Raw genomic sequence first — 56,567 nt, 5'->3', positions numbered from 1 at the left:
TGGCAAGTAGTACGCGTCGCCGGCGAAGGCGGCGGTCACCGTCGTCGGTCCGCCGGGCTGGTTCACCGACGCGATCGTGCAACTGGCGATACCGCCGGCATTCGTGACTCCGGAGCAGGATTGCGCTCCCGATCCCGTGCCGAGTGTGAGCTGGACCGTCCGGCCGGCGACCGGCGTCGGGTCGTCCTCGGTCAGGCGAGCCGACAGAGTCGCCGGATCACCGTTGCCGGCGAACGCGGGACCCGTGTAGGTGAGTGTGGTCTGCTCCTTGTTCAGGGTGAACGCGACGCCGGGCGAGGTGGTCGCCTCGTACTGCGTCGAACCCGCGAAGCTCGCCGTAGCGGTGTATGGTCCCGGCACCTGTTGCGGGGTGAATCCACAGGTCGCCACGCCACCCGCGTTCGTCACGCCGGTGCAGGTGTCGGTACCGAACCCGATCGTGAGGGTCTGGCCTGGCAGGGCCGCTGAAGTGAGCGCGTCCCGCAAGGTGCCGCTGACCGTCAGCGGATCGTGGTACTCGCCGCTGGCCGGCCCGGTGTACGCCGCTGTGGTCGGGTGCTTCTGCCAGGTCACCGTCACCGGCGTGGTCTCGCCCGCATCCTGGATCGTGTCCTCGTCGAGATCCGCCCAGATGGTCACGGTGTCCGAACCCGCGGTCCCGTTGGAGTAGGAGAAGGTCGACTGACCGGCCGCGTTCGTCGTACCGGTTCCGGTCGTGTCCGACGGCGTACCGCTGCTGGCAACGGCGAAGCGAACCGGGATGAACTGTTCGTTCTCGCCGTGTGCACCGGTGACCGTCGCGGTCACGGTGGTGTTCTGTCCCCACGCGACCGGGTTCGGGCTCGCCGTACCCGCGATGGTCGTGGGCGGCGAGAAGTCGACCCGTGCGCTCCACGCATCGGTGGCACCGCCGACTCCGGCCCTGCCGTCGCCCCAGGAGGGATGTACGACGTTGTCGGGGCCCACGTCCACTGCCAGGTAGTCGCCGAGGAAGCCGGTCGCTTCGGGCGTTGGCTGCGAATTCACCTGCACCGCTGTGAAGGCAGGCGTCGCGGCGACAGCGGCGTACGACAGGAAGACGTTGTAGTTGTTCGTCTCGTCGTCGTTGCTGTAATAGGCGACGTGCACCCGCCCCTGTGCCACGTCGACCCACGGCATGAACTGGCCGTCCGGGTCCGTCTCGACGTCCACGCCCGACGGTGCCGTCCACCCTGCGTTGTCGATCGAGGACGAGATCAGGATGTCGGCGTCACCGCCGTCGGCGTCGGTGTAATCGGCCCAGACGACGAAAGCCCGGCCGGTCGCCGCGTCGATGTCGATGCTGGCGAACGATCGGGTCCGGAAGCCGGTCGCGATCGCCGGGTTCACGTTGTCCAGGGTCGCGACCTGGACCGGCGCGCCGAAGTTCTGCCCGTCGTCTGTCGAGCGTGCCACCCAGACCGACGAGTCGGCACCGTCGCCGATCCCGTTGCAGAACGTCGTCCAGGCAACGTACAGGTCGCCGCTGTTGGCCTCCTGGGCCAACTCGGCGCCGTGGTTGAGGCAGCCGTTCTGCGCCGCGTCGGTCGACAGCACCAGGGGTGCCGAGAAGGCGAAGCCGTCGCCGGCGCCGTTGAGATCGCGGGAGAAGACAACCTCGTTGTTGTTCCCGCCGCCGAACGGTGTCCAGGCCACATAGACGTTGTCGTTGGCAGCGCGGTCGACCAGGATGAATTCCTTGTCGTTGCAGATGGTCGTGCCGCCCGCCGCGATGACACCGTTCGCCGGATCAGTCCAGTTGGCGCCGTCGTCGGTGGACGAGGTGACGAACAGCGTGCACGGATCCTCGCTGTCGCGGTGTGCCAGCGCGGAATAGTAGATCCGACCGCCGGCCCCGAAATCGAGGGCCGGGTCGCTCATCAGCAGACCGTCACCGTCGCCACCGACGTCGGTCACGGTCAGTGTGCCGAAGGGCATGTTGCCGCTGGTCCAGTTACGTCCCCCATCGGTGGAGGCGTACCACTCCTGGCTGTTGCCACCGCCGCGCTCGTTCGCGCCGGCGGCCAGATGATCGGCGTTGTTCGGATCGACGACGATGTGCAACTCGCGCTCGTTCGCGGCGAGATTGGCCATCGACACGTCTCGGATGACCGGTGTGGTCACATGGTTTGCGGCGGCCGGCCCGGCGCTCACGCCCAGCCAGGTCAGCGGAATCAGGCTGCAGGCGACAGTCGCCCGCAATAGTCGGTGTTTCACAGCTCCCCCACTTGTCGGTGTCAACAACTCGTTGATTGCATCGCCAACCGCCCGTCGACCACTTGTGACGGAAGCGTCAAGCCACGCCCGAACCGCCACCCTCCGGTCTGGTCGCGGAACCACACCTGGTCGTCGCCGGTGCGGTCGGTGATGCGTGGTGTCCGATCGACCCGGTGTCCGTCGCGATCGGTCAGCGCGACGGTGTCCGCCGAGCCGAACAGGCGGTGATCCGGGAACAGCCGAGCCGAGCCTCCCGGCGGGGTCGCGGTACCGATCGAAACGTGTGCGGAGATACCCGTCGATTCGGATCGAACTGTCCAGCAGGCGAGGTCGACCGCCTTGCTGGTGCCGTTGAAGAGCAGCACATACTGGCCGCCCGGGGACCGATCCTCAGAGGCGATCTCCACCGCGATGATCCGGACCAGACCATCGGGTCGAGGGCTGACCTGGCTCGCCGGCGGCTGCGACGCCCCAGGCGAGGACGGGGAACCTGAAGGGCTGCTCGACGAACTTGCCGTCGGCAAGCTTGGTGGAGACGTGCCAGGTGCCGGCGTCGGACCAGGTCGGCCCGCGTCGTCGCTACACCCCGCCAGCGCCAACGTGCCCGCGGTGAACAGGAATGCAGCAGCAATTCCCCGTGTAGTCATAGCCCAGCCCCCGGCCCGAGCGCTGCCGCACTGTCAGCACGGCCCCCCGACACGAACCTAGAACCGAAGCTAGACCTGACTTGAGGCCCCGGCAATAGCTCGCCCGTTGCCATCCCCACCCCTGCACGCACAGCCAGAGACACTTACGAGCGGTTGCCCGTAGCTCCGAACGGGCAAATACTCCGAAGTGTCAGCCAGTGGTGTCAGGGCTACAAGCCGCCACCGGGGCCGACAGTTCGAGGGACCCGCCCAAAGGTCCCGTTCACTCCTCGGGAGGAACCGTGAGGATCGAACGCACGTCAGTCCAGCGCCAATTGCGCCGGACCGCCCAGCTTCTGGCAGCGATCAGCGCGATCGCGGCTTTCCTGTACGCCGCACCGGCTGCAGGAGCCGCCGCACCTTCGCCGGCCGCGCGACTGTCCGCCGCAAACGCCGCGGTGGAACGGTCAGGGGTGAAAGGCATCGCGTGGTACACGGACGCCGCCTCCGGCAAGGTGATCGTCACCGCGGACAGCACTGTGTCGGCCGCGGAGGTCGCCGCGCTGAAACACGACGCGGTGCAGGTCAATCGCACGAGCGGCGTCTTCACACCACTGCTCTCGGCGGGTGACGCGATCTACGGCGGCCAGTACCGCTGCTCGCTCGGCTTCAACGTGGTGAAGGGCAGTACCTACTACTTCCTCACCGCCGGCCACTGCGGGAAGGTGGCGAAGACCTGGTACACCAACTCCAACCACTCCACGCTGATCGGCCCGACCACCGGCTACAGCTTCCCGGGCAACGACTACGCACTGGTCCGCTATGACAACACGTCGCTGAGCCACCCAGGTGGATTCACCGCTGCCAACGCGTACGTCGGGGAGACTGTCACTCGCAAGGGCTCGACCACCGGAACCCACAGCGGCAAGGTCACCGCACTCAACGTCACCGTCCGGTACTCCGGCGGTGGCAAGGTCGGCGGACTGATCCAGACGACCGTGTGCGCGGAGCCGGGCGATTCCGGCGGCCCGCTGTACGACGGCACGAAGGCGCTCGGCCTCACCTCCGGTGGCAGCGGCGACTGCTCCAGCGGAGGTACGACGTTCTTCCAGCCCGTGACCGAAGCCGCGAGCGTCTACGGCGTCACCATCTATTGATTCCATCCGATGATCCGGCCGTACCTCTGCGGCGCGGCCGGATCAGTCGCGGCTCAACTGGCGAGCGGCGGGCGGCGGTGCGCCCACGGGCGTGCGGACTCGAGTTGCCCGGCGAGTCGCAGCAGCGTCGCCTCGTCGCCGTACCGGCCCAGGAAGTGGACGCCGATCGGCAGGCCGGTGTCGTTCCACCACAGTGGCACCGACATCGCCGGGTTGCCGGTGAGATTGGCCACGACACCGGCATAGGCGACAGTCGCGCCGCCTGCTCGCAGAGCCCGGAGCGGATCATCGGCCGTCGACGTCATCTCGCCGATCATTGCCGGCGGCATCGACAAGGTCGGCGTCAGCCACAAGTCGATCCCGTTCAACCACCGCGCGACGACGCGGGCGAAGCGCTGGCAGTCCTCGATCGCGAGCAGGTAGGCGGCCGCGGACACCCGCCGTCCCCGTTCCCAGTACGCGCGGGTCAACGGTTCGAGATCACCGTCCGACGGCGCGCGATCGAGGCGACGGGACCAGTACTCGACGATCCAGGCCGACGCCGTGACGAAGACCGTCCCGATCGCCGCGCCAACCTCAGCCGTGAGGCCGGGCAGCTCGGTCTCCACCAGGTCGTGGCCGAGCGACGAGCAGAGCGCGACGGCGTCGTCGAGCGCCGCCAGGCAGTGAGGGCGCCGGAACGCCCTCCGGAGTACGAGCCGTGTAGCCGATCCGCAGTCGACCGGGATCGGCGCCCACCTCCGCGGCGAACGGACGGCGCGGCAACGGCAGCCCGTAGGGATCGCCGACGTCGGGGCCGGCGGTCGCGTCGAGCAGTACTGCGCTGTCGCGGACAGTGCGGGTGAGCGCATGTTCACAGGCCCACCCGTTGAGCGCATCGCCGTACTCCGGTCCGAGCGGATTGCGGGCCCGGGTCGGTTTGAGGCCGAAGAGACCACATGCGGACGCCGGGTAGCGGATCGATCCGCCCAGATCGTTGCCATGCGCCATCGGCACCATCCGCGCTGCGACGGCGGCCGCCGATCCGCCGCTCGAGCCGCTGGTCGACCGGGACGTGTCCCACGGGTTGCGTGTCGGTCCGAACGCCAACGGCTCGCACGCCGGGGCCATGCCGAACTCCGGGGTATTGGTCTTTCCGAGGATGATCAGCCCGGCCCGCCGCCACCGGCGGACGAGCTCGGAGTCGTAGTGGGACGTCGTGCCGCGCACGAACCGCGATCCCTCGCTGAACGGCACCCCGGCGATCTCGGCAACAAGATCCTTGACCAGGAACGGCACGCCGCCCAGCGGCCCGGACGGTGCGGTGCGGGCGACGGCGAGCGCCTCGTCGAACATCGGCGTGATGACGGCGTTGAGAGTCGGGTTGAGTTTCTCGATCCGTTCGATCGCGGCCTCGGTCAGCTCGCCCGCCGTGACGTCGCCGCGGCGGACGAGGTCGGCCTGGGCGACTGCATCGAGCTCGGCGAGTTCGGCCGGTAGTCCGGTGGTCATGGCTACCTCCTGTGGTCCATGGATCCCTGTCCTGTGGGCGCGAGGTCCCGCCTCGCGGTTCGCGAGGCCGGCTCTCGCGCCCCCTCGGTAGGAGCCGGAGACCAGCCCCGGCGGACGACGAGGAGTCGCACGATGAGTACGTTGCAAGCCCAGACCACCGCACCGGTCGACGAAGAACAAGAAGCCGCGGTAGAGGCCGAGATGGGCAGGATCCTGACCGAGCTCGGCGCAGCGTTGGGTGTCCTGCTCACCGCGTTGGGCACCCGGAGCGGGCTGTGGGCCGCGCTCGCCGGCGCCGGTCCACTGACCGATCGCGAGGTGACCGCCAAGGTGGGCGTGCACGGATCGCTGGTCCGTGAGTGGCTGCGAGCCCAGGCGGCCGGCGGATACCTCGACTACGACCCGGTCGCCGGAACCTTCACCCTTCCGGCCCCCGTGGCCGCCGCGATCCACTACGGTCCCGGTGGTGCGCTGGTGGATGCCTGCGCGACGATGCTGTCATCGATGGGCGAGGGATTCGGCGCTTTCAGCGAGGCCTTCAGCACCGGTCAGGGGTTCGGCTGGCACCAGCGCACCGCCGAGCACTGGCACGGCACAGACGCGTTCACCAAGGTCGCCCTGCCCGGCGAGCTGATCGCCGCCGCGATCAGTGCGATCCCGACGGTCGCCGAAGCATTGGCCGGCGGCGGCACGGTGGTCGACGTCGGTTGCGGCTATGGCAGCCCCACGACGGCGATCGCGAGTCTGTACCCAGCCGCGCGAGTGCTCGGCATCGATTACCACGACGCCTCGATCGCTCACGCCCGCGATCAGGCAGGCCCGGACAACGTCCGGTTCGAGGTCGCCTCCGCGGCCGAGCTGCCCGGCTCCGGCTACGACCTGATCACCTTCTTCGACTCCCTGCACGACCTCGGCGACCCGCGCGGGGCGCTGGTCCGGGCCAGGTCGGCACTCGCCGCATCCGGTACGGTCCTGCTCTTCGAGCCCCTGGGTGCCGACGATGTCCAGGACAACCTCAACCCGACCGGACGGATGTTCTACGCGGTCTCCACGCTTGCCTGCACTCCGAACGCCGTGTCACAGCAGACGCCGACCTCGTCGGAGCCCCTCGGCGCCCAGGCCGGTGAGAAACGGCTCCGTGCCCTGGCCGCCGAGGCGGGGTTCACCCGTGTGCGCAGGCTCGACGTGCCGGCGCCGATGAACCTGGTCTTGGAGCTGCGGCCCTGACGACTCATGATGGCGCTATGAGCTCGCGGGTCCGGCTCGTGGGTCGGGAGCCGGCGTTGGCAGCGGCCACCGCCGTTCTCCGCGACGCCGCGTCCGGATCAGGGCAGTTCCTGATGGTCAGCGGCGAGGCCGGCATCGGCAAGACCGCCGTCCTCGCTGCCCTGATCGACCAGGCCGGTGCGGACTGGACGATCCTGCGCGGCATCTGCTGGGCCGGCACCGGCACCCCGCCGTACTGGCCGTGGTCCCAGGTCCTGCGCGCCACCTGCCTCCCGCTCGCCGACCTCGGTGAAGCCGGCCGCATCGTCCAGCTCCCCGCTGGGGCGGATGGTGTTGCCGACGTTGGCACGACCATGAACGCGAGCGTGGCGGCCGATGCGGAATTTCGCCTGTCCGAGGCGGTCGCGCACTGCCTGTCCGCACTGGCAGCGGATCAGCCGACGCTGGTGGTGCTCGATGACCTGCAGTGGGCGGACGCCGCTTCCCTGCGATTGCTCGGGTTCCTGGCTCGCGCCCTGGCCACCAGCCGAGTGCTGCTGGTGGGTGCCTACCGCGACGCCGAGGCGTCGGGCGACCTGCTGGACCTCTCGACGAGCGCACAGCACCTGCCCCTGACCGGTCTCGGCGCCGATCAGGTCGGCGAACTGGTCGCCTCGATCGCCGGACCGGAATCGTCGCAACGGCTGGCTGCTCAGGTGTGGGAACGCAGCGGCGGCAACCCGTTCTTCGCCCGCGAGCTGGCCCGGCTCGTGCTCGCGCAGGGCGGGCCGGAACCGCGATCGCCGATACCGGCCAGCATCACCGAGACGCTGCGCCGCCGGCTGGCCAGGCTGTCGACCGACTGCGTGCGGCTGCTCAGCTGGGCGGCAGTCGCCGGGCGCGCCCTGGACACCGACCTGCTCGTCCGTGTCGGTGCTGCAGGCAACGAAATCGAGGTGCTCGAGCTGCTGGCGGAGGCCCGCCGAGCGGGGGTGGTCGCCGGTGGACGGGACGAGCCGAGAATCGCCCACGACCTCTATCGCGAGACGATCCTCAGCAGCCTGTCCGCAGCTTCCAGGGCGGAGATCGATCTCGCCATCGGCCACGCCTTGCAGGATCGGCCGGGCAACTCGGCCAGAGTCGCGGCACACCTGCTGGCCGCCGGCTCGCAGGCACAGCGAGAGGCTGTCAAGTACTCCGTTCTCGCAGCGCGCGAGGCCACCGCCCGGCTCGGCCACGAGGACGCCTGCGAGCACTACCGGCGTGCCCTGCAGGTGATCGAATCCGACGGCTGGACCGACGGACCCAGCCGGCCACGGCGCCTTGATCTCCTGGTCGAGCTGGCCGAGGCGTGCGCGCGAGCCGGCCGGACCGACCAGGCGCGGAACAACTACCGCACGGCGGCCGCCGGCGCTCGCCGTGCCGGCGACGAGCTGATCGTCGCGAGAGCCGCGGTGGGGATGCACTCCCTCGGCCACAGGTCGGGCCGGCGCGACAGCGAAACCCTCGAACTGCTCGACGAGGCCGCTGCCCAGCTGGCTACGGCCCAGCGTGAGCCCGCCCTGCAGTCAAGGGTGCACGCCGCCAGGGCGCGGATTCTCCGGCACGGCTCGATCGCGGTGCCGGATGAGACGGTGATCGATGCGGCACGGCGCGCGGTCGACCTGGCCGTCGCCGCCCGCGACGACCACGCGCTGGCCGAGGCGAGGCTCGCACTGCACGATTCGCTGTGGACTCCAGGTACGGCGGTACGGCGCCTGCCCGTGATCGCGGCGATGCTCGACGCGGCGGCGTCCGGAGCTGACGCCGATCTGGTCGCCCAGGCACACCAACTGCGCGCTGCCGCGCTGCTGGAGCTGGGCGAACCGTCCGGACGCGACGAACTCCTGACCTATATCGCGCTGGCAGGCCAGCTCGGCCACGCCCGTGGCCGCTGGGGCGCACTCACCAGGCGGGCCACCTACGCGCAACTCGCCGGGCAGGCCGAGGAGTCCGCCCGGCTCGGCGAGGAGGCGCTCGAGCTCGGGCTGGCCATCGGCGAACCGGACGCGCTCGGTTGCTTCTACACGTCCCGCTGGTCGTTGGTCGCACTCGGCATCCGCGAACCGGACGGGGCGATGGACCCCACCGATCCCCTGTGGCCGATGTTCCCACTGCTCAAGGCGTGGCCGCTCGCGGTCCGGGGCGAGCTGGACGCCGCAACCGCGGCGCTGGGCGACTTCAGCGTGCTGGACATCGCCGTCTGGACTGGACTCGAGGGACTCGCCGTAGCCGCGGTCGTCTTCGCCGCGATGGGGACCGCGGAGCAGCGGACCTGGACCTACGATCAGCTCCGCCCGCATGCCGGAACGCACGTGGTGGTCGGCGGCTGCGCGTCGTACCACGCTGCCGTCGATCACCATCTCGGTGCACTGGCCGCCTCGCTGGGCGACTTTGACACGGCCGGGGATCACTTCCGCACCGCCCTGGCAATGCACAGCCGGCTCGGCGCCGCGGGCTGGGCCCGGCTGACCGAACAAGCACTCGCAACGCTGCCGACATCGCCCGTACCGGTCAACGAGTTCCGCCGGGAGAACGGGCTCTGGTGGCTCGCTTATGCGGGTACGCACACCCAGCTGCCTGACTCCAAGGGTCTGCGTGACCTGGCCGTCCTGATAGGCGCTCAGGGCAACGAGGTGCACGTGTCCACACTGATCGGGCCCGAGTTCGTTCGCACCGGCGCCGACCCCGTCCTCGACGAGACGGCCAAAGCGCAGTACAAGACACGGCTGAGCGAGCTGTCCGAACAGATCGAGGAAGCCGAGGAGTCCGGTGACGCCGTCCGGGCGGACGAACTGCGCGCCGAACACGACGTCCTTGTCCACGAGCTGGCCGCCGCGGCCGGTCTGGGCGGACGCGCCAGACGTCTGGGCGACCCGGTCGAAAGGGCCAGGAAGACCGTCAGCGCCCGGGTACGCGACGCGCTCTCGAAGCTCGAACACGCGCACCCCGCCCTTGCCGACCACCTTCGCCACGCTGTCCAGCTCGGAACGGTTTGTTGCTACGCGCCCGAGCAGCACACGACCTGGCGTCTGAAGTAGCAGGGTTACCTCATAACCGCAGACCGCAGTGTCGGTGGGTCTGTCTGTAGTACTTGGCTGGGCCCTTGTGGGGTGGGCACTCCGCCGCGACACGGGTGCCCGCCCCCGGGGAGGGGCGGGGGCGGGCGGGCTAGTTGGAGGACTTGCATTCAGTAGATGTTGGAGGGGCGGACCATGCCTTCGGCCAGGTCGCCGAAGCCGGGGGCGATGATGGCGCCTGGGTTGCCGAGGACTTCTTCTACGATGGCGGTTTCGGTGGTGATCAAGAGGGCGGCGATGGAGGCGGCGCTCTCCAGGGCGGAGCGGGTGATCTTGACCGGGTCCATCACACCGAAGTCGAACATGTCGCCGTACTGGCCGGTGAGGGCGTTGAAGCCTTGGCCTACTGGGAGTTCGGAGACTGTCTTGACTACCTCGTCGCCGTCGTAGCCGGCGTTGATGGCGATCCAGCGAAGGGGTTCGGCCAAAGACTGGCGGACGATTTCGCGGCCGATGAGGGCGTCGCCGGTTAGTTCGAGGCGGTCGAGGGTGTCACGAGCTTGGGTGAGGGCTGAGCCGCCGCCGGCGATCACGCCTTCCTCCAGCGCGGCACGAGTCGCCGACAACGAGTCCTCGACGCGGTGCTGCTTCTCCTTGAGTTCTACGCCGGTGGCAGCGCCGACGTGGATGACGGCGACGCGGCCGGCCAGGCGGGCGATACGGAGTTTCAGGTTGTCCTCGTCGTGGTCGTTCGTGGCACGCTCCAGTTCCTTCTCGAGCTGGTGCAGGCGGGCTTCCACCGACGCGGGATCGCCCGCGCCGCCGACCATCGTCGTACCGTTCTCCGTGATGGTGATGCGGCGGCACGAGCCCAGGTCGTCGGCCGTCAGCGAATGCAGGTTGACGCCCGAGTCCTCGCTGACCACACGACCGCCCAGTACCGCCGCCAGGTCCTCCAGCTCCGCCACCCGCCGATGTCCGAACCCGGGCGCCCGCACGACAACCGACCGGAACGTGTCGTGCACGTTGTTGCTGACCAGCATCTGCAGCGCCGGACCGTCGACGTTCTCGGCCAGGATCACCAGGGGCCGGCCCGACCGCGTCACCAGCTCCAGAGTAGGCATCAGCTCCTGCAGCTGGCTGATCTTCTTGTTGGTGAGCAGGATGTACGGATCGTCGAAGACGGTCTCCATCCGGTCCTTGTCGGTCACCATGTACGGCGAGATGAAGCCGTGGTCGAACTCGATCCCGTCCACAACATTCAACGACAACCCGTACGCCGGTGACTCCTCGACCGTCACGACACCGGTCTTTCCGACCCGCGCCATCGCCTCCGAGATCACCGACCCGATCTCCGGATCGTCGTTGGCCGACAAGGTTGCCACGAACAACAGATCCGTCTGCCCGCCCACCTCCGCGGTCCGCTCATGCAGCGTCCGAACGATCACCGCGACGGCTTCCTCGATCCCCCGGCGCAACTGCATCGGGTTCGCGCCCTCGTCGACAGCGCGCAAGCCCTCCCGCACCAGCGCCTGCGCCAGTACGGTCGCGGTGGTCGTACCGTCGCCGGCCACCCCGTTGGTCTTCATCGCGACTTCCTTGACCAGTTGCGCGCCCATGTTGGCGAACGGGTTGCGCAGCTGGATCTCCCGCGCGATCGTGACGCCGTCGTTGGTGATGGTCGGCGGTCCGGTCAGCTTCTCCAGTACCGCGTTGCGCCCCTTGGGCCCGAGCGTCACTTTGACCGCGTCGGCGAGCGCGTTCACGCCCTGCTCGAGCAGTTGCCGCGCGTCGGTGCTGAAGCGTAGATCCTTGGCCATGGCGAGATCCTTCCGGGATTCAGGAGACCTGGACCGGCGCGGAGCCGATCGGCTTGTCGGTGACCTCATCGCTGACCTCGCCGGTGACCTCGGCGGCGATCCGCAGCTCGGCCGGTACGTCGAGGTCGTACAGCTTGGCCGCGTTGAGGCCGAGGATCTTGCGCTTGATGTCCGGCGTCAGTACCCCATACTCCGACTGCATGTCCTCGGGGATCTGGAAGTCGACGAACTTCTCGACCAGCCATTTCGGCTGCCAGATGGCGTAGTCGCTGGCGAAGGTGATCCGGTCTTCGCCGATCCAGTACAGCAACTCGCCGATGATCTGGGCGAAGTACCGGGGCCGGCTGTGGATGAACGGCATGGCGACCGCCAGACCGCCGTACACGTTAGGTTCCTGGGTCGCGATCCAGCAGAAGTCCTCCAGCCGCGGCAGCCCGACATGCTCGACGATGAAGTTGAGCTCGGGGAAGATCGAGGCGGCGTAGTCGATGTCCTGGACGTCGAAGGCGTCCCGGTTCAACGGGTAGATCGTGGGGCCCTTGTGGACATGGATGTTCTTGATGCCGAGCTCGACGCACTTGCGCAGGTACGGCTCGGCCTCCGGGTCGGACAGCTTCCAGCCCTTCGAGTCGCCCTTCCACTCGGCCGTGTAGAGCTTGACGCCCTGCAGGTTCCAGCGGGCATGCAGCTCTTCCAGCTTGTCCAGGCCGGCCGCGCCGTCGCGGGGGTCCCAGGCACCGTTCGTGATGAACTTGCCCGGGTTGTTCTCCATCACGGCGCCGTCGCGCTCGGTGGTGTTGAAGCCGTCGACGTAGAAGTCGGTCAGGTACGTCGGCTGGAAGATCGCCTTGTCCACGTAGCCGATCTCGAACAAGTCGTGCAGCAGGTCGGCCTCCGAGTACGCGCCGAACTTCTCCGCCGTCCAGACGTACTCGGCCGGCGACAGGTTGCGGTGGTAGTCGTAGAAGCAGTTGGTGAAGCCCTCGCCGTACCGGTTCTTGTTGTTCTCCGGCCGGCCGTTCCAGAAGTGCACGTGACTGTCGACGATGTAGTACTTCTCGCCGTTGCTCTCGTACATCTCAACACCCGCCGTTCTTGTTCTTCATGTTTTTTGCCTCCCTGGCAGGCAGTGCCCGGGGCCGGTCAGGGCCCCGGGCAACGAGTTCAGCTCGGGACCTCGACGAGGTCGAAGTCGATGTACTCCGCGGCCTCCTCCGGACTGGAGAAGAGCATCGTCTTGTCGTCGAAGTGGACCATCCGCCCGTAGTGGGTGGACATGATCTCCTCGAAGTCGGACTGGTCGAAGTCGGCGCCGAGCGCGTCGGAGATCTCGGCGAAGTCGAAGGTCAGGCTGCCGACCCCGTCGACCCGGATCATCGACGGGTACTCGGTGATCTCGACGTTCTCCTTGGCGCCCATGATCTGGGCCACCACGTGGCCGTTCTGGTTGTTCATCAGCGTGACGCCGCACATGTTGGAGAAGCTCCGGTCGGCGGCGCCGAACTCCTTGGTCTCGCTCACTGGTCCAGCTCCTTCGGTACGTCGAGGTCGAGGTCGGCCAGCACGCTGCGCAGACCGTCCTTGGCGGCGGCCAGCGAGTCGGCGAAGGTGACGACCTTCTCGTTCGGCTGCGACCAGATCGGCTGCAGCTCGTGGGCGGCCCGCAGGCTCTGCGGCACCCAGGTGGCCAGCCATTCGCCCAGTACGGCCTTGTTCTCCGTACCGTGCTCAGGGTCCCGGGTGAGCAGCGAGAACAGCGCCCGGGTGTACCCGAGGTCGCGGCTGTAGTCGTTCTCGCCGGCCCCGACGATGGTCGGGGTGATGTAGTCGCCGTTGCGGGCCGACACCTGCATCAGCAGGTCGGACCGGAACAGCACGCCGACCAGCGACTCGAAGACGATGTTCGTCGCGAACAGCGCCTCGGCCCAGTCGCCGATCGCGGTCAGCCGCTCGACGTTCTCGCGGACGCCCTGCCAGACCGGGTCGGACTGCCAGACCTCCCGGTGCACCTGGCCGTCGAAGTCGATGTCGGACTCGGCCAGGTCGAGGTTGAACAGCGCCAGGTCCTGGGCGAACCGCAGCTTGTGCGCCGCGTTCACGCAGATCGCGTTGTTGATCATGTTCGTCGGCGCCGACCGCTGGGCGGCGGTGAAGACGTGCATGCCCAGCCCGTTCTCGGCATGCATCCAGGCGCCGAGGTTGCGCTGGATGAACTTGGTCCAGGCCGGGTTCCAGTGCGAGTACGCCTTGGCCCGCTTGGCGTTCTCCAGGCTCAGCCCGATCTGCCGGACGACCGCCGCGTTGTTGCGGTAGATCGTCTTCTCCCATTCCTCGTTGGGATCGCGGAACTGATGCCAGTTCGACGACACCAGCCGGGTCCAGTCCTTCGGATACCCACCGGGCGAGTTCGCGAAGCCGTAGATCCACCCCTGCGACAGGTGCCGATCCGGGTCCGGCTGTACGTCGAAGGTGACGTCCTCGTACGTCGTCGCGCGGGCCTTGGCCGGCTTGTAGTAGTTGTAGCTGCGACTGGTGGAGCTCGGGAACGTGAGCGCGCCGGCCTCGGAGTCGGTGAACTCCGGGTGCGGGAAACTCCGTTCTTTCGTGTCTGCCATCTCGATCTCCTACTCCGCCACCGAAGTGGTGAACTTGTCGTAGTGGATGTGCTCGCGCGGTACTCCGGACATCTCCAGCAGGTCGATCGCCGCATCGACCATCGGCGGGGGCCCGCACAGGTAGGCGTCGCACCCGGCCAGCCCTGGCTCCAGCCGTTGCACCACCTCCGTCACGAACCCGGTGTGCTCCCAGTCGTCCGGCCAGCTCTCCGACAGGACGCCGACGAACTTGAAGTCGGGCAACTCGGCCCCGAGCTCCTCGATCTGGTCGAGGTAGAACAGGTCGTCGACGGTCCGGGCGCCGTAGTAGAAGCGCACCGGCCGATCGATGCCGTCGGCAACCACGTGCCGGAGCAGCGACAGGATCGGGGCCAGGCCCGCTCCCCCGCCGATGCACAGGATCGGCCGGTCGGACGCCTTCTTCAGCGTGAAGGTGCCGTACGGTCCGTCCAGCTCGAGTTCGTCGCCGACCGCCAGCCCGCCGTCGAGCAGGCCGGAGAAGTGCCCACCGGGGTACTTCTTGATCAGGAACTCCAGCGGGTCGCCGGGCAGCGTCGCCATCGAGAAGGACCGGTGCGCGTCGTGCCCCGGGATCGCGATGTCGGCGTACTGGCCGGGTTTGAAGGCGAACTTGTCCGGCTCGACCAGGTCGAGCCGCAGCGACACGATGTCGCGGGTGACCGGCTCGATCGCGGCGATCCTGGTCCGCAGGTGCTGCAGCGGGACAGCATTGCGGAGTTCCTCCTCGTCGTAGTTCATCAGCTCGACGGTCAGGTCGGAGTAGGCGTGCGACTTGCAGAGCAGGATGTAGCCCTCGTCGCTCTCGTACTCGGCCAGCGCGAACGTCGAGTACCGGTCCATCTGCACGTCGCCGTCCAGCAGGAACGACTTGCAGGCGGCACACTGGCCCTCCTTGCAGCCGTGCATCAGCGCGATGCCCTGCCGGAAGGCCGCGTTCAGGACGGTCTCGTCCTCGTCGACCTCCATCTCGAGATCGACGGGCTCGAACCTGACCACATGTTTGTCACCCATCGACTGCTCCTCAAGGGCTTGTGCGACCGGTGGCGGCGGGTGTTGCCAGGGTCCGCCGCCACCGATCTGCTTGCTGGGGTCAGGCGACGGCCGGCGCGGGCCGGCCACCAGGGCCACCCGCCTTGTACGCCGCGACGTGCGCCTCGCGGTCCGCGTCGGACATCTCGTTGAGCAGGATGTTCGGGCTGGCGAAGTTGATCCCGCGGACGTCGTCGAGCGTCCACAGCTTCTTCTGATCGTCCAGATCCAGGTGTGGCTGGGGGATCAGCGTCTTGCCGTCGTCACGGACGTACCCGAGATCCTTGATGATGTCGGCCAGGTCCCGGTTGTGGTGCAGGGTCTCCCACTCCCGGTGCCCGGTCAGCCGGCCCATGTTCGGCGTCGGCCGGCCCTCGTACTCCGGCCGGAACGCCTTGATGTCGGTCCAGGCGCAGGTCTCGGAGCAGTACGTGCGCCACTGGCCGTCGACCTTCTCGGTGACCATGTCCTCGCGGATCAGGGCCGGCACCATGCAGGTCCAGCAGCGGTGCGGGTACTGGTAGTCGACGTCCTCGAACGCGATCGGCTTGTTCTTGCCCGGGTACCGCAGGCGGTTGTAGTTCTCCCACCACTTGCCGTACTTGTTGTACCAGCCCGGGTACTTGAACTCGAACCACTCGAAGTCCTCGTCCGTCATCGGGTCGATCCGCCAGTAGTTGACCGGCCAGCCGGTGGCGAAGAACTGGGCCACCTCGTGCACGTAGCCCTTGTTGTAGATCCGGTTCCAGGCCTCCTCGACCAGGTCGTGCGGGATCTTCAGCCCGTACTTCTCCAGCGGGATCAGGTAGCTGCGGTAGTAGTCGTCATAGATCCACCGGCGCCACATCTCGGCGTAGGAGTCGCGGTCCTTGCGGCGGTCCTTGGTCCCGTACTCGATGAAGGTGCCGATCGCCGCGTCGACGACGCAGTGGTTGTTCCACCAGGCGTAGCGCAGATCCCGCTCGAGCAGTTGCCGGTTGTCCTCGTCGGCCAGCGCCATCAGCAGGATGCTGTACCCGTTGCTGATGTGCCGCGACTCGTCGGACTGGACCGAGTGGAACACCGTCGGCAGCAGGTAGTCGCCGTTGGCGGCCGCCTCGTCGGGCATCGCGACGAACAGCGTGTTGGTGAAGGCGGTCTCGGCCACCACCGTGAGGTAGATGTTGGCCGCGGTGATCGCGTCGCCGGTGATGAACCCCTCGCCGAACTGCCGGCCGATGGTGCCCGCGTAGTTGTTCGCGAACGCCTTCTCGGTGATGTCGAACCCGGCCGGGTCGATGTAGTGGTTCATGTACAGCTTCTTCAGGTTCATCTGGATCGTCGAGTGCCGGACCTCGTCGATCATCTGCACCGCCAGCCCGTTGTGGATCTCCGGGTTCGGCACCGCGTCGATCGCCATCGGCATCGCCCGGGCCGCCGAGATCTCCGGGAACGGGATGATCGACAAGAACAGCTTCTGCCACTCCATCCAGCGCTGCTGGACCTGGCGGAACATGTTGCCGCGGATCGCGCCGTCCATGGCGCCGAAGACGCGGTTGTCCTTCTCCTCCTCCATCGGGAAGTAGGACCGCATGATCTGCTTCAGCGGGTCCTTCTTCGGGGCCTTGTCGAAGGTGTAGTCGGTTCCGAAGCGTGTCGCGGGAGTCGCGAAGGTGGGCTCCCAGGACAGTTCGGTGATCTTGGCATGCGCCTTGCTCAGACTCTGCCTGCTCACGGTCAGCCTCCTCGGGGGTTCAAGTGGACCGATCTCACCCCGGGTCAGGCCTTGCGCTTGTCTCAATCTGAGACACAGTGAGAAGGCGCACGCGCCTAGAGTGAGGGCCAGGGAGGCTTCTGTGGAACCAGCGCACTGGATCGACGCACCTCGGACTGGCCGGCTGTTGCAGCAGGCCAGGAACACCTTCCTGACCTCCGGGGACCTCGATCCCGGGCTGGTGCGCGAGTCGATCCAGGCGTCGTGGCTGCGGTCGTCCCGGCTGCGGGTGGACACCGACAACGTCGATCCGAGCTACCTGGGGCTGGAAGGCCCGACCCCGCTCGCGCTGTCGGCAGCCCCGGTGCTGAGCGCCTTGGCCGACGAGCTGGCGAACGAGTCGGTGAGCATCATCCTGACCGACCAGCACGGCCTGGTACTGCAGCGGACCTGCCCTGACCCGTCGCTGATCAGGCAGCTCGACCGGGCGTCCCTGTCCCCCGGCTTCAGCTATGCCGAGGAGCAGGTCGGTACGAACGGCATCGGGACCACCCTGGAGGCCGGAGTCCCCACGATGGTGACGGGGAGCGAACACTTCACCGGGCCGCTCGGTGGCTTCGCCTGCGCGGGGGCGCCGATCCACCATCCGGTGACGGGCTCGCTGCTCGGGGTGCTGGACCTGACCTCGTCGGTGTCTCATTCGAACGCTTTACTGATGTTCTGCGCGCGGTCGACGGCGCAGAAGATCGAGCAGCAGTTGCTCGCACGGTCGGGTGCCAAGGAGCTGGCGCTCTTCCGCGACTACCTGGCCGCGTGCCAGCACTCCAGCAGCGGGGTGATCGCGCTCAGCGGAGACCTGGTGATGATGAACAGCCAGGCGCAGCAGCGGTTCGACCCTGCCGACCAGACTGCACTCCTGGCACGGTCGCGCGACGCTTCGGGGTCGTCGGAGCAGGTGACGCTTGTTGCTGACCTGCCGAGTGGGTTGGTGGCTCGGTTGGACTACCGGCCGGCGTTTGCTGGTTCGGAGTTCGCTGGTGGGGTGTTGCGGATCCAGGTGCAGTCCGGGCTCGACTCGACCACGGGGGCGGTGCGCAACGTAGTACCGGTGATGCCTGGGCTTGCTGGGACCAGTGCTACCTGGTTGCGGGTGTGTCAGGCGGTGGACACCAGTCGGCGCAACGGCTCGTGGGTGGTGCTGGAGGGCGAGGTCGGTGTCGGCAAGATCGCCTTGCTGCGGTCGGTGAACCAGCTACGGAACGGCAGTGGGCACTTCCGGGTCATGGACGCGTCCGAGTGCGGTCCTGGTTGGCTGGACACAGTTGCTGATGAGCTGTCCGCTGATGCCGGGTCGCTGGTCATCCGGCGTGCGCATCTGCTCGACGCCGAGTCTGTCAGTGGGCTGTCGGAGCTACTGCTGGAGCACGACGAGCGCAGCGGGGTCTGGGTCGCACTGACGATGCGGAGCGAGCCGCGCAACCCTGAGGTGGATGCGCAGCTGCTACCGCACTTCTCGCACACCGTGGAGGTGCCGCCACTGCGGCATCACCTGGAGGACATGCACAAGCTGGTACCGCACCTTCTGGGCCGCCTCAACCGGGGCAACAACCTCAGCATCTCCCCCAGCGCACTGGCCCAGCTGATGCGCCTCCCCTGGCTCGGCAACGTCGAGCAACTCCGCCGCGTCCTCCTGCGGATCGCCCAGCAACGCCGCTCGGGCACCATCGACCTCGACGACCTCCCGGGCGAATGCCGAGCGACCACTCGGCGCCGACTCTCCCAACTCGAGTCGCTGGAGCGCGACGCCGTGGTCAAGGCACTCGTGATCCACCGCGGCAACAAGGACAAGGCCGCCAGCGACCTGGGGATGTCCCGGGCCACCATCTACCGCAAGATCCGCGACTACGGCATCAACCTGACCATCTGAAAACGCTTTGCCCCGACTCCCGGCCGCACTGGAGACTTGGCCGGGATGACTGACAACAGCGCTTCAGACGGTCGTGCCGGGATCGACGCGGGCCTGGTCCGGCGCTTGATCAAGGCCCAGTTCCCGCAGTGGAGCGACCTGCCGATCACGCCGGTCAAGGTCGACGGGTGGGACAACCGGACCTATCGGCTCGGTGATGCCCTAACCGTGCGGCTTCCTACAGCAGCCGGCTATGCGCCGGCTGTCGACAAGGAGGATCTCTGGCTGCCACGGCTCGCTCCGCAGTTGCCGGTCGCGGTGCCGGAGCCTGTGGGCAAGGGTGTGCCTGGCGAGGGGTATGCCTTCAACTGGTCGATCCGGCGCTGGCTGGACGGCTCTACTGCGTCGCTGGACCGCATCGACGACTTGCCTGGCTTTGCTGTCTCCGTGGCGTCGTTCATCCGCGCACTGCAGCGCTGTGACGCTACTGGTGGGCCACTGGGTGCGGAACACAGTTTCTACCGGGGTGCTTCACCTGTGCACTACGACGACGGCACCCGGCAGGCGCTGGTCGAGTTGGCCGGGCAGGTCGACGTCGCGGCCTGTACCGAGGTTTGGGAAGCGGCGATCAGCTCGACCTTCGCTGGGCCACCCGTCTGGTTCCACGGGGACATCGCGCAGGGGAATCTGCTGGTCGTCGACGGGAAGTTGTCGGCAGTCATCGACTTCGGTACTTCGGGAGTCGGCGACCCTGCTTGCGATCTGGTGATCGCATGGACTCTCTTCTCGGGCGAGAGTCGTGAGGCGTTCCGGCGTACGGTTTCGCAGGATGAGGGGACCTGGGCGCGGGCTCGCGGGTGGGCGTTGTGGAAGGCCCTGATCACGGCCGATCTGTACGTCGTCGAGCAGGTGCTGGCCGACTCGTCAGGGCAGTAGTTCGAGAACCTTGGCGATGATCGTGAGTGCCGGAGTGGCGATGTCGGCCGCCTTGCTGACGGTGGTCTTGATTCGGTCCAGTTGTCTGCGGGTCTTGATGGTGTCGGGAGTCCCGCTGTCCAGCTCCCCGGCTACCTCGTTGATCAGTTGGGCGACTTGTTCGCGTTGATCGTCGGTCAGTTGCTCGCTGTCCAGGACCAGTCGCAGCAGCGTGGTGAGGTCTGTACCGGTGGGGTGGCTGTTCTGGAAGTCGGTGATGACGGTGTTGACCGGCCGGTTGATGAAGGTCGTCTGGCCGTGGAAGTTGAAGTTCTCGGTCATTGCCTGTCCTCCGGTGTGAATGACGACGGTCGCGCCGTTGAACTCGTAGCCTCTGGCGGCCGGCACCAGCTCCGCCCGTAGTCGCTGCTCGGCCGCGGCCAGCCGCCGCACGATCCCGCCGCTCTCGTCCGGATCCGCGCTCTCGATGGTCGCCGACAGCTCGCCGAACAGCCGGCGGAACGCTGCCATCGAGGTGGCCCCGAGCGGGAAGACGTACTTGTCGCGGCCGTACGGAAGCAGGACGAGACACGGCAACTCGCTCGCCGGTACGCCGAGTTCGCGGGCCACCTCGTACGCGCCGAGCTTGTCGTACGGCGTCCACTTCAGCCACCGCAGCGCGGTCAGCATCCGGTACTCCTCCGGGCTCAGCCGGTCCTTCCAGTACCGCTTGGCCGTCCGCCAACTCCGCGGCCGCTCGAAGACCGAGATCTGGAACAGCTCACCGGACAACGTGTTGAGCTCGTCGAAATGCGTCCGTACGAAGGTCGCCAACTCGACATCCGCGTCGGTGTAGAGCAACACCCCGCGGATCTTGCGAGCCCGCCGCCTGGCCCGATCCGAGTACTGCAACTGGGCGAAGACACCGGCCGGATCGGGGGCCGGGATGAAGTCGTACATCCCCTTCATCGGATGCTGGACGGTGAGCACCACCAGATCCCCGTCCAGCAACCCAGCCGCCGAGACGGTTTCATCCTCTGCGAACGGCTCGTCGGTGGCCGGATCGGACAGCCAGGTCCGGATGCCGTCGACACCCGAGGCCTGGCCGGCTTCCCTTGCAGCGGTCAGCGCCAGCACGGTCAGCTCGCGGATGTTCGTAGTACCGGAGACCTCGACCGTGCAGGCAACCATCGCTCCGTCGAGCTGTTGCCACCGGTCGTCGGCAGTGCCGAGTCTTTCCATCGCGAAAGCGACCTCGGCACCGAACGGTGACGAGGCCGCCTCGACGGCGTCGCCCTCGCGCAGGGCGACGAACAAGCGCGTCAACTGGGTCAGCGCAGGGTGTTGAAGGAGTCCCGGATGATCTCCAGTGCCTCCGTGGTCTCCTCTTCGGTCAGTGTCATCGGTGGGGCCATCCGCAGGACGTTGCCGTACAGGCCGCCCTTGCCGAGCAGCAGGCCGCGCTCCATGGCTTCCTGCTGGAGCTTGACCGTCACAGCCGCGTCGGGCTTGCCGTCGGCCGGATTGATCAGCTCGGTGGCGAGCATCAGGCCCTTGCCGCGGACGTCGCCGAGCTCGGGGAATTCGTCCGAGATGCCGCGCAGGCCGTCCATCAGCTGGGCGCCACGCTTGGCGGCGTTGGCCTGGAGGTCGTTGTCGAGGAGATACTCGATCGTCGCCTTGGCCGCGCTGGTGGAGATGGGGTTGCCGCCGAAGGTCGACAAGCTGTTCGCGCTGAGGCTGTCGATCAGCTCCGGCTTCGCGACGACGCCGCCGATCGCGAACCCGTTGCCGAGACCCTTCGCGAACGTCATCGCGTCCGGTACGACGTCATGCGCCTGAATCCCCCAAAAGTGGTCCCCGGTCCGGCCCCAGCCGGTCTGCACCTCGTCGGAGATGAACAGGATCCCGTACTCGTCGAGCACCTCCTTGAACGCGGCGTACAGGCCGTCGGGCGGGGACGAGAAGCCGCCGACGCCCTGGATCGGCTCGACGATCATGCACGCGACGTCGCCCGCGGTACCGGTGTCGATCACGTTGCGCAGGTCGTCGACGCAGACCTTGATGTACTCTGCGTCCGGCAGGTCCTTGAACGGGCTGCGGTAGCGATAAGCGCCCTGCACGTACTGCACGTTGACCGGCGACAGGCTGCTCGCCGACCAGCCGCGGTTGCCGGTGATGGCGACGGTGCCGAAGCCGCGGCCGTGGTACGAGTTGCGCATCGCGAGCACCTGGTTCGAGCGGCGCTTCTGGGTGGCGAACAGCATCGCGGCCTCGTTCGCCTCGGTGCCGGAGTTGGTGAAGAACACCTTCGCGTCCGGGATGCCGGACAGCTCGGCGATCTTCTCGGCCAGCTCGATCTGCCGGCGGATCAGGTAGACCGTCGAGGTGTGCGCGATCCCGGTCGCCAACTGCTCGCGGACCGCGTCGGAGATCTCCGCGATGTCGTACCCGATCGCGTTGGTCAGGATGCCGGCGAAGAAGTCCAGGTACTCCTTGCCCTCGCCGTCGGTGACCCGGCGGCCGGACCCCTTGACGATCTCGATCGGCTGCTCGTAGTACAACGCGAGCCACTCCGGCATGACGGCCTTGTGACGCTCCCACAGCTCCGCATGTGTCATGACTCATCACTACCTCATTCAAGAGCCAACCGCTATCACGCCCCGGCCGTCACTTAGGGTGCTCTTCGTGACGACGCCGAGCATCCCCCATCTCGACATCGAGTCGCTGGCACATTTCGACCGGGTGATCGCCGCCGGAGCCAGCTCGATGGCCGGCTGGCGGGTGCAGTCGGTGGACCTGACCGGGCGGACGGCGGTACTGCTCAAGCTGTCGCCGATGGGGTCGCTGTTCCTCGGCTGCCCGATGGAGGAGCCCGCGGCAGAGTGGGTGCGCGACGGCGGCGGGCTGATCTTCCCCACCATCCCGGAGCTCCCCTTCGATCCGTACCGCGGTCGCCTGTACGACGCCGAAGAGCTCTACTCGGGCCTGGCGTCGGGGTACGAGGCGACGCCGGACGCGCAGATCTATGCCTGGTCGAGGCAGCACGACGAGCGCGGCGACACCAGTCGCACCCTGGCGGCCGCGCTGCACGACCACTCGATCGCCGACTCGCTGCACGAACTGCCCGACGACAAGCCGTGGATCGGCGTGATGGGTGGCCATGGGATCGCCCGTACCGACCCGACGTACAGGTCGGCCGTCCTGCTCGGGCGGAGGCTCGCCCGCTCCGGCCTGACCGTCGCGACCGGCGGCGGCCCCGGGGCGATGGAGGCGGCCAACCTGGGTTCCAGCCTTTCGGAGTACGACGACGCAGCGGTCGACTCAGCCCTCTCGGCGCTGGCCGGTACGCCGTCCTTCCGCCCGTCGATCGCCGACTGGGCCATGAGCGGCCTGGCGGTCCGCAAGGCCTTCCCCGGCGACGGCGGCGTCTCCATCCCGACCTGGTTCTACGGTCACGAGCCGCCGAACGTCTTCGCCGGCTCCATCGCCAAGTACTTCTCCAACGCCCTCCGCGAAGACGTCCTGCTCAGCCGAGCCCGCGGCGGCATCATCTACCTCCCCGGAGCCGCCGGCACCGTCCAGGAGATCTTCCAGGCCGTCACCCCCAACTACTACGGCGACCAGGCCACCCAGGTCCCGATGATCCTGGTAGGTGCGGACTACTGGACCAGACAACTCCCTGTCTGGCCGCTGCTCCAGGGGCTGGCCGCCGGTCGCTCAATGGCGGCATCGGTCCACCTGGCCGACTCGATCGACGCTGCCGCCGAACTAGTCATTCATTGACGAAGGTCAGAGCGCGATGGTTAACCGCTCTCATCGAAACGATTGCTGTGGACGCTGACCGGCAGTGATCATCACGTTGCGCACCGAGACCCCTTCGGTGCCGATGATCCGAGAGGTTGGACTCCTATGCGCAAGATTCCGTTGGCAGTACTATCCGTGCTCGTCGTGATGCTGTCGTGGACAGCGACGACGGCCACGGCCGCACCGATACCCGCCGAGACCAGTCAGGGCCAGGCGTTCGTCCTCACCCCGGACGGCGAGATGAAGGTGATGGACGCCAGCAGTTGCAACTACCCGCAGTGGGGCACCGTCTGCGTCAACGTGAACGGCAGCGGCCTGTTCGTGTCCCGGATCACCGGGTCACACCCGGTGGCTCCTTACGAATGCGGCCGGGCCTTCCACCTGTGGGGCTACTACGAGAACGGCGAGCAGTGGCACCGCAACGCCACCGCCGACTGCGGCTATGTCCGGGTCTGGGTCGACTTCGACATGAACGCGAACATGCGCGACGGCTCGCAGATCTGCGCGGACATGCGCGAAGGCGCCTCGCAGTGGCACGAGAACGGCTTCGCCTGCATCACGGTGCACCGGTGATCGGCCGTCGGCTGGCCACCGCCGCCGTCGCGGTCGTTGCCATCGGCGCCGGTCTCGCGGTCAGCACCGCCCCCGCCGCGAACGCGCAGACGGACAAGGTGGAACTGGCGTGTGGATTCGACACCGACCTGTTGTCGATCAACGCGTACTACACCCATTGCGACCCGAGCACCTACGTGGTGATCAAGATCTGGGGCACTCCGCTGGCACCCAGCGAGATGTGCGTCGGGCCTGGTGAGACGTGGCTGGGATCGACGATCAACTACCGCTGGGCCGAGTACGCGGGCCGGCTGTGCTGAGGTCGCGTGCACTGGCCGCCGGTGCGATCGCAGTCGCCGCCCTGACCGGCGCGACCCTGCCCGCGGCGGCCACCGTACAGACCGATGCGTTCCTCTGCAGTTACGACGACGCAAGCAGCAACGGGTTCCTGTACGTCCGCAACGACGGTACCCGGTTCACCTGCTTCGCCAACGCCGGTTCGGTCGGCGTGTGGATCGGCAACGCGGCGTACTGGTGCAGCTTCAACAATGCCGGCGTGATCTCGTACAACCGGCCGGACATCGTGCGCGGCTACGTGTACTTCGGCCGTGGTCAGTGCGGCTCGCTCGCGGCCAACACCACGGTCACCAACGTAACCATCTACTGACCGGCTGCCCCCGGCCTTCACCGGCCGGGGGTGGTCCGGCTCAGGCGACGCGGGTCGGGGTGAATTGCATGCGGGGGTTGGCGTAGGCGTCCTGGGACTCGATGAGTTGCAGTTCGCGCTCGCCCGACTCGTGGGTGCGGGTGAGCAGGTCGAAGACGCTTGAGGTGGCGCGGGCGAGCGCGTCGGCCAGATCGCCGGTACGGCCGTAGTGGGCCGTGAAGAGCGCGGCGGTGACGTCGCCCGAGCCGTTCGCCTTCATCGGGATGTACGGCGTCTGGACGAGCCATGCGCCGCTGTCGTCGACGGCCAGCATCTCGATCGTGCCGTCCTCGCGGTCAGGGCGCTCGACGCTGGTGACGAGCACCGTGCGGGGGCCGGTCGCGCGGACCAGCTCCACTGAGGCCAGCGTCGACTCCAGGGTGTCCGGCTCGGTGTTGGTGAGGAATCCCAGTTCGAACTGGTTCGGCGTGATGATGTCGGCGGCCGGGACCACCCGATCGCGCAGCAGCACCGGGATGGCCGGGGCGACGAAGCAGCCCGACTTCGCGTTGCCCATCACCGGGTCGCAGGAGTAGACCGCCGCGGGGTTCGCCTTCTTCACCCGCTCGACCGTCTCGAGGATCACGTCGGCGATGCCCTCGCCGCCCTGGTACCCCGACAGCACGGCGTCGATCTGCGGAAAGACTCCCCGCTCCTCGATGCCCAGCACGACCTCGCGGACGTCGTCCGGGCTGATCAGCGGCCCGCGCCACGCGCCGTAGCCGGTGTGGTTGGAGAAGTTCACCGTGTACACCGGCAGCACCTCCACCCCGATGCGCTGGAGCGGGAAAACGGCGGCCGAGTTGCCCACGTGCCCATAGGCCACCGCGGACTGGATCGAGAGAATCTTCACCGCTCGATCATGCCAGTTCAGAAAAGCTGCCGGTTCTGCCGGCGTCTCAGTCCTGGCCGGTGAGCCAGCGTTCGGCCTGGTCGAGCCAGTTGTCGACCTCTTCCACGTCGTACCCCTCGGAGATGCGGACCGGCGTGAACTGCACCTTGCGGAGCTGCCGGATCGTCACCGGCCGCTCAACCGGATCCCCGTTGACTGTCGCCATCACCCGATCGACGAACTCGTCGACCTGCTGAACGTCGTACCCCTCGCGGAGTCGCACGGGAGTGAAGAGTGGCGGCTCCCGATGCTGTCCGCTCGGCATCCGCACCGCGACCGGCCGGTCCGGCATCCACTGCTCGGCGTCGGCCAGGAAGTCGTCGACCTCGTCGGCGGAGTAGCCCTGACCGAGCAGCGGAGTACGAAGTACTGCGCCTCGCAGCTCCGGCACCGTCACGGACGGCGCCGTGGTGCGGTTCACCGTCGCGAGGATCCGGTCGACCAGAGCATCGACCTCAGCCCGGTCGTACCGCTCGCCGAAGCGCTTGACCGCGAACTCCGGGCGGAGCACGCGGTCAGTCCTTGTTGGCGGCGGCGAGCTGGCCGCAGGCGCCGTCGATCTCCTGGCCGCGGGTGTCGCGGACCGTGGTCGGGATGCCGCCGGCCTGCAGGCGACGGACGAACTCACGCTCGTCGGCCGGGTCGGAGGCGGTCCACTTGGAGCCGGGCGTCGGGTTGAGCGGGATCAGGTTGACGTGCACCCAGCCCCAGTCGCCGCGGGCGGCCAGCTTCTCGGCGAGCAGGTCGGCCCGCCAGGCGTGGTCGTTGATGTCGCGGATCATCGCGTACTCGATCGAGACCCGGCGCTTGGTCTTCTCGGCGTACCCCCAGGCGGCGTCGAGGACCTCGTCGACCTTCCACCGGTTGTTGATCGGGACCAGCTCGTCGCGCAGCTCGTCGTCCGGCGCGTGCAGCGACAGCGCCAGGGTGACCGGGATGCCCTCGGTGGAGAGCTGGTTGATCCGCGGCACCAGGCCGACGGTCGACACGGTCACGCCACGCGCCGAGATGCCCAGGCCGTCGGGCGAGGGCTCGGTGAACCGGCGGACGGCGCCGATCACGGCCTTGTAGTTGGCCATCGGCTCGCCCATGCCCATGAAGACGATGTTGTTGACCCGGCCGGGGCCACCGGCGATCTCGCCGCGGGACAGCGCGCGGGCGCCGTCGACGACCTGCTCGACGATCTCGGCGGTGCTCATGTTGCGGGTCAGACCCGCCTGGCCGGTGGCGCAGAACGGGCAGGCCATGCCGCAGCCGGCCTGCGACGACACGCACATCGTGGTGCGGTCCTTGTACCGCATCAGCACGGACTCGACCAGCGAACCGTCCAGCAGCTTCCACAGCGACTTGCGGGTGGTGCCGTTGTCGCACTCCAGGTCACGGACCTTGGTGAGCAGCGGCGGCATCAGCTCGGCGACCAGCTTGTCCCGGGTCGCGGCGGGCAGATCCGTCATGTCCGCGGGGTCGTCGGTCAGCCGGGCGAAGTAGTGGTTCGACAACTGCTTGGCCCGGAACGCGGGCTCGCCGAGCGCGGTCACCGCGGTCCGGCGCTCCTCCCCGGTGAGGTCGGCCAAGTGCCGCGGCGGCTTCTTGGCACGGCGCGGCTCATCGAAAACGAGCGGGAGGGAGGTAGTCATCGCATCCCATTGTCGCGCGCGGCCACTCTCATTCACAAATTCACATCCCCGACGTGCCGGGGATCACAGCCCGGTCGCGCCGTCAGCCGTCGCGCCGGTCCCGCCGGTCGCGTCGGTCGCGTCGGTCGCGTCGGCCGCGTCGGCTACGTCGGCCTTGCGGTCGGAGTGGCCGAGCTGCCGGTCCGGCGCGATCCGGTCCCGGACCAGCTGCTTGAGCAGCGGCAACTCGATGAACCCGCCCTCAGCCTTCCGCGACCAGAGCAACTCGCCTTGCAGTGAGATGTCGAAGATCCCACCGGTCCCCGGTACCAGCGCCACTTCCCCCAGCTCCTTCGGGAAGGTGGTCAGCAACTCCTGCGCGGTCCACGCTGCCCGCATCAACCAGCGGCACTGCGTGCAGTACTGGATCTCCAACCGAGGCTCTGTGCTCACGCCCTCAAACTACCCGGCGGACGGCGCCGGCCGACGCGGCGACCGGGGTCGCCGCGTCGGCTCGGGGTCAGGCGGAGTAGCCCTTCGGCGGGATCAGAGTGGCGAGCTGGTTGAAGGTCAACCAGTACGTCGCCGGGCCGAAGCCGGCCGGGTCCGCGATCAGCACGGTCGAGTCGCTGGTGTCGTAGCCGATCACCGTGAAGTAGTGCCAGATCGTGTAGTTCGGGTAGCCCGGCGGGTGGTTGTTGGCCGGGGCAACGATGTTGGCGACGATCGCGTAGCCGCGGTCGATGTCGTACTGGATGTCGTACCAGAGCAGGTTGCGCTGCGCCTGGGTCGGCGGGTCGTTCGGCATCTCCTTGGTCTCGTAGTACCCGGTGTTGAGTCGGTTGTTGAGGACGCGGGTGACCTGGCCGATCCAGTCGGTGCCGTTGGTCGTGGTGGGCAGCTGGTTGGCCAGCTCCTGCTGACTCGGCGGCGACGACATCCGCGCCGACAGGGCCATCCTGGTGGCGGCCGGGCCGCACCAGTAGCCGGTCTGCTGGTACTGGAACTGGATGCTCAGCGACCGCAGGGTCTGGGTCGAGTTCCCGAGCGTCGGCACCTTCTTGGCCGCAGCGGCCTTGTTGGCGGCGAGAGTGGTGCTGGTCAGGCCAGTACTGGCCTTGGCGCCGCCGGATTGGGTAGTGGTCGCCGGAGCGGGGGCCACTGAGGCCGACGCGGCCATCGGAATCGACACGCCGGCTATCAGGGCCAGACCGCATGCCACGGCCTTCAACTTCGTAGTCGTACGCCTCCCGAGCCTCACGGGCGGCTGGAACAGATCACTGTTCATGTGAGCTCCTCAAGCCCTCGACGCGGCGGCCTCCGTGGCCGTCGCACATGTCAGTGGATTCCTTCCGGTCCGCCTTGTAAACCCACTCTCCGGGCACGTCCGGGTACGCTCAGCGACTGACATCGCGGTGTTTCCGCAGGTCAGCGCGTTGTCATCAGGTTTCCATCACATTCTGAGAGCCGTGAAAATTTCACCGGCGATTTCGACCCAGATCGAATCCGGCCGGGGAATGGGCCTCGGGACGGGGCAGTTGGACTTTGCATGGAGTCACACGCCGGTACTGCGCTCGCAGGGGTTCCGCTGTCGATCCTGGACCGGTCGCGGACTCGTGTGGGCGAGACAGAGGCGGAGACGCTACGCGGGACCGTTGAACTCGCCGGGCAGGTGGAGAAGCTCGGGTACCACCGGTTCTGGGTGTCTGAGCATCACAGCGTGCCCGGGGTGGTCGGGTCGGCTCCGACCGTGCTGGCGGCGGCGGTGGCGGCTTCCACGTCTCGCATCCGCGTTGGCACTGGTGGAGTGATGCTGCCCAATCACCAGCCACTGGTGGTGGCGGAGCAATTCGGCGTACTGGAGTCGCTGTTCCCAGGGCGGATCGACATGGGGCTTGGCCGGTCGGTCGGCTTCACCAACGGGATCAGGCGGGCGCTGGGCGTCGAGAAGGACGCAGCGGAGGACTTCAGCGACCAGGTGCGGGAACTGCTCGGGTACTTCACCGGTACTCAGCAGAGTCACCCGCAGGTCCACGCACGCCCGGGTGAAGGCCTGACCGTGCCGCCGTTCGTACTGGCGATCGGGGAAGGCGCTGTGCTCGCGGCGTCGCTCGGGCTGCCCCTGGTGATCGCCGGAGTCAAAGGCGAGCAGGAACTGTTGAATCTCATCGACCGCTACCGCACCGACTACCAGCCGTCCGCGTGGGCTTCTAGCCCGTACGTCGTACTGGCGGCGACAGTGGCCGTGGCCGAGACGACTGAGGCGGCTAGGCGACTACTGCTGCCTGAAGCGTGGTCCAGCGCCTACTCCCGGACGCGTGGCGTCTTCCCGCCGCTGCAGTCGATCTCTGCCGTGCAGGAGCTCGAAATGACCGAGAAGGAGCGCGGGTTCTTCGAGCAGTCGCTCAGTGGGCAGATCTACGGAACCCCTGCGGAGGTGGACACCGCGCTGGGCGGGTTGGTGCAGCGGACGGGCGCGGACGAAGTACTGATCACCACGAACACGTACGACCGCGCCGACTTGCTGGAGTCCTATCGGCTGCTCGGCGAGCTGGCAGGGCTCAGGAGCCTGGCTAGCCGCTGATCCGGTCCTGGAGCTTCTTGCGGACGTCCGGCCACTCGTCGGCCAGGATCGAGAAGACGACGGTGTCGCGCCAGGAGCCGTCGGCCAACTTCATGTGCCGGCGGAGAACGCCCTCACGAGTCGCGCCCAGCTTGGCGATCGCGGCCTGGGAGCGCGTGTTGGCGAGGCCGGTCTGGATCTTCACCCGGCCGAATCCACAGTCCTCGAAGGCGTGCTGGAGCAGCAGGAGCTTCGCCGCGGGGTTGACCTTCGTGCCCCAGACCGCCGGCGCGTAACCGGTGTAGCCGAGATGGGTGCGCTCGTTGTGCAGGTCGACGTCGGCCAGGCTCGACGTGCCGACGACGGTGCCCGCGGCGCCCAATTCGCTATCGGCAGCCAGCCGGACGACGTACGCGACGCGGTTGGCGGCCGCGGGGATCCAGGTCTCGCGCATGTGCCCGACGCTGGTGGGCATCGCGGCAGTACCGCCGCCGAAGCCGGCCGCGTACACCTTCTCGCTGGCGATCGCGGCGTACAGCGAATCGATGTCGGAGGCAACGAGCCGGTCCAGCCGGACGATGTCACCGTGCAGGGAGCGGCCGTCGGGTGCGATGGTCATACAGCCATCGAACCCGGCGGCGCCGCCTACGTCAAACGAGTAGATGCAGCAACAGCCAGACCGCCGGAGCCGTTGCCAGCAAGGAATCCAGCCGGTCCATCACGCCACCGTGGCCCGGCAGCAGGTTCGACATGTCCTTGATCCCGAGGTCGCGCTTGATCATCGACTCGGCCAGGTCGCCGACCGTCGCGGTCAGCACCGCGATCGCGCCGACGATCGCGCCGACCCACCAGTGACCGTCGAGCAGCCAGACCACGGAGCCGATCCCGGCGCCGACGCAGGCCAGCGTGGAGCCGGCGAAACCTTCCCAGGACTTCTTCGGGCTGATCGTGGGGGCCATCGGGTGCTTGCCGAACAGCACGCCGGCCACATAGCCGCCGACGTCGCTGGCCACCACGACCAGGAAGAAGGTCACCACCCGCCGCGGGCCGTCGTGGTCCGGCTGGACGAGCAGGATGGCGAACCCGGCCAGCAGCGGCACGTAGCCGATCAGGAACACGTTGGTGGTGATGTCGCGGACGAAGCCGATCGAGCCGCCCGGCATCCGCCAGAAGATCGTCGCCAGCACGGTCAGCGCCATCGCGATCAGCAGCGCCAGCGGGCCACCGTAGTACGCGGCGACCAGCATCGCCGTCGTACCGATGAACAGCGGGATCCGGGACAGCTTGGCGCCGCTGGCGTGGAAGACGCGGACCAGCTCGTCGACGGCCGCGATGACCGCGGCCAGCACGACGAGCACGAACAGAGCCTTGTACCAGAAGAGCGAACCGATGATGACCGCACCGAGACCGACCCCGACACCGATCGCCGCGGGCAGGTTGCGCCCGGCGCGGCTCGGCGCGGGCGTGCTCTGGTCGACGCCCATCACACCTCGAGCAGTTCGGCTTCCTTGTGCTTGAGCAGCTGGTCGATCGAGTCGACGTACTTCTTCGTCATCCCGTCCAGCCGCTTCTCAGCACTCTTGCCCTCGTCCTCGCCCGCCTCGCCGTCCTTGACCGACTTGCCGATCGAGTCCATCGCGTGCCGGCGGATGCTCCGGACCGAGATCTTCGCGTCCTCGCCCTTGGTCTTGGCGACCTTGATGTACTCCTTGCGGCGGTCCTCGGTCAGCTGCGGCATCGTCACCCGGATCACCGAGCCGTCGTTGCCGGGGTTGACGCCCAGGTCGGAGTCGCGGATCGCCTTCTCGATCGCCGCCATCGCGCCCTTGTCGTACGGCGAGATGAGGACGGTACGCGGGTCCGGCACCTGGAAACCGGCCAGCTGCTGCAGCGGCGTCGGCGAACCGTAGTAGTCCGCCACGATGTTCGAGAACATCGACGGGTGCGCGCGGCCGGTGCGGATCGCGGCGAAATCGTCCTTGGCGACCTCCACGGCCTTCGCCATCTTCTGCTCGGCTTCGCGGAGTGCTTCGTCGATCACGACATTCCTCGCTTCCTCGGGGCCGCGTCGGTGCGGCCTGGTCCAACCCTACGAACGCTGGTTTGCTGCACCACGGACCTGAGTCCGTGTGTTGGCCGTGATCTTAGTAGGTCTGGCTACTGACCGGGTGAGACGACCGTGCCGATCTTCTCACCACGGACGACGCGGGCGATGTTGCCCTCCTCGAGCCCGAAGATCACGATCGGCAACGCGTTGTCCCGGGCCAGGCTGATCGCGGTGGCATCGGCCACCCGCAGCCCGCGGGACAGGAAGTCGTCGTACGACAGCTGGTCGAACTTGACCGCGTCGGGGTTCTTCTTGGGGTCGGAGTCGTAGACCCCGTCGACACCCTGCTTGCCCATCAGCAGCGTCTCGGCACCGATCTCCAGCGCGCGCTGGGCGGCGACCGTGTCGGTGGAGAAGTACGGCATCCCGGAACCGGCGCCGAAGATCACCACGCGGCCCTTGGACAGGTGCCGGTCGGCCTTGCGCGGGATGTACGGCTCGGCGACCTGGCCCATCGTGATGGCGGTCTGGACCCGGGTCTCGACGCCCAGCTTCTCCAGGAAGTCCTGCAGCGCCAGGCAATTCATCACCGTGCCGAGCATGCCCATGTAGTCGGCCCGGTTGCGCTCCATCCCGCGCTGCTGCAGTTCCGCGCCGCGGAAGAAGTTGCCGCCACCGACCACCACGGCGACCTGTACGCCGGAGCGCACCACCTCGGCGATCTGCTTGGCGATCGAGTTCACCACGTCGGGGTCGACGCCGAGCTTGCCGCCGCCGAACACCTCACCCGACAACTTCAGCAGCACCCGGCGATAGGCCGGGTCGAACGGCTCGGAGGCCGGACTCGTCTCGGTACCCAGGGTTTCCGTCACGACTCCGGCCTCCTCGTCGACTGCTTTTTGCTGGTGTGGTCGGGAACCGTCAGGCTCCGACCTCGAAGCGAGCGAACCGCTTGACGGTCACGCCGGCCTCGTCGAGGACCGCCTTCACGGTCTTCTTGTTCTCCTGCACCGAGGACTGCTCGAGCAGCACAACCTCCTTGAAGAAGCCGTTCACCCGGCCCTCGATGATCTTCGGCAGCGCCTGCTCGGGCTTGCCTTCCTCGCGGGCGGTCGCCTCGGCGATCCGCTTCTCGCTCTCGACCGTCTCGGCCGGGACCTCGTCGCGGGTGGTGTAGAGCGGGCGCATCGCGGCGGCCTGCATGGCAGCGCCCCGCGCGGCTTCGGCGTTGTCGCCCTCGAACTCGACCAGCACGCCCACCTGGGGCGGCAGGTCGGCGGCACGCTTGTGCATGTACGCCGCGACCTTGCCGTCGAAGACGGCGACCTTGCCGAGCTCGAGCTTCTCACCGATCACCGCGGCCAGCGCCTCGATGTTCTCCGCGACGCTCTTGCCGTCGGCCAGCTTCTCGCCGAGCAGACCCTCGACGTCGCCGACCTTGCTGGCCGACGCGTGCGCGACGATGTCGGCCGCGAGCTGCTGGAACTGCTCGTTCTTGGCGACGAAGTCGGTCTCGCAGTTGAACTGGACCATCGCGTTCTCCGCGGCGGCGACCAGGCCGTTGGTGGCCGACCGCTCGGCGCCACGCTTGGCGGCCTTGGCGGCGCCGTGGATGCGCAGCTCCTCGATCGCCTTCTCGAAGTCACCGTCGGTGGTCTCGAGCGCCTTCTTCGCGTCCATCATGCCCGCGCCGGTGGCGTCGCGGAGCCGCTTCACGTCAGCGGCGGTGTAGTTCGCCATTCCTCGATCTCTCAGTCTTGTGTGGTGCGTCAGCTGATGGGATTCGCCGCGCGGACCTGGCCGGCGGCTTTGTCACCGCCGGGCGCCGGGCTGGGCTGCCGTAGTACGGCGGCCCGCTCCAGCGCCCTGCGGTGACAGACCGGTCAGGCCTCGGTCTTCGGCGCCTCGGTGCCCTCGACCGGCGTGTTGTCGGCCTCGGCGATGGTCTCGGCGACGACAGCGGACTCGGCGGCCGGCGGGTTGTCGGCAACCTCGTCGGTCGCGGCGACCGCGGCCTCCTCGGTGGCGACGGCCGGCGTCTCGACAGCCTCGGCCGGGGCAGCGTCAGCGGCCTTGGCCTCGGTGGCGCCGTTCTGGCTCTCCAGCAGCTCCCGCTCCCAGGCGGCCAGCGGCTCCTCGGCGCCCAGCTCCTCGCCGGCGGCGGCCGCACCCTGGCCACCGCGCGACATCAGGCCGTCGGCGACGGCGTCGGCGACCACGCGGGTCAGCAGGCCGACCGAACGGATCGCGTCGTCGTTGCCCGGGATCGGGAAGTCGACCTCGTCCGGGTCGCAGTTGGTGTCCAGGATGCCGATGATCGGCAGCTTGAGCTTGCGCGCCTCGTCGACGGCGAGGTGCTCCTTCTTGGTGTCGACGATCCAGACAGCGGCCGGAACGCGGCCCATGTCCCGGATGCCGCCGAGGGTCTTGAGCAGCTTGTCGTGCTCGCGACGCTTCTGCAGCAGCTCCTTCTTCGTCACACCGGAGGCGGCGACGTCGTCGAAGTCCAGCAGCTCGAGCTCCTTGAGCCGCTGCAGCCGCTTGTTGACGGTCTGGAAGTTGGTGAGCATGCCGCCCAGCCAGCGCTGGTTCACGTAGGGCATGCCGACCCGGGTCGCCTGCTCGGCGATCGCTTCCTGGGCCTGCTTCTTGGTGCCGACGAACAGGATCGCGCCGCCGGAGGCGACGGTGCTCCGGACGAACTCGTAGGCGCGGTCGATGTACGACAGCGACTGCTGCAGGTCGATGATGTAGATGCCGTTGCGCTCGGTGAAGATGAATCGCTTCATCTTCGGGTTCCAGCGACGGGTCTGGTGCCCGAAGTGGACGCCGCTCTCGAGCAGCTGCTTCATGGTCACGACGGCCATGAGGTGTTCCTCCTGTCGTGCCGGCCCGGCGTTGCACACTCGGACGGCACAGTCTCGGTTGGTCCGCAGCGGACCGGGGTTGGTCCGTTGCGCCTGACGCCAGCGCGCACCGACCCCGGAAAGCCGGGACCGAGTGGTGCGCCCCCACCGCCTCCAGTCAGTACTGAAGTCAGGTTCGGGGCATGCGGGCGTGCGAAGTCGCCCCACTCACGCGGGACGCCACCAAAAGTCTACGGGAAACCCGCCACCCAAACCTAACCGGCCCCACTTGTCCACACCCCAAAGATTCCCCACTCCCCTTCCCCACTTCCCACGGCACATTCCCTGTATGCCCCTCACCCTCCTAGCCACCGCCGCCCTCCTAGCCCCAACCACCCCCACGCCCGCCTCGCCGACCGTGCCGTCCGGTGCTCCGGCGCAGCCGGGGGCGGTCTGGCCGCTCAGCCCTCGGCCCGAGGTCGTCCGCGGCTTCGAGCCCCCGCCCAAGCCCTGGCTGCCCGGCCACCGTGGCCTCGACCTGCGCGGCTCCCCCGGCCAGCAGGTCCGGTCCGCCACCTCCGGCACGGTCACGTACGCCGGCCCCCTCGCCGGCCGCGGCGTCATCGTCATCACCACCGGCCCACTCCGCACCACCTACGAACCGGTCATCCCCACAGTCCGCGTAGGCACCCTCGTCACCCCAGGCATCCCACTAGGCCACCTCTCAGCAGCCGCCTCCCACTGCGCCCCGGCAACCTGCCTCCACTGGGGCCTACTCGAGTCCACCACCTACCTGAACCCGCTATCCCTGCTCCCCCACCGCCCAGTCCGCCTACTCCCAACCACCCCGCACGGAGCCCCACCACCCCAGCCTGCCAACACTCCGCCGAGCGCCACCCCACACCCACGTTCCGCAACGCCATCCGACCCACAGCAGCGCCCGCCCCAACCCACCCAGCCGACGGCGCAGGCCTCACCCTCACCACGAGGCGGCCTCGCCTCCACCATGGTCGTGAGCCTGGCGGCCGTAGCGACTCTCATCGGCAGCCTCCTGATCCGGCGCCACTGATGACCCACCCGATCACTCACCGAACCGACCCCGGGTCCCCGAACAGTCACCCAACCGACCCCGGATCAGCTACCCGGGACCCGCGCCTGCCAGGCGTCCTCGTCCTTCGAGCGGCGCTCGACACCAGCCGGCAGCTTGCCCTTGGCCAGGTCCGTCAACGTCGTGTGCTCCAGCACGTCCCGCAGGCTCGCCCGCGCCGCGATCCACACCCGCTGCAGCACGACCGCCCGCTCGTTGTACGCGACGCTCTCCGGCCGGACCCCGGAGATGCTCACGATCGGCCCGTCCACCGCCCGCATGACGTCGGCCACCGACACCTCGTTCGGATCGACGGCGAGCTTCCACCCGCCGGACTGACCACGCTGGCTGGACAGCACCCCCGCCCGGCGCAGGTCGGCGAGGATCCCCTGCAGGAACCCATGCGGAATCCCCTGCGCGCGACTCAGCTCCTCGGCCGACACCACCGAGGGATCGTTCGCCACCCATCGCTGGGTGATCTCGATCAGCGCCCGCAACGCATAGTCAGACTTCGCCGAAACCCGCATACTCCGCAGTCTGCCGTATCCAGGCCCAGGTCAGGCGCGCGGATGCGCTTGTTCGTAGGCGCGTCGCAGCCGATCACCCGAGACGTGCGTGTAGATCTGGGTGGTCGCCAGCGAAGCGTGACCGAGCAACTCCTGCACGCTGCGCAGATCCGCGCCGCCTTCGAGCAGGTGGGTCGCCGCCGTGTGCCGCATCCCATGCGGCGACAGGTCCGGCGCGTCGACCGCCTCCATCCGGGCGTGCACGAGCCGCCGTACGGTCCGCTGATCGATCCGCGCCCCCCGGGCTCCGAGGAACAGCGCCGGTCCACTCCCCGGCCGGAACAGCTTCGGCCGCGCCCCGGCCAGCCACCCATCCAGAGCAACCCCCGCCGGTACGCCGTACGGCACCGAGCGTTCCTTGCGGCCCTTGCCGAAGACGCGAACCACCCGCCGGCCCTGGTCGACGTCGTCGACATCGATGGCGCAGAGCTCGCCGACCCGGATACCCGTTGCGTAGAGCAACTCCATGATCGCCAGATCCCGCAGCCCGACCGGGCTCCCGTCATCGGCGGCGACCGCCGCGGCGTCGAGGACGGCACGAGTGTCGGCCTGCCCCAGTACGCCGGGCAACGACTTGTGCGGCTTCGGACTGGCCAGCAACGCGCCGGGATCGGTCTCGATCCGCCCGGTTCGCCGCGCCCAGGCGGTGAAGACCCGGGCGGCGGTCGCGCGCCGCGCCATCGTGCTGCGCGACTTGCCCAGACTCTGCTGCTTGGCCAGCCAGGACCGCAGACCCCGGATGTCGAGCCCGGTCAGATCATCGTGACCAAGCCGAGTCAAGTGATCGATTAAATCCATCACATCACCCATGTAGGCTCGGACCGAGTGTCTGCTGAGGTCTCTCTCCGCCGTCAGATGCCGTTCGTAGTCAGCCAGTAACACAGCGAAACCTTCCATCCTGGAAGGGGTTGCGGTGACCTCGTCCGGCGCCATGTCATGACCATGCGGGAGCGGCAGCGGCATCGCAAGCCACCGCGCGGCGGATACCCCTAGGAGGTCTGGCCCGAAACCCACTGGTCGACTACTGTTCGGCCCGATTGCCCTAGTAGCAACGGAGGCACCCCTGACCATGGCCCCCTCAGCGAACGGACAGACCGTAGGCCGGCGCCTGCCGGTCGAGTCGGCGTTCACTCGAGTCGAGGATGCGCGGCACCGTCTGCCGCGCCTGTTCGGTCGTCGCGACCTAGTCGTTCTCGGACTGGGTGTGATGATCGGGTCCGGCATCTTCAGTCTCAGCGGTAAGCAGGCGGCCAACGTCGCCGGCCCCGCCGTGATTGTGTCGTTCCTGATCGCCGCGGTGGTTTGCGTACTGGCCGCGGCCTGTTACGCCGAACTGTCGTCGACGATCCCCGTCTCAGGCAGCGCGTACACCTTCAGTTATGTGACCTTCGGCGAGATGTGGGCCTGGCTGGTCGGGTGGGCGCTCGTACTCGAGCTCGTGACCGCCGCTGCCATCGTGGCGCGCGTCTGGTCGGCGTACTTCCTCGCGACCCTGGACGGATTCGGCGTCAGCCTGCCCGCCGGCGTGGCCCAGTTCTTCGGCCCCGACGCCAAGCTGAACCTGGTCGCGCCACTGTTGCTGCTGGTGCTGACCGCGCTGATCGTCACCGGCACCAAGTTGTCGTCCCGCGTGCTCACCGTCGTCGTAGTGGCGAAGGTGGCGGTGATCCTGCTGGTCGTCGTCGTCGGCGCCACGCACATCAACTTCGACAACTACAAGCCGTTCGTGCCGGACGCGCGACCCGCACCGGCGACCGCCAGTCCGACCCTGCTCAGCTGGATCCTGGACTCGTCGTTCGGCTCGTTCGGCCTGATGGGCATCTTCACCGCGGCCAGCTCGATCGTCTTCGCCTTCATCGGCTTCGACCTGATCGCCACCGCGTCCGAGGACGCCCGCAGCCCGCGCAAGACCGTCCCGCAGGGCATGCTGCTCGGCGTCGGCGCCGTCACCATCCTGTACGTCGCGATGGCGGTCGTCCTGGTCGGCATGCGCCCGTCCAGCCAGCTGGGCGGCGCCGCACCGGTGTCGGAGGCGATGTCGGCCGTCGGCGAGGGCTGGGCGGCGAACGTGGTCAATCTCGGGGCCTTGCTCGCCTTGATGACGGTGATCATGGTCGTGTTGATCGCGCAGAGCCGGGTGCTCTTCAACATGGGCCGTGACGGCCTGCTGCCGAAGAGCCTGGGCCGGGTCAGCCGGGTCTACTCCTCACCCGCCCGCGCGGCCACCGCGGCTGGTGCGGCAGCGATCGCGCTGACGCTGTACCCGAAGGTGCTCGACCTCGAGGAGCTGCTCGTCATCGGAGCGCTGTTCTGCTTCGCCTTCTGTGCGGTCGGGGTGCTCACCCTGCGCCGTACGGAGCCGAACCTGGAGCGCGGCTTCCGGGTCCCGATGGTGCCGCTGATCCCGTTGCTGTCACTGGCCGCGACGCTGTGGTTGATGCTGAACCTGCGGACCAGCACGTGGACGAAGTTCGCAATCTGGATGGCGGTCGGCCTGGCGATCTACGGCCTGTACGGCCGCTGGCACAGCCGGCTGGCGAACGAGGACAGCTGGGACTTCGACATCGGCGACACCGACCCGGGCACGGGTGGCCTGCAGGCGATCCGGAGCGAGTCCGACACCGGCGAACTGCGCGCGGTCCGGACGCCACCACCGACGAAGCAGTCGACCCGCGGCAAACACATGCGTAACTGACGACTTCGGGGCCTGGTTTTCCACAGGCCCCGAAGTCGTTTTCGCAATCGGCAAAACCTCGGCATGTTCTTCAGCCGGAGGTGGTCATCGATGCGAACCACGGACGCGGTCGGGAAGTACGGCGAAGACCTCGCCGCCAGGTATCTCGTGGAGAACGGCTTCACGATCCTGGAGCGCAATTGGCGGTGTGGCCAGGGCGAGATCGACATCGTCGCCCGGGAGGACCGGACCCTCGTCGTCTGCGAGGTGAAGACCCGGCGCGGGGTCGGTTACGGCAGCCCGCTGGAGTCGATCACGTACCGCAAGCTCAGCAAGCTGCGCCAACTGGTCGGCCACTGGCTGCGGGAGCACGAGGTGCGGCCCGGCGAGGTCCGGATCGACATCGTCGCCGTGCTCCTCCCCTACCGCGGCGCGCCGAGCGTCGACCACGTCAGGGGCGTGGCCTGATGCCGCTCGCCCAGGCCTGGTCGGTCGCCCTCGTCGGTCTGGAGGGCCACCTCGTCGAGATCGAGGCCGACATCGCGCAGGGCCTGCCGAAGACCACCCTGATCGGCCTGCCCGACACCTCGCTGTCCGAGGCCCGCGACCGGGTCCGGGCCGCCGTCGTCAACAGCGGCGAGAAGTTCCCCGACCGCAAGGTGACCATCGGTCTGTCGCCCGCGACCCTGCCGAAGACGGGCTCGCACTACGACATCGCCATCGCCTGCGCACTGCTGGCAGCCGCCGGCGTGGTCGACAGCGAGCGCCTGCGCCAGGTCGCGATCATCGGCGAGCTCGGCCTGGACGGCCGGATGCGAGAGGTTCGCGGCGCGCTCGCGATGACCCTGGCCGCCTCCCGGTCCGGTTTCGAACGCGTCATCGTCCCGGAGCTGAACGCGGGCGAGGCACGACTGGTGCCGGGGATCGAGGTTTTCGGGATGCGATCGCTGCGCCAGGTGCTCGCGTTGCTCCGCCAGACCGAGATGCCGGACGAGGACCCGCCGCGCGCGGAGCCCCGGCTCATCTCCGAGTCGCTCACCCGGGTGCCGGAGGTCGATCTGCACGATGTGCTCGGCCAGCGCGAAGGGCGCAAGGCGATCGAGGCGAGCGCCGCCGGTGGCCACCACATCTTCCTGCACGGCCCGCCGGGCTCGGGTAAGACGATGCTTGCCGAACGCCTGGCGGGCCTGTTGCCGGACCTCAGCACCGACGACTCCCTCGAGGTGTCCGCGGTCCATTCGCTGGCCGGTCTGCTCACCAACGACGCCGAGCTGGTCGTGCGGCCGCCCTTCATCGCCCCGCACCACACCGCCTCGCTGCCAAGCCTCATCGGTGGCGGCTCCGGCATGCCCCGCCCCGGAGCGATCAGCTGTGCCCACCGAGGGATCTTGTTCATCGACGAAGCTCCCGAAATGCATCCGCTGACCCTCGACACGCTGCGCCAGCCACTCGAGTCGGGCTTCATCGAGGTTCACCGGGCGGCGGCGGTCGCGAAGTTCCCAGCCCGATTCCTGCTGGTCCTCGCGGCCAACCCTTGCCCCTGCGGCCTCGCCGGTACGCCGAACAACATCTGCAACTGCACCCCGCAGAACCTGAACCGCTATCGCCAGCGCATCAGCGGTCCGATCAAGGACCGGATCGACATCCAGCGCCAGATCCTTCCCGCCGCCCGGGGCGAAGGCGAAGCCGATCGGCCAGAATCCACCGCCGAGGTCGCCGCCCGGGTCCGGCTGGCCCGCGAACGCCAGGCCCACCGCTACCAAGGCACTGGCTGGGCCCTGAACAGCGAGATCCCCGGCCCGATCCTCCGCCGCGAGTATCCGATCGACGAGGCGAGCCAACGCCTCCTGGAAGACCTCTACGCCGACGGCCGCCTCACCGCCCGAGGCTTCGACCGGGTCTCCCGCCTCGCCTGGACCCTCGCCGACCTGGCCGGCGCTGCCATCCCGACCGTCTCCCTCACCCACACAGCCTTCCAACTCCGCACCGGCGTCCCCCTGACCCCACTGACCGACGAACGCCCCCTCAGAAAGTCCACCTCATGACCACTCCACCGCCGTCCCCCACCACCCAGCCCACGACCAGCACTCCGTCCGCCGAAGCCACGCCGACCCCAACTCCCACACCTGACACGCGATCTCCCCACGAGCCACCAGTCCCGCTCTTCCACGAGCCAACCTCCACGCACGACCGCGCAGCCGAGCACCCGCCTTCAGAGAAGCTGGCCCCGCTTAGTGAGCGCACGTCTCCTCGCCAGCCATTCCCAGCGGGTCGGGAGACGTCCGGGGCTTCGGGTGTTGTTGATGCGGAGCGGTTGGCTCGGGCTGGGTTGGTGCGAGTGGTGGAGCCAGGGGATCCAGCGGCGATTGCTGCGTTCGACGGGATGGAGGCCCAAGAGCTGTGGGAGGCCCTGCATGAGAAGCGGCCGATGTTCGAGCGGTGGTCTGCGCGGGTCGCGGAGGCGCGGCCAGACGTTGATCTGGAGCGCGCGGCGGCGGCTGGGGCGCGGTTCGTCATCCCGGGTGACGACGAGTGGCCCGAGCAGGTGGAGGTGCTGGCCGACGCCGGTCTGCAGAGTCGTCGGGGCGGCGTGCCGTTCGGGCTTTGGGTTCGCGGCCCGGCGCGACTGCGGGAGACGCTCGCGAAGTCTGTCGCGGTGGTGGGTGCACGTGCCTGTTCGGCGTACGGCGAAAATGCGGCCGGCGAACTGGCGGCGGGGCTCGCCGACGAGGGGGTGACCGTGGTCTCCGGCGGAGCCTATGGCATCGATGCCGCCGCCCACCGCGGAGCTCTCGCAAGCGGCGGTCCGACCGTGGCCGTGCTCGCATGTGGAGTCGATGTCAGCTACCCGAGGAGCAACACGGCTCTGTTCGATCGCATCGCCGAAACAGGCCTGCTAATCAGCGAACTCCCACCACGCTGCTCTCCCACAAAACTACGTTTCCTCGCCCGCAACAGACTCATCGCCGCGACCACCCTCGGCACCGTCGTAGTCGAGGCAGCCATCCGCAGCGGCGCCCTCAACAGCGCAGGCTGGGCCGAGCAATGCGGCCGCCAAGTACTAGCTGTCCCCGGCCCCATCACCTCCCGAATGTCCGAAGGCGTCCACCTCCTCATCCGCGAACGCAACGCCGCCCTGGCCACCAACGTCGCCGACATCCTCGAAGCCATCTCCCCCATCGGCACCCACCCCACCCCCTACCCCCACGCCCCAGCCACTCTCACCGACCACCTCGACCACGACCTGAGCCGCACCCTCGACGCAGTCCCCGTACTCCGCCCCGCCGACGCCACCCGCATAGCCACCACCGCCGGCCTAGACCTGGACACCACCCAGGAATGCCTGGAAACCCTCGCCGACTCCAACCTCATCGAATACACCCCCACCGGCTGGCGCCTCTCCCCCACCCACCGCCAATCCCTCTAACCGCCCACCCACCCCACCCCACAACCCCGAACCACCCGGCCACACCGCTGCCCCTCCCACCGCCGCCCCTCCCCGCGGTCATAACCCTGGACCCTGCCGTCCGGGACCCACCGCTCTCTACCACTGCGCCGGGTGCCACCGGCCGGCATCCACCGGCCTGCTCCCGCCACCGTGCGGCGCCTGCCGTCCAGGACCACCGCCCGGCTCCCACCGCACCGGTTCCACTGCCTGGCACCCACGCCGGTACCGGCCATCCGCCACCCGCCGCCCGGCTCTCATCGACCTCCACCGACCGTCCGGCACCTGCCGTCCAGGACGCACCGCCCGGCTCCGACCGCCGGTACCGGCGGTGGGTACCCACCGGGCCTGCTCCCGCCACCGTCCGATACCACCGCGCCGGTATCACCGCCCGGCACCCATCGCCGGTACTGGCCATCCACCGCCCACCGCCCGGCTCCCACCGACCGCCCGGCATCTGCCGTCCATCGGCTAGCAGTTGGCGCTGGACGTGCACCGGCCGGGGTTTCGCGCTGGAGGTTGCAGCCGGGGGGTATCAAATAAGTGGTGTCACTCGGGTTGGAGAGGCTGGTTGGGGCGGCGGTTGGTCGGGTGGCGGAGGAGGTCTCGAAGCGTTCGGTGCGGGTTTCCAGTGGGCGGTCCGGTGTTGGTGGTCGGTGACGGTGGGGTGCTGGCGGTGGCGGGAGCCAGGCCGGTGGTACCGGTGCAGTGGGTCCTGAACGGCAGGTGCCGGGCGGTGGTGGCGGCAGGGCGGCGGGTACCGGTGCGGTGGGTCCTGGACGGCAGGTGCCGCACGGTGGCGGAAGCAAGCCGGCGGGTGCGGTGGTACCGGGCCGGTGGGTCCTGGACGGCAGGTGCCGGGCCGTGGCGGGAGCAGGCCGGTGGGTACCTGTGCAGCGGTACCGGCAGTGGGAACCGGCCGTAGGTCCTGGACGGCAGACACCCCACGGTGGCGGGACCAGGCCGGTAGGTACCGGTGCGGTGGGTCCTGGACGGCAGGCGCCGCAAGGTGGTGCGAGCAGGCCGGTGGACGCCGGCCAGTGGCACCCGGTGCGGTGGTAGAGAGCGGTGGGTCCTGGACGGCAGGTGCTGGGCGGTGGCGGGAGTAGGCCGGTGCGGTGCGGCGGTGCCGGGCGGCGGTACCGGGGTGGCAGGTGCTGGGGGATGGGCGGAGGAGGCCGGTGGGTGGTGGGTGTGAATGGGTGAGTTCTGGACGCTAGCTGGGTGGTGCGTACGTTGAGGGGGTGGGTGCTTATGGGGATTTGCCGGTGGGGTTGGTGACTGCGCGGTTGCGGTTGCGGGGGTGGGTGGGGGCGGATGCTGAGGAGTATCGGGGGTTGTGGGTTGAGCGGGATCCGCGGGCGTTGCGGCGGATTGATGCGGAGGGGCGGCCGACGGTGGAGGAGATTCGGGGGTGGTTGGCGGGAAATCCGTTGGCGGCTGAGGCGGGGCTGGGGTTGTTGGTGGTCGAGCGGCGGGATACGGGTGAGTTCGTCGGGTACTGCGGGTTGACCGTCGGGCTGGCTTCGTTCGACGAGCCCGAGATTGCGTACGAGTTGGCTCGGCGGGCTCACGGGCAGGGGTATGCGACGGAGGCGGCGCGGGCGATCGTCGAGGCGGCGGCCGGGACGGGACGGCGGCGGTTGTGGGCGACCGTACGCGAGTGGAATGTGGCGTCGTTCCGGGTGCTGGAAAAGCTGGGCTTCCACCGGAGTGGTCGCGTCACCGCAGACACGGAGCGCGGGAACACGATCTGGATGACCCGCGAACTGACCGGCAACAGCCAGCCGTCCTGACCACCAACGCCACCAATCCGGTGAGCCGAGGCCGAACACCACACCGGGTCGGCCGCCGTCGTCGACACATCAGCCGAGCCCGCCCGGGTCTGCGTCGGTGACGATCAACCGGTCACCCGGCTCGATGTCGCCACCGTCCGGCTGCAGGCTCCGGTCCACCGGCTGCACGGTTGGTTCCCAGCGGTCGGCCGGTGAGCCGAGTGGCTGGGCTTGGCGACCCGGCGCCCGGGGATTGCGGCAATGGCTGGCCGTCGCGGTCCCGAGGCCGAGCTTGTGGCCAGTGGCTGGAGTTGCGGTCCGAGGCTGAGCTTGTGGCCGGTGGCTGGACGTTGCGGTCGCGAGGCTGAGCTTGTGGCCAGTGGCTGGGTGTTGCAAGTCAGCGGGTGGACTCTGCAGCTCGGCGGCTCGACTTCGCGACCCGGTGGGCGGGCTGCGGCCCTGGGGCTGGGGTGGGTGGGTGGGTGGGTGGGCTTGAACATCTGGTGGTGACCTTGGACAAGTTGTTTCTTGTTCAAGGTCACCGGTGGGTGTTCGAGGTGACTACGGCTGGTGCGCGGGGGCGCGGCAGCGGGGTGGGTTAGCGGCCGAAGTCGCTGTCTTTGGGGACTTCTAGGTCTGATTTGGCGAGTTCTTCGATGTTGACGTCGCGGAAGGTGACTACCTTGGCGTTCTTCACGAAGCGGGCTGAGCGGTAGACGTCCCAGACCCAGGCGTCGGCCATGGTGACTTCGAAGTAGACGTCGCCGCCTTCGGTGCGGACTTTGAGGTCGACCGCGTTGCACAGGTAGAAGCGCCGTTCGGTCTCCACGACGTACTTGAAGATCCCGACGACGTCCTTGTACTCCCGATAGAGCTGTAGCTCCATATCGGTCTCGTACTTCTCAAGGTCGTCTGCACTCATCGGCTCTCCGCTCCGGTGGGACTGGACACATTCTGTCCCATATCGGGCCGCATACTGCGTCGGACATTCTCGAACCGCCGTCGATGTTGTGGACACGGGCCGTATTCGTCCAGTGCCGCCTGGTGTTCAGGCGTGCAGTAGCCCTTGTGAACCGCGAAATCGTACTGCGGATACACCTCGTGCCAGTGCTGCATGATCCGGTCCCGGGTCACCTTGGCGATCACCGAGGCCGCCGCGATGCAGGCTGCCACCCGGTCACCCTTCCACACCGCGAGCCCCGGTACGCCGAGCCCGTCCACCCCGAAGCCGTCCGTCAGCACGTACTGCGGGCGCAGGTCGAGCAGGAAGATCGCCCGGCGGAGCGCCTCCACGTTGGCGACGTGCATGCCCAGCCGGTCGCACTCGGCCGCCTCGATCGAGACCACCGACCAGGCCAGGGCGCGGGACCGGATCTCTTCGTAGCACCGGTCACGTGCCTTCGCCGTCAGCAACTTGGAGTCGGCGAGCTCAGGGATCTGGCCACGCTTGCCGTCCGGCAGGATCACCGCGGCCGCGACCAGCGGGCCGGCGCATGGTCCACGGCCGGCCTCGTCGACGCCCGCGATCGGGTCGAGGCCGACCCGGCGCAGGGCGCGTTCGTAGCCGTAGAGCCCGGCGTCACGCCGGATCGTGCTGCCGCGCGGAAGAGCGCTCATCCATCAACTCACTCGGGAGGCGGTCGCCGGCGAGAGGCTCACCGGCGAGGCGGATAGCTCACTTGGGAGGTGGTGTGAGGGAGATCGTGGGTTTGTCGGGGGCCGGACCCGCGGCCGGTATCGACTTGAAGGTATCCGGTACTTCGAGTTTGTCGAACCGGTTCGCCGGCCACACCACCAGGATCGCCCGCCCGGTGATCTTGTCCATCGGCACGAACGCGGCGTCGCCCGGATTGCCCCCGTCGGGACCGGTGTCGCTCAGGTGCACCCGGGAGTCACCCGACTCGGACCGGTGGTCGCCCATCACGAAGACCCGCCCGGCCGGCACGGTGACCTGGAACTCCATCGCGGACGGGGCGTCACCCGGATACAGGTAGCTGCTCTCTTCGAGCGGCTGACCGTTCACCATCAGCCGGCCCTTGGAGTCGCAGCAGGCGACCTTGTCCCCCGGCATCCCGATCAGGCGCTTGATCAGGTGGCCGTGGCTGGAGTCCGGCAGCAGGCCGACGACCTCGAAGAACCGGCCGATCGAGCCCCGCTTCTGGCCGCTCTCCTCGTCGCCCAGCCAGCCGCCCGGATCCTCGAACACGACGACGTCGCCGCGCTTGACGTCGGTCAGCTTCTCGACCACGACGCGGTCGCCGACCAGCAGCGTGTTCTGCATCGACTCGCTCGGGATGATGAACATCTGGCCGACGAAGGCCCGCAGGATCGACGAGACGATCAGAGCGCCGACCACGATCAGCACGAACTCGCGAGCAGCTGCCGCGAGGCCGGACCGGTGGGCGGGTTTCTCTTTCGTCGCGGTCGGTGTCTCAGTCACTTCTTCAGCCCCGGCTTCTTGAAGGTTTCCGGAGGACGCAGCATCGTCATCCGGTCAGACGGCCAGATTACGCAACAGGCACGGCCAACCACGTTGTCGACCGGGACGAACCCGCCGCCGGGCCCGCCCATGTGGGCGCGGGAGTCCGCGGATTCGGCCCGGTTGTCACCCATGACCCACAGTGAACCAGGCGGCACAACGACGGTGAACGTCGTGGTGGACGGTTTGGCGTCCTTGAGCAGATACTCGCGCTCGTCGAGCGGGATCCCGTTGACCGTGATCCGGCCGGCCTTGTCGCAACAGACCACCTTGTCGCCGGCCACGCCGATCACCCGCTTGACCAGGTGACCCTCACCGCTGCGCGGCAGGATGCCGACGAACTCGCCGATCCGCCGCAGCGTGCCGGGCTCCTTCTGCTCCTCGTTCAGCCAGTGGCCGGGGTCCTTGAAGACGATGATGTCGCCCCGGTCCACGTCGCGATGCAGATAGCTGACCTTCTCGGCCAGGATCCGGTCGTTCGTGGTGAGCGTGTCGTACATCGACTCCGAGGGCACGTAGAAGGCCTCGGCGACGAAGAGTCGCAGCACGACGGTGATGACCAACGCGAGCACCGTCACGGTGGTCATCTCCAGCAGCAGGCTCATCAGCGGGTTGCGCTGTTTGAGCCTGCGGTGTCGTCCCTTACTGCGACGAGCCCTCCTGGCTGGCGGGCGAGCGCGCGTCGCGGTGCTCGGCGCCATTCCTGACCGTCGTCAGTAGACGATCAGGAGGCCGGGATGTTGTCCCGCTTCTCCTTGATCTTGGCTGCCTTGCCGCGCAGCTCACGCAGGTAGTACAGCTTGGCGCGGCGCACGTCGCCGCGGGTGACGACCTCGACCTTCTCGACGATCGGGGTGTGCAGCGGGAAGGTCCGCTCGACGCCGACGCCGAAGCTCACCTTGCGGACCGTGAAGGTCTCGTGCAGGCCACCACCGTGGCGACGGATCACGACGCCCTTGAACACCTGTACGCGGGAGCGGTTTCCTTCGACGACCTTGACGTGCACGTTGACCGTGTCGCCGGGGCGGAAGGAGGGGATGTCGTCACGCTTGCTCGCGTTGTCGAGCTCGTTCAGGATGTTGCTCATCAGGTGTCTCTTCCTCGCGCGTGCCACAGGTCACCCACGAATGCTGGGGGTGAAGGTTCGAATTTGCTGTCATCCGGTGGTCACCCCCTGTGGCAGGAGCACCGAACGGCAACAGCGACCAAGTTTGCCACACGCCGCTCACGCCACGAAATCAGCCCGGCCCGGCGCCGTCCGCGGCGCCCGGCGATCGCTCAGCACCCGGCCCGGCGACTGCTCAGCGCTTGGTCCGGCGGCGCTTGGTCAGCACGACGATCTCGACCTTCTCGGTCTGCTGCTCCCGCCTGACCTCGCGGTAGCCGGCGTTGCGGTACAGCTGCAGGTTGCGCTCACTCTCCGCGCCGGTGGTCAGCTCGTACGCCGTGACCTCGGCGGGCGCCGTCTTCTCGGCCACCTGCAGCAGCTTGGCGGCGATCCCCTGCCGCTGCCAGTCAGGAGCGACCATCAGCCGTCCGATGCGGCCCACTGAGCCGTCTATGCCCAGCTGGACCGATCCGACGATCCTGCTTCCCGCCACGGCCTTCCAGACCGGCCCCTGAGCGAAGCGAGCGACGCACTCCTCGAGGGACTCCAGCAGCGGCGGAATGCGGAGGTCGCCGTAGACCTGTGCCTCGGTGATGAAGGCGGCTCGCTGCAACGTCAGCAACTCCCCTGCGTCCTCCGGCGACGCCGGGAGCACCCGTACCTGTGAAACCGGGTCGTCCTCGGCAGGCATGGAGCTGCCCCAGGCGGCCAGCAGGTCGGGCCTGCGCTCGGCAGTACGGCGTACGGACTCTTCGTGGCGCCACTCGGCGATCAGCTTGTGGTTGCCGGACAGGAGAACCTCCGGTACTTCGTGCCCGCGCCAAGCCGGAGGCTTCGTGTAGACCGGGTACTCGAGCAGTCCATGTCCTGAGTGCGACTCCTCGGCCAGGGACTCCGGGTTGCCGATCACACCGGGCAGCAGGCGGGCAATCGCCTCCACCATGACCAGTACTGCGACCTCCCCGCCATTCAGCACGTAGTCGCCGATGGAGACCTCGTCGACCTGCATCCGCTCGGCCGCGTGCGCAGCGACTCGCCCGTCGATCCCCTCGTACCGTCCGCAGGCGAAGGCCAGCCACGGCTCGGCGGCAAGCTCGTAGGCCAGGTCCTGGCTGAACGGCCGGCCGGCAGGCGTCGGCACGATCAGCCGGGGCTGCGAAGGACCGTCGCCCGGCATGACGGTGTCGAACGCCTCTCCCCACGGATCCGGCTTCATCACCATGCCCGCGCCACCGCCGTACGGGGTGTCGTCGACCGTGCGGTGCCGGTCGTGGGTCCAGTCGCGCAGGTCGTGCACCCGGACGTCCAGCAGCCCACTCTTGGCCGCTTTGCCCACAAGCGAGACGTCCAGCGCCGCCAGGTACTCCGGGAAGATCGAGAAGACGTCCAGCCTCATCGGGCCGAGTCCCCAGGCTCCGACGGGACTACCTCAGCGCCCTCCGGGTCCAGCAGGCCTGGTCGGTCGGCCACCACAACGTAGCCCGAGTCCAGGTCGATGGTGGGGACCAGTTCCTCGACCAGCGGGACCAGTACTGCGTTGCCTGCCGGCCTGCGGATCTCCAGCAGGTCCTGCGAGGGCAGGTGGATCACATCGATGACCTCGCCGGCCTCGACCTCGTCGGTGGTGCGCACCTTCAGGCCGATCAGCTCGCGGTCGTAGTACTCCTCGGGGTCCTCCGGCCGCTCGTCCTCGGCGATCTCGGCCTGGACCTCCAGGTTGCGCAGGTTCTCCGCCGCCGTGCGGTCCGGTGAGTCGGTGAACTTCACCAGCAGCCGCCCACTGTGCCAGCGGCTCGACTCCACGGTCAGGGTCCGCGGCGGCGTGGAGACCGTGACGAGCTTCGCGCCGTCGGCGAACCGCAGATCGGGGTCGTCCGTCCGGACGATCATCCCGACCTCGCCCTTGATCCCATGCGCCCGACCGATCCGGCCGACAATCACCAGCACTTGCGGTTCCCACTTTCCAAAAGATCCAGCAGACCAAAGAATCCAGAAGAGCAGTGAAGGGCCGCACCCAGTGGGTACGGCCCTTCAAGGACTGACGTGAGTTTAGCGGCGCGGGCGCCGGTTGAACTCGTCGACGAAGTCGATCCGGACCGACTGCTCGGAGCTGAGCGCCCCGACCACGGTACGGATCGCGGTCGCCGTCCGGCCGTTGCGGCCGATCACCTTGCCGATGTCGTCGGGGTGCACGTGCACCTCGAGAGTGCGTCCACGCCGCAGGTTGCGCGACCGGACGCTGACCTCGTCAGGGTTGTCCACGATGCCTCGGACCAGGTGCTCGAGCGCCTCGGTCTCCATCATCGTCAGGCCTTGGCGTCGTCGGCCGGCGCGTCGGTGACAGCGGCGTCGGCAGCCGGAGCGGCGTCCTCGACCTTGGCCTCGACGGCGTCGCCCTTCGCGGCGTCGTCCGTCTTGGGAGCCTTGTCAGCCTTCGGCTCCGCCTTCTTGGCGGTGGCCTTCTTGGTGACGGCCTCGGTCTTCAGCGTGCCGTGCGCCTCGGCGAGGGCCTCGTTGAAGATCTCCTGCTTGTCGCGCTTCGGCTCCTTGACCCGCAGCGGCGGCGGGGCGTCCAGACCCTTGAACTTCTGCCAGTCACCGCTGGCCTTGAAGATGGCCGCGACGGCCTCGGTCGGCTGCGCGCCGACGCCCAGCCAGTACTGCGCCCGGTCCGACTCGACGTGGATGAACGACGGTTCGGCCTTCGGGTTGTACTTGCCGATCTCCTCGATGGCGCGGCCGTCACGCTTGGCGCGGGCGTCCATCACGACGATGCGGTAGTGCGGCGCACGCTTCTTGCCGATGCGCTTCAAACGGATCTTGACTGCCACGTTTGTGGTGTCTCCCTCGGGATTCATGTCTTGGTTGAGCGGCACACCGGCGTCGTGGGGACAACGGGTGACCACTCGGATGGGCCGAGCCGGGACGTGGAGTTAGAGGGCTGCACGTGATCCGGACGGACTCAGCCCATCATTCTGCCAGATCAACCGCCCCGCCACCAATCCGCCCCGGACGCGAAACGCCCGGGCGCGGGGTACGGGCGATCAGGCGCGGAACGCGGCCAGGTCCGGGAGCTGCTCGACGTACCCATCGAGCAGTTGATGAGCCGCCGTGACCGAGTCGATCAGCGGGTGCCAGGCGAAGGCCCGTACGGCGGCCGCCCGCGATTCCGTCACAGCCGCCTCGATCGTCGATCGCTCGACCGCCTTCACCGCGCAGACCAGCCCGGCCTGGTGGTCGGTGAGCTGCGAGACGGTCACCGGCCGGGCGCCGTTGGCGTCGACCGTACAGGGGATCTCCACGACCGCATCCGCGTCGAGATGATGCAGCGTGCCGCGGTTGCGGACGTTCAGGATCAGCGACGCCCGCTCGTTGTGGGCGATCGCCCGCATCAGCGACAGCGCGACCTGCTCGTACCCACCCGCCGACATGTCCCGCTCGTCGCGCTCCCCCGCGTCGGCGATCTCACGGCTCTCCACCATGTACGTCGATTCGCGCTCGGCCCGCGTCTTCTGCCACAACTCCAACGCGTTGGCCGGCTGCTCGGCCGTCTCCGCATAGAACCGCGACTGCTGCTCCAGCAAGAACGTCCCCCGCGTCTGCTCGACCGCCTGTACCGCGGCCAGCGTCTCGCGGGCGAAGTAGTAATAGTGCAGGTACTCGTTCGGGATCGACCCGAGCGACCGCAGCCACTCGACCCCGAAGAGCCGCCCTTCCTCGAAGTCACCAAGCGCGGCCGGGTCAGCCAGCAACGCAGGCAGATGATCGACCCCGCCGGACTCCAGTCCACGCAGCCAGCCAAGATGGTTCAGCCCGGCGTAGTCGTAGAAGACCGCCGAAGGATCCAGCCCCAAGGACAGCGCGGCCCGGCGCCCGAGCCCGGACGGCGAGTCGCAGATCCCGATCACGCGATCGCCCAGGTACGGGATCATCGCCTCGGTCACCATCCCGGCCGGGTTGGTGAAGTTGATGACCCACGCCTCCGGCGCCAGCGCGGCGATCCGCTGCGCGATGGCCGTCGCGACCGGCAAGGTCCGCAACGCATAGGCGATCCCGCCCGCGCCGACGGTCTCCTGACCGAGTACGCCGAGATCGAGCGCGACCCGCTCGTCGATCGTGCGCCCTTCGAGCCCACCGACCCGGATCGCGGAGAAGACGAAATCGGCCCCGCGCAGAGCCTCGTCGAGGTCGGTCGTCTCGGTCACCGCCGGCGCATCGGAGTACGGCGCGGCCTGCTGGCGCAGTACGGATCCGATCGACGCCAACCGCCCACGATCGGTGTCGTAGAGCACGACCGATGTGATCCGCCCGTCGCCCCGATCCCCCAGCAACGCCTGATAAACGAGCGGAACCCGGAACCCGCCGCCCCCGAGAATGGTCAGCCTCACGCCAGCACCACCTCAACCCCCGCCTCTGTCAGTTGAGCCCGGGTCGCCTCGTCGGCGGCGGGCTCGGTCACCACCATGGAAAGTTCGGTCGGCTCGCACACCTTGGCGACGCCGTGGCCGGGGAACTTGGTCGCGTCGGCCAGCAGCACCACCCGGTCGGCGGCCTTGATCATCGCCCGCTTCACCGGTACTTCGATCATCGTGCTGTCCATCACGCGACCGTCCGGCCGCACCCCGCTGGTGCCGAGGAACAGCCAGTCGACGTGGATCTGCCGCAGCGACTCCTCGGTCAGGTACCCGACGAGCGACCGGTAGCTGCGCCGGACGAAGCCGCCCAGGATGATCAGCTCGATCTGCTCGTCGTTCTGCAGCTCCTCCAGGACCGCGAGGTTGCTCGTCACCACGGTCAGCGAGCGCCCGTGCAACTGCTGGGCCACCCGCAGGGCCGTCGTACCGATGTCCAGCAGCACCGACTGCCCGTCACCGACCAAGGCAGCCGCGCGGCGGGCGATCCGGTCCTTCTCGGAGGCGTGCACCGCGCTGACCTCGGCAAAGGGCTCGTCACCGCCGTCGACGGCGAGCGCGCCGCCGTACACGCGGGTCAGCCGGCCCTGCTCGTGCAACTGCTCGAGATCGCGCCGGATCGTCGCCTCGCTGACCCCGAGCTGGGCGGCCAGCACCTTCACGCCCCCGGCCCCGTCGGCCCGAAGCGCGCGAACAATCTGGTCCTGCCGCTGCTTTGGCAACACGGAGAGACCGTATCACGCAAACTCCGTCACACTCACGCACATATTTGCAGGGGTATTGCGTAGTTTGCTCAAAAGCTCCACACTGGCTGCACGAATTTGAGCGACCCTGCAGGAGTGTGCTGGCGATGAGTGAGCTGGATGTGGTTGTGTCCGGCCTGGTCTTTCACGACCTGGTGCTCGGCCTGCCGTCCGCGCCGCGCTCCGGTACCGAGGTCTGGGCGGACGACTCCGCCGAGAGCCCGGGCGGGATCGCCAACTTCGCCGTCGCGCTGGCCCGGCTCGGGCTGCGCACCGGACTGGCCGCGACCTTCGGCGGCGACGATCTCGGCGACCGGCTCTGGGACCGGCTGACGCAGGGCGAAGGCATCGATCTGACTCTCTCCCGCAAGCTCGACGGTTGGCAGACCCCCCTCACGGTGGCCCTTGCCTACGACAACGACCGGGCACTGGTCACCAGGGGTACCCCTCCCCCACTGTCGGCCGACGAGCTTCTCACCACGCCGCCGGCCGCCAGGGCCGTCGCCGCTCACATCGGTCCCTGGCCGAACGAGTGGCTCGCCAAGGCCCGGGCGGCCGGCAGCGTGGTCTTCGCCGACGTCGGCTGGGACCCCACGGAGCAGTGGGACCCCGCAGTACTCGACCAACTGGAGCACTGCGACGTGTTCCTGCCCAATGCCGGCGAGGCGATGAGCTACACCCGCACGAGTACGCCCGGCGAGGCACTCGAGCGGCTGGCCGAGAAGGTACCGCTCGTGGTCGTCTCCGACGGCGCGAACGGAGCACTGGCGCTCGACGCGGGCTCCGGCGAGCGAGTCGCAGTACCGGCCGTACAGGTCTCGGCGGCGGACACCACCGGGGCGGGTGATGTGTTCGCCGCCGGGTTCATCGCAGCAACGCTGTGGGAACTCCCACTCGCCGACCGGGTGCGGTTCGCGGCACTCACGGCAGCCATCTCGGTGACCCGGCTGGGCGGTGCCGACGCGGCACCGACCTGGGCCGACCTGGCCGACTGGCATCAGCAGCACCCAGCAGAACAATCCCTCGCAGGCCAATCCCTTGCCGCGCTGATCAGCGCACACTCCGGAAGCGCACCGCTGCGCGACCAGTCAGGAAGGTAGAACCATGGAGCTCTCACGTCGGACGGTGCTCGCCGGAGGCTTCGCCGCCCTGCTCGGCGGCACTGTCGTCGGCTGTTCCTCGAGCATGGACACGGGATCGACGAAGAAGAACGCCACCGGCAACATCGCGCTGTGGTGCTGGCCGGGCGGCCTGGGCAAGTCGGTGCTGGACGACACGATCGCGCACTTCCCCGACCAGCACATCAAGTACTCCGAGGTCGGCGGCGACTTCAAGCAGAAGCTGCTCACCACCTTCAACGGCGGTACGTCGATCCCCGACATCACCGGCGTCAAGGGTGAGGACATCGCCTCGCTGCTGCCGCAGGCCAACCGGTTCGTCGATCTGAAGACGATCGGCGCCGACTCGTTCCTGGGCGACTACCTGGACTGGAAGGTCAAGCAGGCCACCACGCTGGACGGCAAGGTGATCGGCATCCCGATCGACATCGGGCCGACCGCGCTGTTCTACCGCGAGGACATCTTCACCGCCGGCGGACTGCCCGGCGACCCGGCCAAGGTGGCCGAGCAGCTGAAGACCTGGGACGACTTCATCGCCGCCGGGGTCGAGCTGAAGAAGGCCAACCCGAAGGCCTTCATCGTCGCCGACGCGACCGACATGTACGGCACGATCGTCAACCAGGGCACCGCGCGCTACATCGACAAGGACAACAAGTTCATCGGCGACCAGGACCACATCCGCAAGGCCTGGGACACCGCGGTCAAGGCGATCACGATGAAGGTCGACGGCCGGACGCTCGGCGGTTCGCCGGACTGGAACGCCGGTCTGGACCAGGGCACGGTACCGACCGTGACGGGCGCGGCCTGGGTCGCGCTGGACATCAAGGCCGCCTGCAAGACGAGCGTCGGCAAGTGGCGGGTCGCGCCGACGCCGAGCGGCCCGGCCAACTTCGGCGGGTCGTTCCTCACGATCACCAAGAGCGCGGCGGATCCGGCCGCCGCGCTCGAGGTGATCAAGTACATGCTCAGCCCCGACAACGAGGCCAAGGCGTTCGCCGACGCGCAGATCTTCCCGTCCGCGCCGGCCGCCTACGACAAGCCGCAGCTCAAGGCGGCGGACCCGTTCTTCGGCGGCCAGGTGCCGATCGAGGTCTTCGGGCCGGCCGCGAAGGCGATCCCGATCGCCTACGAGGCGCCGCTCGACAGCGCGGTCGCCGTCCCGTTCACCGACGGGCTCAAGCTCGTCCAGGCCGGCAAGAAGACGTCGGACGCTGCCTGGGCGGAGGCCGTCTCGAAGGCGAAGCAGATCGGCAAGCGTCAGGGCGTGCAGTGACCCTGACCGCGACGGCCCCCAGCAGACACGCCGGTACGGCGAAGCCGCGACGAAAGCGCAGCGTCAGGTCGTACTGGCGGTTCTACCTCGCGCTGTCGCCGTTCTACGTGATCTTCCTCGTTTTCGGGCTGTACCCGGTGGCGTCGACGATCCTGCTCGCGTTCCAGAAGTGGGACGGGCTCGGGCCGCGCACGATGGTCGGGTTCCAGAACTTCAGGTTCCTGGCCGAGGACAGCACGTTCTGGCTGTCGCTGTGGAACACGGTCGTGCTGTTCGTGATGTCGACCGTGCCCACGCTGGTGATCGCGATGGCGCTCGCGGTGATGCTGCACTCGGCGGTCCGGTTCAAGGGTGTGTACCGGATCGCGTACTTCATCCCGAACATCACCTCGCTGGTGGCGGCGGCGATCTTCTTCGGCGCCGTCTTCAGCACCAACTTCGGCCTGATCAACTCCGTCCTGCGCTCGCTCGGACTGCCCACCGAGGACTGGCTGCGGCAACCGTGGGGGATCAAGATCGCGATCTCCACGATGATCGTGTGGCAGTGGGCCGGGTACAACACGATCATCTACCTGGCCGGCCTGCAGGCGATCCCGACCGAGCAGTACGAGGCGGCGAAGGTCGACGGCGCCGGGCCGTTCCGGACGTTCTTCTCGATCACGCTGCCGCAGCTGCGGCCGGTCGTGCTGTTCACGGTGATCATGTCGACGATCGGCGGGTTGCAGACCTTCACCGAGCCACAAGTGATGGTCGGCAACAACGGTGGTACCGGACAGAGCGGCATGACGGTGGTCATGTACTTCTACAACCAGGCGTTCTTCAACAACGACTACGGGTACGCCGGGGCGATCGCGCTGAGCATCTTCATGCTGGTGCTGCTCTTCACGGCGATCAACTGGAGGCTGCTCGGCGGAAGGGGACGCCAGTGAAGTCACGCATCCGCTGGCCGGGGCTGATCATGCATGTGGTGCTGGCGATCGCCGGGTTGCTGTGCCTGTTCCCGTTCTACTGGACGCTGGTGATGGCGACGAACACGACGTCGGACATCTACCGGTACCCGCCGAAGTTCACCTTCGGGTCGCAGC

The 56,567-nt window shown here is 68.2% G+C and carries 56 protein-coding genes (2 of these 56 only partly in view); 20 read left to right on the top strand and 36 right to left on the bottom strand.

Features of this window, described 5'->3' with window-relative positions; all coding sequences use genetic code 11:
• Nucleotides 1-2,235 carry the 5' portion of a hypothetical protein gene (locus tag ACIA12_RS36340; protein ID WP_396371883.1) on the bottom strand. Its footprint begins 414 nt before the window's first position, so the window shows 2,235 of its 2,649 coding nt (coding positions 1-2,235); its start codon is at nt 2,233-2,235; its stop codon lies off the left edge, out of view.
• A gap of 20 nt (nt 2,236-2,255) precedes the next feature.
• On the bottom strand, nt 2,256-2,642 hold the full coding sequence (locus ACIA12_RS36335) for a hypothetical protein (RefSeq protein ID WP_396371882.1): 387 nt from the start codon (nt 2,640-2,642) through the stop codon (nt 2,256-2,258).
• A 521-nt stretch (nt 2,643-3,163) separates the two neighbouring features.
• Here ACIA12_RS36335 and ACIA12_RS36330 point away from each other — a divergent pair.
• Nucleotides 3,164-4,018 carry a S1 family peptidase gene (locus ACIA12_RS36330; RefSeq protein ID WP_396371881.1) on the top strand — a complete coding sequence of 285 codons (855 nt, stop codon included), beginning with the start codon at nt 3,164-3,166 and terminating at the stop codon, nt 4,016-4,018.
• 53 nt (nt 4,019-4,071) lie between these two features.
• Here ACIA12_RS36330 and ACIA12_RS36325 read toward each other — a convergent pair whose 3' ends face one another.
• A complete protein-coding gene (locus ACIA12_RS36325; RefSeq protein ID WP_396371929.1) occupies nt 4,072-4,680 on the bottom strand; it encodes an amidase family protein in 609 nt (202 codons plus the stop codon).
• On the bottom strand, nt 4,595-5,509 hold the full coding sequence (locus ACIA12_RS36320) for an amidase (RefSeq protein WP_396371880.1): 915 nt from the start codon (nt 5,507-5,509) through the stop codon (nt 4,595-4,597). Before ACIA12_RS36320 ends, ACIA12_RS36325 begins: the two co-directional genes overlap by 86 nt.
• Before the next feature lie 132 nt (nt 5,510-5,641).
• On the opposite strand from ACIA12_RS36320, the gene ACIA12_RS36315 reads away from it, so the two are divergent.
• Nucleotides 5,642-6,736: a class I SAM-dependent methyltransferase gene (locus ACIA12_RS36315; RefSeq protein ID WP_396371879.1), complete on the top strand. Its 1,095-nt coding sequence runs from the start codon at nt 5,642-5,644 to the stop codon at nt 6,734-6,736.
• A gap of 17 nt (nt 6,737-6,753) precedes the next feature.
• Entirely contained in the window at nt 6,754-9,795 is a 3,042-nt protein-coding gene (locus ACIA12_RS36310) for an ATP-binding protein (RefSeq protein ID WP_396371878.1), read from the top strand.
• Nucleotides 9,796-9,944: 149 nt separating this feature from the next.
• On the opposite strand, the gene groL is transcribed toward ACIA12_RS36310, so the two are convergent.
• From groL to ACIA12_RS36280, 6 genes are all read right to left on the bottom strand, one after another.
• Nucleotides 9,945-11,594, bottom strand: coding sequence for a chaperonin GroEL (gene groL, locus ACIA12_RS36305; protein ID WP_396371877.1), 1,650 nt, complete (start codon nt 11,592-11,594; stop codon nt 9,945-9,947).
• Between the two features lie 19 nt (nt 11,595-11,613).
• Entirely contained in the window at nt 11,614-12,672 is a 1,059-nt protein-coding gene (locus tag ACIA12_RS36300) for an amidohydrolase family protein (RefSeq protein ID WP_396371876.1), read from the bottom strand.
• An 86-nt stretch (nt 12,673-12,758) separates the two neighbouring features.
• On the bottom strand, nt 12,759-13,115 hold the full coding sequence (mimD, locus tag ACIA12_RS36295; RefSeq protein WP_396371875.1) for a propane 2-monooxygenase effector subunit MimD: 357 nt from the start codon (nt 13,113-13,115) through the stop codon (nt 12,759-12,761).
• Nucleotides 13,112-14,209 (bottom strand): aromatic/alkene monooxygenase hydroxylase subunit beta, encoded by a 1,098-nt coding sequence (locus ACIA12_RS36290; protein ID WP_396371874.1) that lies wholly within the window; start codon nt 14,207-14,209, stop codon nt 13,112-13,114. Before ACIA12_RS36290 ends, mimD begins: the two co-directional genes overlap by 4 nt.
• 9 nt (nt 14,210-14,218) lie before the next feature.
• Nucleotides 14,219-15,241, bottom strand: a complete 1,023-nt coding sequence (locus ACIA12_RS36285; RefSeq protein ID WP_396371873.1) for a 2Fe-2S iron-sulfur cluster-binding protein — start codon at nt 15,239-15,241, stop codon at nt 14,219-14,221.
• 79 nt (nt 15,242-15,320) lie between these two features.
• The gene (locus ACIA12_RS36280; protein WP_396371872.1) at nt 15,321-16,973 is read right to left on the bottom strand and encodes a hypothetical protein; all 1,653 of its coding nucleotides are present in this window, start codon (nt 16,971-16,973) and stop codon (nt 15,321-15,323) included.
• Between the two features lie 121 nt (nt 16,974-17,094).
• Here ACIA12_RS36280 and ACIA12_RS36275 point away from each other — a divergent pair, with 121 nt between their 5' ends.
• Together ACIA12_RS36275 and ACIA12_RS36270 are read left to right on the top strand one after the other, a co-directional pair.
• Nucleotides 17,095-18,879 (top strand): sigma-54-dependent Fis family transcriptional regulator, encoded by a 1,785-nt coding sequence (locus tag ACIA12_RS36275; RefSeq protein WP_396371871.1) that lies wholly within the window; start codon nt 17,095-17,097, stop codon nt 18,877-18,879.
• A gap of 45 nt (nt 18,880-18,924) precedes the next feature.
• Complete coding sequence (locus ACIA12_RS36270; protein WP_396371870.1) at nt 18,925-19,794, top strand: aminoglycoside phosphotransferase family protein; 870 nt, start codon at nt 18,925-18,927, stop codon at nt 19,792-19,794.
• Here the strand turns inward: ACIA12_RS36270 and ACIA12_RS36265 are convergent.
• Nucleotides 19,783-21,099, bottom strand: a complete 1,317-nt coding sequence (locus tag ACIA12_RS36265; RefSeq protein ID WP_396371869.1) for a hypothetical protein — start codon at nt 21,097-21,099, stop codon at nt 19,783-19,785. The genes ACIA12_RS36270 and ACIA12_RS36265 overlap by 12 nt on opposite strands.
• A 5-nt stretch (nt 21,100-21,104) precedes the next feature.
• On the bottom strand, nt 21,105-22,394 hold the full coding sequence (locus ACIA12_RS36260) for an aspartate aminotransferase family protein (RefSeq protein ID WP_396371868.1): 1,290 nt from the start codon (nt 22,392-22,394) through the stop codon (nt 21,105-21,107).
• 67 nt (nt 22,395-22,461) lie between these two features.
• On the opposite strand from ACIA12_RS36260, the gene ACIA12_RS36255 reads away from it, so the two are divergent.
• The 4 genes from ACIA12_RS36255 to ACIA12_RS36240 all read left to right on the top strand — a co-directional run bounded on the left by ACIA12_RS36255 (nt 22,462) and on the right by ACIA12_RS36240 (nt 24,799).
• On the top strand, nt 22,462-23,559 hold the full coding sequence (locus tag ACIA12_RS36255) for an LOG family protein (RefSeq protein WP_396371867.1): 1,098 nt from the start codon (nt 22,462-22,464) through the stop codon (nt 23,557-23,559).
• A 126-nt stretch (nt 23,560-23,685) separates the two neighbouring features.
• Entirely contained in the window at nt 23,686-24,153 is a 468-nt protein-coding gene (locus ACIA12_RS36250; RefSeq protein ID WP_396371866.1) for a hypothetical protein, read from the top strand.
• Nucleotides 24,150-24,452, top strand: a complete 303-nt coding sequence (locus ACIA12_RS36245) for a DUF6355 family natural product biosynthesis protein (RefSeq protein ID WP_396371865.1) — start codon at nt 24,150-24,152, stop codon at nt 24,450-24,452. The genes ACIA12_RS36250 and ACIA12_RS36245 overlap by 4 nt, the downstream gene beginning before the upstream one ends.
• Nucleotides 24,446-24,799 (top strand): hypothetical protein, encoded by a 354-nt coding sequence (locus ACIA12_RS36240; protein WP_396371864.1) that lies wholly within the window; start codon nt 24,446-24,448, stop codon nt 24,797-24,799. The genes ACIA12_RS36245 and ACIA12_RS36240 overlap by 7 nt, the downstream gene beginning before the upstream one ends.
• A gap of 40 nt (nt 24,800-24,839) precedes the next feature.
• On the opposite strand, the gene pdxY is transcribed toward ACIA12_RS36240, so the two are convergent.
• The 5 genes from pdxY to ACIA12_RS36215 all read right to left on the bottom strand — a co-directional run bounded on the left by pdxY (nt 24,840) and on the right by ACIA12_RS36215 (nt 28,634).
• On the bottom strand, nt 24,840-25,691 hold the full coding sequence (gene pdxY / locus ACIA12_RS36235) for a pyridoxal kinase PdxY (RefSeq protein ID WP_396371863.1): 852 nt from the start codon (nt 25,689-25,691) through the stop codon (nt 24,840-24,842).
• Between the two features lie 46 nt (nt 25,692-25,737).
• Complete coding sequence (locus ACIA12_RS36230) at nt 25,738-26,241, bottom strand: DivIVA domain-containing protein (RefSeq protein WP_396371862.1); 504 nt, start codon at nt 26,239-26,241, stop codon at nt 25,738-25,740.
• Between the two features lie 4 nt (nt 26,242-26,245).
• Nucleotides 26,246-27,367 (bottom strand): 23S rRNA (adenine(2503)-C(2))-methyltransferase RlmN, encoded by a 1,122-nt coding sequence (rlmN, locus tag ACIA12_RS36225; RefSeq protein WP_396371861.1) that lies wholly within the window; start codon nt 27,365-27,367, stop codon nt 26,246-26,248.
• Nucleotides 27,368-27,430: 63 nt separating this feature from the next.
• A complete protein-coding gene (locus tag ACIA12_RS36220; RefSeq protein ID WP_396371860.1) occupies nt 27,431-27,799 on the bottom strand; it encodes a SelT/SelW/SelH family protein in 369 nt (122 codons plus the stop codon).
• A gap of 67 nt (nt 27,800-27,866) precedes the next feature.
• Nucleotides 27,867-28,634, bottom strand: coding sequence for a C39 family peptidase (locus ACIA12_RS36215; RefSeq protein WP_396371859.1), 768 nt, complete (start codon nt 28,632-28,634; stop codon nt 27,867-27,869).
• A 261-nt stretch (nt 28,635-28,895) separates the two neighbouring features.
• On the opposite strand from ACIA12_RS36215, the gene ACIA12_RS36210 reads away from it, so the two are divergent.
• Entirely contained in the window at nt 28,896-29,930 is a 1,035-nt protein-coding gene (locus tag ACIA12_RS36210; protein WP_396371858.1) for an LLM class flavin-dependent oxidoreductase, read from the top strand.
• Here the strand turns inward: ACIA12_RS36210 and ACIA12_RS36205 are convergent.
• The 6 genes from ACIA12_RS36205 to rpsB all read right to left on the bottom strand — a co-directional run bounded on the left by ACIA12_RS36205 (nt 29,920) and on the right by rpsB (nt 34,823).
• Nucleotides 29,920-30,528: a GNAT family N-acetyltransferase gene (locus tag ACIA12_RS36205; RefSeq protein ID WP_396371857.1), complete on the bottom strand. Its 609-nt coding sequence runs from the start codon at nt 30,526-30,528 to the stop codon at nt 29,920-29,922. The two genes, ACIA12_RS36210 and ACIA12_RS36205, sit on opposite strands and share 11 nt — an antisense overlap.
• 31 nt (nt 30,529-30,559) lie before the next feature.
• Nucleotides 30,560-31,393, bottom strand: a complete 834-nt coding sequence (locus tag ACIA12_RS36200; RefSeq protein WP_396371856.1) for a phosphatidate cytidylyltransferase — start codon at nt 31,391-31,393, stop codon at nt 30,560-30,562.
• Nucleotides 31,393-31,950 carry a ribosome recycling factor gene (gene frr / locus ACIA12_RS36195; protein ID WP_328326244.1) on the bottom strand — a complete coding sequence of 186 codons (558 nt, stop codon included), beginning with the start codon at nt 31,948-31,950 and terminating at the stop codon, nt 31,393-31,395. The genes ACIA12_RS36200 and frr overlap by 1 nt, the downstream gene beginning before the upstream one ends.
• Before the next feature lie 116 nt (nt 31,951-32,066).
• A complete protein-coding gene (gene pyrH / locus ACIA12_RS36190; protein WP_396371855.1) occupies nt 32,067-32,828 on the bottom strand; it encodes a UMP kinase in 762 nt (253 codons plus the stop codon).
• Nucleotides 32,829-32,877: 49 nt separating this feature from the next.
• Nucleotides 32,878-33,696, bottom strand: coding sequence for a translation elongation factor Ts (tsf, locus tag ACIA12_RS36185; RefSeq protein WP_396371854.1), 819 nt, complete (start codon nt 33,694-33,696; stop codon nt 32,878-32,880).
• A 143-nt stretch (nt 33,697-33,839) separates the two neighbouring features.
• Nucleotides 33,840-34,823 carry a 30S ribosomal protein S2 gene (rpsB, locus tag ACIA12_RS36180; protein ID WP_396371853.1) on the bottom strand — a complete coding sequence of 328 codons (984 nt, stop codon included), beginning with the start codon at nt 34,821-34,823 and terminating at the stop codon, nt 33,840-33,842.
• 328 nt (nt 34,824-35,151) lie between these two features.
• Here rpsB and ACIA12_RS36175 point away from each other — a divergent pair, with 328 nt between their 5' ends.
• Nucleotides 35,152-35,871: a peptidoglycan DD-metalloendopeptidase family protein gene (locus tag ACIA12_RS36175; RefSeq protein ID WP_396371852.1), complete on the top strand. Its 720-nt coding sequence runs from the start codon at nt 35,152-35,154 to the stop codon at nt 35,869-35,871.
• Nucleotides 35,872-35,936: 65 nt separating this feature from the next.
• Here ACIA12_RS36175 and ACIA12_RS36170 read toward each other — a convergent pair whose 3' ends face one another.
• Both ACIA12_RS36170 and ACIA12_RS36165 read right to left on the bottom strand, forming a co-directional pair.
• On the bottom strand, nt 35,937-36,416 hold the full coding sequence (locus ACIA12_RS36170) for an Rrf2 family transcriptional regulator (RefSeq protein ID WP_343977465.1): 480 nt from the start codon (nt 36,414-36,416) through the stop codon (nt 35,937-35,939).
• A gap of 30 nt (nt 36,417-36,446) precedes the next feature.
• Nucleotides 36,447-37,388: a tyrosine recombinase XerC gene (locus ACIA12_RS36165; protein WP_396371851.1), complete on the bottom strand. Its 942-nt coding sequence runs from the start codon at nt 37,386-37,388 to the stop codon at nt 36,447-36,449.
• 136 nt (nt 37,389-37,524) lie between these two features.
• On the opposite strand from ACIA12_RS36165, the gene ACIA12_RS36160 reads away from it, so the two are divergent.
• The 5 genes from ACIA12_RS36160 (at nt 37,525) to ACIA12_RS36140 (ending at nt 44,370) form a co-directional block, all read left to right on the top strand.
• Nucleotides 37,525-39,150, top strand: coding sequence for an APC family permease (locus tag ACIA12_RS36160; RefSeq protein WP_396371850.1), 1,626 nt, complete (start codon nt 37,525-37,527; stop codon nt 39,148-39,150).
• 90 nt (nt 39,151-39,240) lie between these two features.
• The gene (locus ACIA12_RS36155) at nt 39,241-39,597 is read left to right on the top strand and encodes a YraN family protein (protein WP_396371849.1); all 357 of its coding nucleotides are present in this window, start codon (nt 39,241-39,243) and stop codon (nt 39,595-39,597) included.
• On the top strand, nt 39,597-41,174 hold the full coding sequence (locus ACIA12_RS36150) for a YifB family Mg chelatase-like AAA ATPase (protein ID WP_396371848.1): 1,578 nt from the start codon (nt 39,597-39,599) through the stop codon (nt 41,172-41,174). The genes ACIA12_RS36155 and ACIA12_RS36150 overlap by 1 nt, the downstream gene beginning before the upstream one ends.
• 296 nt (nt 41,175-41,470) lie before the next feature.
• The gene (gene dprA, locus ACIA12_RS36145) at nt 41,471-42,556 is read left to right on the top strand and encodes a DNA-processing protein DprA (protein ID WP_396371847.1); all 1,086 of its coding nucleotides are present in this window, start codon (nt 41,471-41,473) and stop codon (nt 42,554-42,556) included.
• A 1,286-nt stretch (nt 42,557-43,842) separates the two neighbouring features.
• Nucleotides 43,843-44,370: a GNAT family N-acetyltransferase gene (locus ACIA12_RS36140; RefSeq protein WP_396371846.1), complete on the top strand. Its 528-nt coding sequence runs from the start codon at nt 43,843-43,845 to the stop codon at nt 44,368-44,370.
• A 577-nt stretch (nt 44,371-44,947) separates the two neighbouring features.
• Here ACIA12_RS36140 and ACIA12_RS36135 read toward each other — a convergent pair.
• The 11 genes from ACIA12_RS36135 to ACIA12_RS36085 all read right to left on the bottom strand — a co-directional run bounded on the left by ACIA12_RS36135 (nt 44,948) and on the right by ACIA12_RS36085 (nt 53,073).
• On the bottom strand, nt 44,948-45,271 hold the full coding sequence (locus ACIA12_RS36135; RefSeq protein WP_012922325.1) for a DUF2469 domain-containing protein: 324 nt from the start codon (nt 45,269-45,271) through the stop codon (nt 44,948-44,950).
• Nucleotides 45,268-45,966 carry a ribonuclease HII gene (locus ACIA12_RS36130; protein ID WP_396371845.1) on the bottom strand — a complete coding sequence of 233 codons (699 nt, stop codon included), beginning with the start codon at nt 45,964-45,966 and terminating at the stop codon, nt 45,268-45,270. The genes ACIA12_RS36135 and ACIA12_RS36130 overlap by 4 nt, the downstream gene beginning before the upstream one ends.
• Nucleotides 45,967-46,024: 58 nt before the next feature.
• Nucleotides 46,025-46,789, bottom strand: coding sequence for a signal peptidase I (gene lepB, locus ACIA12_RS36125; protein WP_396371844.1), 765 nt, complete (start codon nt 46,787-46,789; stop codon nt 46,025-46,027).
• Entirely contained in the window at nt 46,786-47,433 is a 648-nt protein-coding gene (gene lepB / locus ACIA12_RS36120; RefSeq protein ID WP_396371843.1) for a signal peptidase I, read from the bottom strand. The genes lepB (ACIA12_RS36125) and lepB (ACIA12_RS36120) overlap by 4 nt, the downstream gene beginning before the upstream one ends.
• A 119-nt stretch (nt 47,434-47,552) precedes the next feature.
• On the bottom strand, nt 47,553-47,915 hold the full coding sequence (rplS, locus tag ACIA12_RS36115) for a 50S ribosomal protein L19 (RefSeq protein WP_396371842.1): 363 nt from the start codon (nt 47,913-47,915) through the stop codon (nt 47,553-47,555).
• 214 nt (nt 47,916-48,129) lie between these two features.
• Nucleotides 48,130-49,332: a tRNA (guanosine(37)-N1)-methyltransferase TrmD gene (trmD, locus tag ACIA12_RS36110; RefSeq protein WP_396371841.1), complete on the bottom strand. Its 1,203-nt coding sequence runs from the start codon at nt 49,330-49,332 to the stop codon at nt 48,130-48,132.
• Nucleotides 49,329-49,883: a ribosome maturation factor RimM gene (gene rimM, locus ACIA12_RS36105; RefSeq protein ID WP_396371840.1), complete on the bottom strand. Its 555-nt coding sequence runs from the start codon at nt 49,881-49,883 to the stop codon at nt 49,329-49,331. The genes trmD and rimM overlap by 4 nt, the downstream gene beginning before the upstream one ends.
• Nucleotides 49,884-49,985: 102 nt before the next feature.
• Nucleotides 49,986-50,237: an RNA-binding protein gene (locus tag ACIA12_RS36100; RefSeq protein WP_328335296.1), complete on the bottom strand. Its 252-nt coding sequence runs from the start codon at nt 50,235-50,237 to the stop codon at nt 49,986-49,988.
• Between the two features lie 5 nt (nt 50,238-50,242).
• On the bottom strand, nt 50,243-50,767 hold the full coding sequence (gene rpsP / locus ACIA12_RS36095; RefSeq protein ID WP_396371839.1) for a 30S ribosomal protein S16: 525 nt from the start codon (nt 50,765-50,767) through the stop codon (nt 50,243-50,245).
• Nucleotides 50,768-50,980: 213 nt separating this feature from the next.
• Nucleotides 50,981-52,324 (bottom strand): 6-phospho-beta-glucosidase, encoded by a 1,344-nt coding sequence (locus tag ACIA12_RS36090; protein ID WP_396371838.1) that lies wholly within the window; start codon nt 52,322-52,324, stop codon nt 50,981-50,983.
• Nucleotides 52,321-53,073: a DeoR/GlpR family DNA-binding transcription regulator gene (locus ACIA12_RS36085; RefSeq protein WP_396371837.1), complete on the bottom strand. Its 753-nt coding sequence runs from the start codon at nt 53,071-53,073 to the stop codon at nt 52,321-52,323. Before ACIA12_RS36085 ends, ACIA12_RS36090 begins: the two co-directional genes overlap by 4 nt.
• A 125-nt stretch (nt 53,074-53,198) precedes the next feature.
• Between ACIA12_RS36085 and ACIA12_RS36080 the strand changes: the two genes are divergently transcribed.
• The 4 genes in view from ACIA12_RS36080 to ACIA12_RS36065 are tightly spaced (at most 4 nt apart) and all read left to right on the top strand, a layout consistent with a single transcriptional unit that may run on beyond the window.
• Complete coding sequence (locus ACIA12_RS36080) at nt 53,199-54,191, top strand: carbohydrate kinase family protein (protein ID WP_396371836.1); 993 nt, start codon at nt 53,199-53,201, stop codon at nt 54,189-54,191.
• A 4-nt stretch (nt 54,192-54,195) separates the two neighbouring features.
• Complete coding sequence (locus ACIA12_RS36075) at nt 54,196-55,482, top strand: ABC transporter substrate-binding protein (RefSeq protein WP_396371835.1); 1,287 nt, start codon at nt 54,196-54,198, stop codon at nt 55,480-55,482.
• Nucleotides 55,479-56,411 carry a carbohydrate ABC transporter permease gene (locus tag ACIA12_RS36070; protein ID WP_396371834.1) on the top strand — a complete coding sequence of 311 codons (933 nt, stop codon included), beginning with the start codon at nt 55,479-55,481 and terminating at the stop codon, nt 56,409-56,411. Before ACIA12_RS36075 ends, ACIA12_RS36070 begins: the two co-directional genes overlap by 4 nt.
• Nucleotides 56,408-56,567: the beginning of a carbohydrate ABC transporter permease gene (locus ACIA12_RS36065; RefSeq protein ID WP_396371833.1), read on the top strand. The gene runs 671 nt beyond the window's last position; the window shows 160 of its 831 coding nt (coding positions 1-160); the start codon lies at nt 56,408-56,410; its stop codon lies off the right edge, out of view. The genes ACIA12_RS36070 and ACIA12_RS36065 overlap by 4 nt, the downstream gene beginning before the upstream one ends.

The organism is Kribbella sp. NPDC051620 (assembly GCF_044453825.1).
GTDB lineage: Bacteria > Actinomycetota > Actinomycetes > Propionibacteriales > Kribbellaceae > Kribbella.
The sequence above is the reverse complement of the archived record's forward strand: the minus strand, read 5'-3'. Positions and strand labels throughout refer to the sequence as shown.

Excerpts from the sequence above, each read along its gene's own strand:
- lepB (WP_396371843.1), bottom strand. The coding sequence starts at position 47,433 with ATGAGCCTGCTGCTGGAGATGACCACCGTGACGGTGCTCGCGTTGGTC.
- ACIA12_RS36215 (WP_396371859.1), bottom strand. The coding sequence starts at position 28,634 with ATGAACAGTGATCTGTTCCAGCCGCCCGTGAGGCTCGGGAGGCGTACG.
- ACIA12_RS36310 (WP_396371878.1), top strand. The coding sequence starts at position 6,754 with ATGAGCTCGCGGGTCCGGCTCGTGGGTCGGGAGCCGGCGTTGGCAGCG.
- ACIA12_RS36320 (WP_396371880.1), bottom strand. The coding sequence starts at position 5,509 with ATGACCACCGGACTACCGGCCGAACTCGCCGAGCTCGATGCAGTCGCC.
- ACIA12_RS36165 (WP_396371851.1), bottom strand. The coding sequence starts at position 37,388 with ATGGCGCCGGACGAGGTCACCGCAACCCCTTCCAGGATGGAAGGTTTC.
- ACIA12_RS36080 (WP_396371836.1), top strand. The coding sequence starts at position 53,199 with ATGAGTGAGCTGGATGTGGTTGTGTCCGGCCTGGTCTTTCACGACCTG.
- trmD (WP_396371841.1), bottom strand. The coding sequence starts at position 49,332 with ATGAGGCTGGACGTCTTCTCGATCTTCCCGGAGTACCTGGCGGCGCTG.
- groL (WP_396371877.1), bottom strand. The coding sequence starts at position 11,594 with ATGGCCAAGGATCTACGCTTCAGCACCGACGCGCGGCAACTGCTCGAG.
- ACIA12_RS36150 (WP_396371848.1), top strand. The coding sequence starts at position 39,597 with ATGCCGCTCGCCCAGGCCTGGTCGGTCGCCCTCGTCGGTCTGGAGGGC.
- ACIA12_RS36160 (WP_396371850.1), top strand. The coding sequence starts at position 37,525 with ATGGCCCCCTCAGCGAACGGACAGACCGTAGGCCGGCGCCTGCCGGTC.
- ACIA12_RS36170 (WP_343977465.1), bottom strand. The coding sequence starts at position 36,416 with ATGCGGGTTTCGGCGAAGTCTGACTATGCGTTGCGGGCGCTGATCGAG.
- ACIA12_RS36290 (WP_396371874.1), bottom strand. The coding sequence starts at position 14,209 with ATGGCAGACACGAAAGAACGGAGTTTCCCGCACCCGGAGTTCACCGAC.
- ACIA12_RS36300 (WP_396371876.1), bottom strand. The coding sequence starts at position 12,672 with ATGTACGAGAGCAACGGCGAGAAGTACTACATCGTCGACAGTCACGTG.
- ACIA12_RS36130 (WP_396371845.1), bottom strand. The coding sequence starts at position 45,966 with ATGAGCGCTCTTCCGCGCGGCAGCACGATCCGGCGTGACGCCGGGCTC.
- ACIA12_RS36250 (WP_396371866.1), top strand. The coding sequence starts at position 23,686 with ATGCGCAAGATTCCGTTGGCAGTACTATCCGTGCTCGTCGTGATGCTG.
- tsf (WP_396371854.1), bottom strand. The coding sequence starts at position 33,696 with ATGGCGAACTACACCGCCGCTGACGTGAAGCGGCTCCGCGACGCCACC.
- ACIA12_RS36135 (WP_012922325.1), bottom strand. The coding sequence starts at position 45,271 with ATGAGTGCAGACGACCTTGAGAAGTACGAGACCGATATGGAGCTACAG.
- ACIA12_RS36260 (WP_396371868.1), bottom strand. The coding sequence starts at position 22,394 with ATGACACATGCGGAGCTGTGGGAGCGTCACAAGGCCGTCATGCCGGAG.
- ACIA12_RS36155 (WP_396371849.1), top strand. The coding sequence starts at position 39,241 with ATGCGAACCACGGACGCGGTCGGGAAGTACGGCGAAGACCTCGCCGCC.
- ACIA12_RS36270 (WP_396371870.1), top strand. The coding sequence starts at position 18,925 with ATGACTGACAACAGCGCTTCAGACGGTCGTGCCGGGATCGACGCGGGC.
- rpsB (WP_396371853.1), bottom strand. The coding sequence starts at position 34,823 with ATGGCCGTCGTGACCATGAAGCAGCTGCTCGAGAGCGGCGTCCACTTC.
- ACIA12_RS36200 (WP_396371856.1), bottom strand. The coding sequence starts at position 31,393 with ATGGGCGTCGACCAGAGCACGCCCGCGCCGAGCCGCGCCGGGCGCAAC.
- ACIA12_RS36315 (WP_396371879.1), top strand. The coding sequence starts at position 5,642 with ATGAGTACGTTGCAAGCCCAGACCACCGCACCGGTCGACGAAGAACAA.
- rplS (WP_396371842.1), bottom strand. The coding sequence starts at position 47,915 with ATGAGCAACATCCTGAACGAGCTCGACAACGCGAGCAAGCGTGACGAC.
- ACIA12_RS36175 (WP_396371852.1), top strand. The coding sequence starts at position 35,152 with ATGCCCCTCACCCTCCTAGCCACCGCCGCCCTCCTAGCCCCAACCACC.
- ACIA12_RS36285 (WP_396371873.1), bottom strand. The coding sequence starts at position 15,241 with ATGGGTGACAAACATGTGGTCAGGTTCGAGCCCGTCGATCTCGAGATG.
- rlmN (WP_396371861.1), bottom strand. The coding sequence starts at position 27,367 with ATGACTACCTCCCTCCCGCTCGTTTTCGATGAGCCGCGCCGTGCCAAG.
- ACIA12_RS36210 (WP_396371858.1), top strand. The coding sequence starts at position 28,896 with ATGGAGTCACACGCCGGTACTGCGCTCGCAGGGGTTCCGCTGTCGATC.
- ACIA12_RS36205 (WP_396371857.1), bottom strand. The coding sequence starts at position 30,528 with ATGACCATCGCACCCGACGGCCGCTCCCTGCACGGTGACATCGTCCGG.
- ACIA12_RS36075 (WP_396371835.1), top strand. The coding sequence starts at position 54,196 with ATGGAGCTCTCACGTCGGACGGTGCTCGCCGGAGGCTTCGCCGCCCTG.
- ACIA12_RS36100 (WP_328335296.1), bottom strand. The coding sequence starts at position 50,237 with ATGGAGACCGAGGCGCTCGAGCACCTGGTCCGAGGCATCGTGGACAAC.